The organism is Flavobacterium melibiosi (assembly GCF_048158545.1).
Lineage (GTDB): Bacteria > Bacteroidota > Bacteroidia > Flavobacteriales > Flavobacteriaceae > Flavobacterium > Flavobacterium melibiosi.
The window spans coordinates 1-57671 of sequence record NZ_JBLNKU010000005.1; the positions used below are offsets into that span (position 1 = coordinate 1).

The following is a 57671-nucleotide window of genomic DNA, read 5'->3' on the forward strand; positions in this document are numbered from 1 at the left end:
TGGGCTACCAAAAGTATCGACATCGGCATCTCGATAAAATGTCTGAGGAGCTATATTGGTAATATTGATTGTGGTATCGTTATAATCGCTAGTATTACGGACATATCCTGCTGGTTGTGTACAGCTTGCCGTAGTGGGTGTACTCACTCCAAAACCATCTCCATCGGCATCTCGATACCAAACCGTATTAGGGTTTAAGGTAGCATCAGCATCATTACAGTCGGTATTGTTGGTCACATAACCCGCTGGTTTTACACTGTAATACACTGTAACAGTTGGGCTACCAAAAGTATCGACATCGGCATCTCTATAAAATGTTTGAGGAGCTATATTGGTAATATTGACTGTGGTATCGTTATAATCGCTAGTATTACGGACATATCCTGCTGGTTGTGTACAGCTTGCGGTAGTGGGTGTACTCACTCCAAAACCATCTCCATCGGCATCTCGATACCAAACCGTATTGGGATTTAGAGTAACATCTGCATCATTACAGTCGGTATTGTTGGTCACATAACCCGCTGGTTTTACACTGTAATACACTGTAACGCTTGAACTACCAAAAGTATCCCCATCGGCATCTCTATAAAATGTTTGAGGAGCTATATTGGTAATATTGACGGTAGTATCGTTATAATCGCTTGTATTACGGACATACCCTGCAGGTTGTGTACAACTTGCAAGAGTGGGTGTACTAACTCCAAAACCATCACCATCGGCATCACGATACCAAACCGTATTGGGATTTAAAGTAGCATCCGCATCGTTACAATCGGTAGAATTGCGGACATATCCAGTAGGTTGTGTACAGCTTGTTACAGTTGGTGAACTCACCCCAAAACCATCACCATCGGCATCACGATACCAAACCGTATTGGGATTTAAAGTAGCATCCGCATCGTTACAATCGCTAGAATTGCGGACATATCCAGCAGGTTGTGTACAGCTTGTTACAGTTGGTGAACTCACCCCAAAACCATCAGCATCTGCATCACGATACCAAATCGTATTGGGATTTAAAGTAACATCCGCATCGTTACAATCGGTATTATTGGTCACGTAACCCACTGGCTTTACACTATAATAAACCGTAACAGTTGGATTTCCAAAAGTATCCCCATCGGCATCTCTATAAAATGTTTGGGGGGCTATATTGGTAATATTCACAGTAGTGTCGTTCAAATCACTTGTATTACGAACATAGCCTACAGGTTTCGTACAACTTGTGGCTGTTGGTGTACTCACCCCAAAACCATCTCCATCGGCATCTCGATACCAAACTGTATTGGGATTTAGAGTAGCATCTGAATCGTTGCAATCCAGATTATTATTTACTTTACCGGCAGTAACAGTATTACAATATACAACTCCACTTCCAAAACCATCGCCATCAAAATCATAATAACGAATAATATTTGCTGCAACATTGGTAACACAAGGGTCAGAGTCGTTCAAATCACTATGATTGCTAACAAAACTCGGTAATGGTGTAGAACCTGTGTAGGTTACACCCGAAGTTCCATAACCATCGCGGTCACTATCTAGATACCAAATTGTTTGGGAATACCCTGAGAAAGCAATCATAAATAAAACTAAAAAGTATGTATATTTTTTCATGTTTGTGACAAATTAGTTTTTATAATGATATTCGTTTTCACTTAAGATATTTCCTTGAGCATCTTTAACGTTTTGCAACCTTCCTAATCCATCATAGGTATAATCCATTGTATATCCTTTTGGATCAGTTATCGTACTTACCCCAACAAGTGGCAAATACGTGTACGTTGTTATCATGACATTTGGAAATGAAGTACGCAATGTAGAAAGTGCAGTTAACAAATTAGATTCGTTGTTTGTGATATCGGACAAGCCTTGTAAATTTGTTATTGTTACAGCAGGAATACTGGCATAAGTCATATTCTCTATTTTTGCAATGGGCTGTGTTTTGTTATAACCCCAGATGATCGTCACAGGTGTTCCACCTTCGGGAGTGTATTGCAATAAGGTTCCATTGGTATCGTACAAATCAGAAGTTACTTTCTTTTCTAATTGTCCTACATTAGGGGTTGTAATAACAGGTAATATATTAGGAAATTTAGCTGCGTAGACACTTTTTGGTAATAATAAACTACCTGTTGTTGCATCATTTGCATACACTGTTCTTTGTTCAGATAGTTTTGTCGTGCCGTTAAACGCTTCTGTTCTGATAGGAGTAGCTTTTCTATTTTGATCAAACAATCCTTGCATTTCTGACAGCATGTCTCCTGAATAATACATTTTGGTAATTAATTGCTCCCCTTTACTATTGGTTACAGTAGTTTTTGTAGGCTGAAAATGATTCGTACCCGCATACTCATAATCAGTTGTGTTTGTAACTGGCAAAACCCCAAGAGTTGTGGTCTCGGTCGCCGTTTTTAAAGTCTTTATTTGACCTTGAATTGTATAGGGTTCAAAAAATTGTAAACCTGCATCATGATAGGATACTGAAATCCCCTTAACAGAAGTATTTGTAGTGGAATAGTTATAATCAAATGAATTGTTTTTCACAACGGTACCAGAATTATTAATGACTTGTACACTTTGTTTTTCGCCTGCTAAAATGGATTGAAATTTTGGTGGTGCTGGTGTATTATACGTGCTATAATTATTTAATTCAGAATAACTTTTATACCTATTAAAAAAATGTTTAGTAATTCCATTACCATCCGTTTCATCTACTTCTGCATAGGAAATAGGAGGTCCCATAAAATTAATTTCCAAAGGATCAGTACCTGTTGATAGATTATAATAATAACCATTCTGGTAAATATTGCTTTGTGAATTTAAATTACTGATTAAAATCGAGTAAAATAGATTAGCATTATTAGGGACTACATTAAAATAATTACTTAAATAATTACTGTTAAAATCCCATGAGATTTTATTAAAAACAGTAGGATTAGTAACAATTTTTGGCTGAAAATAGGTATAAGACTGTTGCTTAATAATAGCGTTATCATAATTCTTATGAGTTATTTTTTTTATTCTTAAACTACCCACATCATAAGTAGGATAATAACGATGCATATCCAATTTTGTAGTATTGTACTGGCAGTTTCCATACCCGTAAACTTTGACAGTATAAGAATGACCGTCAATTAATAATGCAGAATCTATAACACTAGTAAAGGATGCACTATTATTGTAATAATAAGTTACACCATATAAAACATAAGAATTAATTTTTAAGCGTGAATAACTTAAAATACCAATTAAGGAATTGGTAGTATTATCAAATAACTCAACTGCATTCATTGAAGTTGGAGAGCAATATGATGGTGCGGTGCCCCCAGGTGAATAACTTCCATTTAATGGACTTGGAAAATATAATGTACTATTGATTTGTAGAATTTCATTCGAATATTGAGGATGATATGTAAATGAAGACTCGTTATAAGGAGTATTCCCTGATGGGTTATTACCAAAGGCATTATTTGATAACGGATTTAAGGTTGCTACATTGTAAGCAGGAATAGGATCCGTATAATAATCAGTAGGCACGTCATTAACCTGGCTTTCGAATTCAAAATTAACGGAACCTTTAGTTGGATATATGATTTTCTCTAAAACACCTGCTTTAGCAAAATTAACATCAAGACTTCTATCGCCAAAAAAAGAATTATCAAAAAAGAATTTAGTTTTAGGAGAAATTGAATAATTACTATTTTTCCCATTATAATATCCCCATTTGTCTAGAGCGAATGACAATCTACTGGGTAACGATGTTGTGTTGTATGAAAAGACATAAGGCTTTGATAATTGCTCATCACCACTAGTCTCTGTTACTGAATTCAGTTGTAATCGTTTTAAATCAGTAATATCATGACTTTGAGTAGTTATTGATGTTTGAACGCTAGTATAACTAAATTTAAATTTTTTGATACATAAACCATTAGAATATATAGATATCTCATCTAATCTTTGAGGTGTAACACCTAATTCCACCATTAAATCATCTCTATTGCTATAAATAAAATTTATTTCAGTAGTTCCTGCTTTTATTTTACTAATCAATTTAGAAACAATATGATTTTGTAATAAAGATACTGCACTTTCCGAACTACTCGCAAAAAGACCATAATGATATTCCCCTGAAGCACAATTTGAACCATTTATTGTTCTGAGTGGCAAGCAATATTCTGTCAGTTTAGATGGTTTATCAAGTGAAATATGAGAATAATTGTTATTAATATATTCTATTTGAATAGTACTTCGATTTGAATAATTTGAAATTTCAGATAAAAACCAGGAGTTGACTTTATAATTGGAATCATTTGTTAACTCACCTACATTTTTTGTGGAGTAATTTTTTTCCACAACATTATTATTACCAAACGCCTGACCAGAATCTAGTCCATATTTATATTTTATACCATTGGGAGATGTTGCAATCCAAGTTTTAAAATAACTAGTGTTAAAATTTTCTTTAATAATAAAGTCCGTATTTTCGATGTAAACAACTTGTCGGGCATCGTTAAATACAAACTTACCCCCACCTTCTGGAGTGCTAAAATAAAATAAATCAGGCTGAGCGTCTTTATTTCCTGAATTTGCATCTGCTAACCACCAATTGAATTGTGTATATCTTCCCATCGGATCTGTTGAAAATGCATTTAATTTTGAATCCAGCAAGGATAAACCAAAATCCTTATAATATCCATTAATGTCAATTATACTTTGAGCACTACCAACTGCTCCCTCATCAGGCGCTCCTTTAATTATTCTACTTACTGTACCCCCTACGTTTAAACTCCATTTTAATCCTACCGAAGAAGCAACATCTTCTACTTTCACACCAGAAGCATCATACTCAAGCGAAATGGGTAATGACATTCCGTCGTAACTTAGATTATAAATCGGAATACTAATTTGTGGAGTCCCAGAAGCCAAATTTACAGGCATGTTCATATATTGTTCAAATTTGTTTACCTCCGGAGATTTTATGGCAGGACGTAAATCAGTATTGACTTGAGAGATGCTCTTTTGAGAAAAAAGCACACTCAATAAAATAAATAGTAAGCTAAATTGTTTCTTCATTTGTTATTATTTTTCAGTTTAAAGTTTAGCAGAAGAGTTAGTATTGTTTTTTTTTAAGAATTTTAAATTCATTAGGAATATACTATTGTTTCTTTGTTATCCATCTGTATCATTAGTTTCTAGTCTATTAGGATTTGATGACGACAATATTAACAAAATATTTCTTAATATTATATAAATATTAACATAATTTTTCTTAATATTATTAAATACTTTTTTTTGAATAAAAATGATATATTTGCTATTACTAAATTATTTTCATTGTGAAAAAACAACTTTTTAAAAGAGTCCCGTCCTTTAATCTTCAAGAAATGCTAATTGTATTGGCTATTATTGGCATATTGTTGTTGATTGCATTGCCTAATTTGATGCCCTTAATTACAAAAGCCAAAAGCGTTGAAGCACAGATACAGTTGAAAGCAATCTACAGTGCTGAGCAGCAATATTATTTTATGTATTCTAAATACAGTTCTAATTTTGCAGAAATAGACTTTGTGGCTCCAAAAACAGTTAAAGATAATGGCAGTGCTAATTATTTCTATGAAATTGTTCAATCTTCCAATTCTGAATTTAAAGTTAAAGCTACTGCACTGACAGATTTTAATGGGGATGGTACTTTTAATGTTTGGGAAATTGATCAGAACGGCCTCCCAAAACAAATAACTAACGACTAATGTGGTTTTTAAGAATTTTACTGATTGGTGTTTTTTTAATTATTTTCATTCAAGATTGTAAGGACCGAAAAGTATATTGGTTTCTTTACCCTATCGTGGGTATTTTAGTATTTGTTCTGCAAATGGAGGTTGTGCCTATTTACTCGGTAATAGTAAATGCCAGTTTTAATTTGTTGTTTGTTTTTGTCTTGCTGTTTGTTTGCTATTTATACGCTGCATTCAAATTGAAAAAGGCGTTGCTAAAGGAAGCATTTGGATTGGGTGATGTGTTGTTTTTTCTTTTTATCTCTTTTTCATTTTCAATAGTTTCGTTTTTTGTTCTCTTTCTATTCTCCTTAGTTTTTTCCTTACTATTGCATTTCGTTTTACAACACAAGCAGATTGATAAGACGGTTCCACTTGCGGGCTATCTTTCTTTATTTTTTGGAGTAGTTTATGGAATTAGTTTTTTTGGATACAGTAACTTATTATACGCTTATTAAAAATGATTGATTTTAACATTCCTGTAGCCATTCAACAACTTGTCAAAGCCGAACAGGCATTTCATTATAGAATAATTCCAATTGAAGAAATAGGAGACCAAATTGTATTAAAAACGGATGTTGCAGACATTGTAAGCCTACAATCAGAGTTGTCTATTTTATTGGGCTTTCCTACTCAACTGGTTGAAGATACTACAGAGAATATTAATCGCTATCTCAGTACGAATTACCGAAAATCATCCTCCAATACCGTTTCCAGTATTCATTATTCTGTTGATTTCCTTGAGAAAATAGTGGTCAATGCCAAAGAAATTGGCAGTAGTGACATCCACTTTGAACCTTATGAGAAGAATGCACGAGTACGTTTTCGATTGGATGGAAAGTTAAAAGAGCAGTTTCACATTGCAACTGATGAATACCCTATTCTCATCAACAAAATAAAAATCAGGGCGCAACTTGATATTTCCGAGAAGCGATTGCCTCAGGATGGGCGTATCACCATAGTAACAGACCAAGAAGATTTTGATATTAGGGTTTCTATACTTCCCACGCTTCACGGAGAAAAAGTAGTCTTGCGTATTTTGAGTAAAAATACCAGTCATATTGATATTAATGCACTTGGTTTTACAGAAAAGGAACTAATTACGTATCTTGAAAACATCAAAAAACCAAATGGGATTGTTCTTATTTCGGGACCTACGGGTTCCGGAAAAACAACCACTTTATATGCTACCTTAAAAAAACTGAACCTTCCTAATACGAATATATTAACGGTTGAAGATCCTATTGAATATACTCTTGAAGGAATTAATCAAGTGCAGTTAAGAGAAAATATTGGACTCGATTTTGCCACAACACTTCGTGCTTTTTTACGACAAGATCCTGATATTATCATGGTTGGTGAAATACGCGATGTCAATACCGCTAATATGGCTATTAGAGCAGCATTAACCGGACATCTTGTTTTATCAACGATTCATACCAATTCGGCTTGGGCTACCGTATCCCGACTCGTAGACATGGGGATTCCTTCTTTTTTGATTGCCAGTACACTTAATTTGAGTGTTGCCCAGCGTTTAGTGCGGAAATTATGTAACCATTGTAAATCAGAACAGCCTATTTCAACAGCATTATTCCCAACGGGATTTGAAATACCTGGAAATATAAAAACCCATTATGAAGCCGTGGGTTGTGAACAGTGTTATCATACGGGTTATTCAGGAAGAAAAGCCATTTATGAAATTCTTCCCATAGACAATGAACTTTCTAATTTAATAAAAAATAATCAATTGGCTATTGATCATTATATTGAAGAAAAAGAGATTTTTACTTTGAAAAAAAATGCCTTATCATTAATACAAGAAGGGACAACATCCATAGATGAAGTTTTTTCTTTACTCTTATAATATAAACTATATTAGACGATTCAATTTGTTACCATTCATGAAAAAAATAACAACACTCTTCTTACTATTTATTTTTCAATTTACTTTTTCGCAAGAGAATAGAATTCAACAGTTAAAAAATAACATTGAAGCTATTAGTGCCGATGCGCCTGGTTTGTCTGAAAAAATCAATGTCAATATCAAACAAGCTTCTCTTTCCAGTTTTTTATTAGCGGTTTCGGAAGTTCACAAATTAAATATTAGTGTTGCACCAAATTTGAGCCAAATCAACATCGTTAATAATTTCACCGATGTAACTGTTGGTGATTTATTGCTATTTCTGTGTAAAGAATACAATCTTACTATTGACTTTACAGGTAACATACTCGCTGTTAAACCCTATGAAAAACCAATTGAGACACTGGTTGAAAAGCCAATTGATGTAAAATATGAAATAGCTGATAATTTGCTTTCCCTCGACCTAAAACAAGACAAACTGTATGATGTTTTCAAAAAAATAATGAATGAAAGCGGAAAAAATCTTGTTTTTGCTCCAGGTCTAGAGAACCAATTATTAACTGTTTATATCAAAAGCATGCCTTTTGATGCCGCTTTAAATAAATTAGCTTATGCAAATAATCTCAGCATAACAAAATCAAGAGATAACTTCTATATTTTTGACCAATTAGAAGGCAACTATTCTCCAGAAAACAGTACCGATAAAAGTGGAGCCACAGTTCGACAAAATAAACCACAGCGTACCAGAAAATCCAATTTTTTCTTTGCGGTGGTTGATGCAGATAAAAAACTATTAGATGTAGATTTTGAAAACACACCCATTTCTAGTATTGTTTATGATATTGGTCATGAATTGGATATTGATATGTTTATTTCCAGTCCATTAGAAAATGCAGGAAATGCAACGGTTAAAGCTAAGAATATTTCATTTGATGCCCTTTTGAGTAAATTATTTGAAACGAAAGTGGAGACAAAACCAATATTAAATAACCCATCACAGACACAATATAATAATGATCCTTCAACGGCTCCGACAGGCAATGCGTATACCTTCATGAAAAATGGATCTATTTATTATTTTGGAACTAAAAACCAATTGGTAGTCAGAAATATAAAATCAATTCCATTAATGCACCGTTCCATCGAATTATTAAGTGATCCTTCAAAAGAAGGAAGAAGTGCTGGAAGATTGAATAACAATACTAATTATTCGAATTATAATGATAGTAAGACCAACACTAATTATCAGTCTCAAAATATTAACTCCAACTCCGGAAACAATTCTTCATCCAATAGCGGTAATCCATCTGAATCTATTTTAACCATCGTCCCTGATGAAATAAAGATGGATTTAGATATTAAAATTGATAAAGAATTAAATAGTTTTTTGGTTAATGGTCCTGCTGCCAATATTGAACGTTTTGAATCCTTTATAAAATACATCGATAAATCAGTTCCAGTTATTTTAATAGAAGTTATGCTTTTGGAAGTAAACAAAAGTGCTACTGTAGAAACCGGAATTAGTGCAGGAATTGGCGATAAACCTGTAACAACCTCAGGTACCGTATTTCCAAATGTCGATATTAATCTTGGTGCTCAAACTATCAACAAAATAATTAATGGTTTTGATGGTTTTGGTTCCCTAAATGTTGGAAGCGTAGTGCCTAATTTTTATTTGAGTCTTAAAGCAATGGAAACCAACGGGAATTTAAAAATTCGTTCCTCTCCTAGATTATCCACATTAAATGGTCATAAAGCATATTTATCTATTGGAGAAACAACCTACTACGTTGTTACAAATCAGAATTATTATGGTTCCCAGATTCCCCAAGCGTCAGAGGTTAAAAATTACCAACCTATTGATGCCGAATTATCAGTTACCATAATGCCTTTGGTATCTGGCGATGGTCAAATAACGATGGATATTAAAGTGATACAATCTAGTTTTAATGGTCAAAAAGTAGATAAAAACGCACCTCCTGGAATCAACTCCAGAGAATTCACTTCTATCATCCGTGTAAAAGACCAAGACTTAATTGTTTTGGGGGGGCTTGAAGAGTCAGTTAAAAATGATTCGGGTACTGGAGTACCTATATTAGCTCGAATACCTGTGATTAAATGGTTGTTTAGTTCCAGAAAACGTGAAGACTCTAAGAAAAAATTGTCGGTATTAATTAAACCTACTGTTATCTACTAATGAACATTCCTTCTTTAAACGATATTTTACTTGGCAAACGATACATCGGTATTGAACACTTTTCTTTGAATACAGAGGAAAGGATTGCTGTTTTGTTGATTGAAAAGAAAAAAGACGAGTTAGTAATTGCTAAAAAAGATGTTGTTTCCTATTCTGAAACGCTTCCTGATAAATGGGATAAAAACCTTCCTTTTTTTCTGGTTGTTAATAGTAATCAGGTCATTCAAAAAGAAGTATCAGGAATAGATGCTCAAGATGAAAAATTACTTCATAAAGCTTTCCCGAATACTAATTGGGAGGAATTCTACTTTGAAATATGGAGATTGAAGGCGAAATCTATTGTTGCCATTAGTCGAAAAATCTATGTTGATGCATTGTTATTTAATTATAAAAAACAAGGGATTTCTATTGCTGGGATTAGTCTTGGTGTTTGCTCTATTGGAGAAATAATTAAATATTCAGAAGGAAATAAATTGCTTACGAATCATCAAACTATTTCTTGGAATGAAGAAACTCCAATTATTACAACAAATACTGCCGATCTAAATACTACTTATAGCATAAACGATCTGACAATTCAAAACAGTCATTTATTAGCTTTTTCAGTGATATTACGCTTATTGCTTAATGGAACTGCCAATACCGGGAATTTAATCACTTACAGTCAGGAACTTCATGAGAACTATAATCAGCGTAGTTTTTTTTCAAAAGGATTAAAGATAATGGTTGGTGTAGTACTCACTATTTTATTAATTAACTTTTTCATATTTACACATTATTTTAAATTAGCCGAAGAAACTTCGGAAAATCTGTTGTTAAGTAAATCATCACTAGAAGAAGTCAATAGAACCAAGCAACGCATTCAATCGAAAGAACAAAAAGTAAAAAATGTTATTGCCATAACCTCTTCCCAAAGTTCGCTTGTCATTAATGAAATCACTAAACTAATTCCACAGTCAATTTTGCTTACCGAATTGATTTACCACCCTTTAGAAAAAAAAATTAAGAATGAAGAACCAATTGTGATACAAGGAAAAACTGTCAGTCTTTCTGGAACCACTATCAACAATGCTACTTTCACCCGTTGGATTGAAGCCATAGAACAATTAAAATGGATTAATCAAGTCGTAATTACCCGTTTTGGAAAAAATGATCTCAATGAAACGGAATTTTCTATTAAACTAACCTTGAAATAACATGAAACTCAATAGAAAAAATAAAATGTTACTACTTGGTTTTCTATTGGCATTGTACATTTGCTACACTTTTGCCATTTCTAACACGATAACGTATTATAAAGAGTATCATTCGAAAAACGCCATGATTACCGATAATACTGGCTCCCCAAAATTAGCCTATCAATTGCTTCAAAAAGAGAAACAATTGGATCTATTACTATCCGGATATAACATCACTGCTTCGGAATCTTTTCAAAACGATTTACTCAAACAACTAAATACCTACAGCGATTCCTATCATCTAAAAATTATAGATTTTAAAGAGTCACACGTTATTGTGGAAAAAGGATTTGTCACTACAAGCTACATTTTTTCTTTAGAAGGGTCTTTTAATGGTTGTCTGGCATTGCTTAATAAAGTTGAAAATAATCCCAGTCTTGGAAGTATAAAACATTTGAATTTTACAAAAAAAAGGAATTACAAAACAAATATGGATCAATTGTTCGTTGAAGTGATTCTGCAGAAAAATAAAGGAATATAGTTATAATGGTTTAACCTGTTTAACCTGTCTAAAATATATAAAGCATATATTAAAATTAGGTTTTAAACTGGGAACTATTTTAATGTACAAATATTTTGAATCACAAACCGGAATAAGGAATAACATCCCTTCGTTTTTTAAATAAAGATACAATACAAAAAAATTATTATTAAAAAGTTTCAAATTATTTCTTAGAAACTTTTTTAATATATTCACCAATACTTCTAGTGATTAAAATATTTCATTTTTTTCTACAAATTTACATTCTGCAAAACGCCATATTTGGTTTCGCTCCGGCTTTGTTATTTACATCCTTTACTGGATTGACTTGTTTATCACATATTTTGTAATCATGGCTAAAGTGTGAGCTATTGAAGCCATCAGGATTTAAAGCAATATATTACTCCCCCATTGTTGTAGGTTAACTCTATTTTTTTAGTTCCCGTTCTATTTTAGAAAAAAAATCATAAAGAATATTCAATTTGAGATTAATTGATTCGACAGTATTATGTAAAAACAAGTTATAGTTCAACATCCTTTTTTTCATTAATTGGATCAAAGTTTAATTTAAATAAAGAAATATATTTTATTACTGTTATTCCTAGAAAGAGATAAGTAGTTACTTATAAACAACTTACTCTTTCCCATAGAATAGAATTTAATTACTTTTTAAATTTTAATCACGTCTGTTATTTTATTTGTCATAATCCATTTTTTTTTAAACGCAGGTATGGTACTAACAACATCAAAAAGTCAGTAGTTTTTAATTAATTTATTCCAAAATTAGGTACCAATTTGTACTGAAAAATAGTAGTGAATTTGACTGTTTTTTTCTAACGCATTAGTGAAGTAAACCGACGAAGTAATCTCTTAAGCATTTTTATCACATCCCTTATCCTACTGTTATAAATCCTGGTAAATTTCCTGTCAATCAAATATCTAAGTATCTGATTTTTTATCCACAAATTGACAAATTATTCTCTAAACGCTTCTTCCACTTTACGATCAATTACAACTACAGAGGTTTGATCGGTATATGTAAAAGTAACTATTGTAGATTTCTTTTAGAAATTATAAGTACAATTTTCATTCGAAACGGACTAAAAGGCAGCTAAGATAGTGACTTAAGAATGTTGCAAGCGCATAATGGCTGCGTTGCACTGGTCACCCTTCGGGACTTATAGCTCTCCACATTCTTAAGCCACTTATTTCTTGCTTTCTTTTTCTCCGTTTTTCCTTTTGAAAACATTTTATGAGGTGGCCGGTTACAGAGGAAGTAAGGAAAATAATAGTAATTAAAAAAAATCAAGTTATGGAAATCACAGGAAGAGTAACAGCAGACGCAGTAGTTCACAAAGTGAACAACAACAAAGAAGTAGTCAATTTTAGCATCGCTATCAATGATAGCTATAAGCCTAAAGGAAGTACCGAAGTAATAGAAGTTACAACCTACATCAATTGTTCCTATTGGCTCAATTCAAAAACAGCACAGTGGCTTAAGAAAGCAGCTATCGTACAATTGTCTGGACGCATCGGCTTAAATGTGTACAGCAACGCTGAAGGCAAAGCAATGGGTAGTCTTACGTTTCATAGCAACAGCCTTAAAATTTTAGCTTTTGTTAAAAGAACAGAACAAACAGAAAATAGTGGAGCATCTCAATCAGCAAAACTAGGAGAACAACCAGAAACGGCAGACGACCTGCCTTTTTAAACAGCAAAATATAACAATCCTTTAAATCACAACATCATGGCACACGATATAAATTATAACATACATACAGAGAAACACAGTTTTTTCAGCGTAAAAGAAAAAGCATGGCACAATTTGGGACAAATTATTCAGGATTACCCGACTAGTGCCGAGGCTATCAAACAGGCAGGACTCGATTATGAAGTAGAAAAACGAAAATTGTTTACTCCATGTTCCAAGGAAATAAGCTTAGAAGGAGAAACCAGTTACAATGAAATTGAAGTACCCAATTACTTCAGTACCATCCGCACAGACAACGATACTGTATTGGGTGTTGTGGGTAAAGACTACCAAATCGTACAAAACAGGGATGCCTTTTCTTTTTTCGATAGCATCGTTGGTGGTGATGGTATTCTATACGAAACTGCAGGGGCTCTCGGCAAAGGGGAACGCATATTCATAACCGCCAAACTGCCTGACTATATTCGCGTTGGCAAAGATGACCTAATCGAAAAATACTTGTTTCTAACCACCTCCCACGATGGAAGCGGAAGCATAACTGCCGCCTTTACCCCTATCCGAATTGTTTGTGCCAATACGCTTAATGCGGCAATGCACAGCAAAACCAATACCGTCCGCATTCGCCACACCTCCAACGCTAAACAGCGTTTGGAACAAGCGCACAAAGTGATGGGAATATCCGATAGGCTATCGGTACAAATGGAATCCATTTTCAACGATTGGACAAAAGTACGCATTAACGACAGGGAACTAAAAAAATTGATACAGTCTGCACTCGTCCCGAGCAAAGAGGTATTAAAAACCATACAGGAGGGTAACGAGAGTGAACTCTCAACTTGCTTCACCAACATGGTAGATAGTGCTTTTGAATACGCTATGAGCGACCCGACCCAATTGATGGATACCACAAAAGGAACGGTATTCGGTGCGTATAATGCGGTCACAGGCTATTTTCAAAACGTCCGTTCATACAAGGACGACGAAGCAAAACTAACCTCTCTTTTAATGGGTGGTACAGGACAATTGCGCACGCAATCTGCATTCAATCTATGCTTTGATTTTGCCCATAAAGGTTCAGATGCTCTAACCTTAAATTAAACAATAGGGACAGGCACTAATCCTGCCTGTCTTTTTAAAAATCGAACCATCATGATACAGTTGAAAGATAAAGACGGTAAAGAAATTACCGTTACCAACCTAAAAGAAGCATTGAAACAGGCTGACAGTTTCAGACAATACGCCTACAATGACAAAACTTTTGAAAGGTTTGACAAACAACAACAAGCCTATTGGCAAGACCTCTACTAGAAGTTACAAAAACATACCGATGAAAATCAACCTAAACTTTAAAATAATGAAAACAAATTTCTTTCAATCCATTGTAGCCTTGCAGGTAGCAGGCAACTGGAAAATAAACATAGCCAAGGAAACCGCAGACAAACTTATTGTATCTGTATTGTTTTTCAATGACAACATCGGGGATGATGCCTGTAAAAAAGTCCCCCCCATTTTGCTAAAAGGCTCAGCGCAGGAACTGGACGAAGGCTTTTTTCAAGCCATTGAACAGCCTGTAAAACAAACCGCCCAATTATTTGCCAATATGGAGCAGTACGGCAACGAAAAGGAACAAGCCAAAATCAATTCCCAAATGAAAAAGGATAACGCTTCAAAAGTAGATAAAGAAAAAACAGACAAGCAGAAAAAATACGAGGAATCCACCAAGAAAGCGGATGAACTCGAAGCAGAAGGTAAATTTAAGGACGCTTGGATGAAAGTACCACAAGCAGAGCTATATCCCGAACACGCAGAAGCTATCCGTAAACGTAAATCAGAACTTTCAAGACAATTCGCTCCCGATTTATTTCATGAACCCAAAACAGACCCGCCATGTTAGTAGCCACACAATTAAAAAGAATTTTCTCTTTTAGATTTAAGGAGCAGGATATTAACCTCGCAGACCCATCACCATTATTCAACCCCGAAGCCGTTTTGAACTTTTATGCGCAGACCTATCCAATCTTAACAACGGCAACGATTGAAGGTCCTGTGATAAATAACGATGCGGTACAATACAAATTTGTATCCCAAATCGGAACAAAAGGATAGCGTATGAAAACGAAAACAATAACAGGCAGTATCAAATTGCCTAAAAGTAAAAAGCTATGCAAATTATACCAACAAATAGGAACATTCGCAGAAAACACAAACAGGTTGCCCGATGCACAGGAAGTAAAAAAGAACAAGAGCAGTTCCGCTCCATTGGAACTGTTACCGATGGTTTTTTAAAACATCAGTTCCTGCCAGTCTTTGAGCAGGGAGAAGAACTGCCCGACAGAAAAAAAATGGAAAAGGAATTTTTCAACTCCCTTTCCATTCTTACTGGAGTATATGAATGTGAAATGATGGATGTAAAAAATAAATCCTATCCCTACAATATTCTCTTAGCAAATGAACATATTCAAAGGCAACTTAAAAAATCAGAACCCGATATTGAATTGTCAATTGTACAAGACGATTGCAGTACAGTAAAATTAGTAAGCAACCATACCTATAGTACAGGCATGACGCTGTATTATATTCCAGTCCTGCCGGTATACCGACTGTTGCAGAATAATAAGCAAAAACGAACCGCAGAACTATTGTTGTCTGTATTTGCCTATCTCTACCATATCGCAGGTATTCCATACTACAGAGAAAACAATAGTTATCTTTTTTATCAGTATGAATCTATGGAGGAATGGTCGATAGATGATTTTGAGAACGATGAAAAGCAGGAAAGCAATTGTATTATTTCAGAATGTAATAAAGCCTCCTATTATGGAGATGTACTATTCCGTAAAATATACAATCTACATCATCTCAACTGCTTTGAACATCGTATCGACAGTTACAAGCCAAGCAATTCTTTTCAAAAGGATAGCTTAGCCATTGCAAAAATGGCTTTGGAATTAATGATTCAATATCCTGACCAATCAATATTCCGTAACACTTCCAATCAGGAATTTGAAGAATCTAATAATGTCATTAGGGCAGAGCAATACCTATCATTTATTGCGGATAGCAATGGATTACTGTATGGGAATATCGAAAGAATGGTCAATGACGAGTTTAATGAATGCTCCGAAATGGAACAGCCTACACTATTGCAAATCTATGACACCGAAAACTTACCAACAAAGGAAGGATTGGATTTTGAATACAGAATATTTTCTTTGATAAATGATTTATGCACCCTTTTTAACAATACACCATGAAAGACATAACAGCCACATTCGGCACACTATACCATCCTGTAAAAGCCTTTGTAGTCTATCAGAAAAATACTGTTGACAAGAGCATTTATGTGGAAAGCTACTACATGGACAAAAATGGCTATCCCATAAATGCGCATCCGTTAAGCCTTAAAGAAAGTACTGAACTTGCAAATGCTTTGGACACCTCCGATGAACTCCAACGCAACTTTTTAAAGCCTTCGGGTTTATTACCTAAAAATGTGCTATATATCAATCCCGACCATGACGGTTATGCTATTTGGTATACACCTGCACAAAGGATTGATTTGTTTTTCATCGAAAGTTTAGCCATTCCAAACGGCAAGGCATCCCTCCCGCCCTTACTTTGGAAAGCCTCCAAAAACAGCCTGTACCTCTATGCGATTGATGCCGTTACAGACATAAATGAACAGACTGCCTTATCCCATGCGCCTTTCTTTAATCTATATGAAGATGGCAAGGTTTGCATGGGTACAGTATCAGTTACTATAAAGGCGGATTGTTTATTAGAGGAGTTCATGCAGCAATGGGAACAGTACTTTTTCAATAGTTATTTCAGCCACTTAATACGGGAGAAAAGTCCTGTAAAAGGCAACATCATTCAGCTTTGGCAAAGCCTTATAAATAGTCGAAAACAATTCCCTATGAAATATCTAATTAAAAATGATTTAACCCTTAAACAACTCCTATCATGAACACACAAACTGCCATGCATTATACTGACAACTACTTGATAAACCCCACTAATCCAATAACCGTAAATCTTATCGGCGCAGGTGGAACGGGAAGCCATTTGCTCACCGCATTGGCAAAAATGAACCATAGCCTTGTCGCTTTAGGACATGCAGGACTGCAGGTTAATCTATACGATGATGATGTTATAACGACAGCCAATCAAGGACGGCAATTATTTGCGGATGCTGAGGTAGGTTTGCCAAAATCCGTTGCGCTCATCAACCGAAATAACCGCTTTTTTGGAACGAATTGGAAAGCCGTAACCGAGCAATTTAGTACTGTAAATTTAAAATCCTTACCCAATCACGGCAAGGCAAATATCTATATCAGTTGCGTGGATTCTGCATCAGCACGATTTGATATTGGAACAGCCTTACAAGGTGTTACAGGGATTGATAATTGGGAGCGAAATAAATTCCTGTACTGGATGGACATCGGTAATTCACACCATACTGGACAGGTCATTCTTTCCAGTATTGGAAACATTCAACAGCCCAATTCCAATCTTTACAGGACTGTATCCAATCTTCCTACCGTTACAGAAGAATTTAAAGAACAATTGGAAGCACAGACCGATAACAATGAGCCAAGCTGTTCCCTTGCCGAAGCATTGGAAAAACAGGATTTGTTTATTAATTCCACACTTGCCAGTATGGGTGCATCTCTCTTATGGAAGCTATTTCGTGAAGGAATGACCGAGCATAGAGGCTTTTTCCTAAACCTTGCCAATTTCAAATCAGAACCGATATGGGTGGACTGATACCCGCCGCCCCGCAATTGTTCTTCCTTTGGTCAGAACAATTGCGGGGCGCTCTAAGCGGTTGCGGTCACTTACAAAAAACAACCGAAAAAGGCATGTTCTTTGTAAGCGGCCGCGCGTTTCTTTATTAATGCTATTGATTGAAGACAAAGAGACACTACAAAAAGCCGGTCAAAAAGCTATTATCTTCTGTCAAATGAGCAAAATTGCAACAATCTAACTTTTTGGAAACTGTCGTTATTATTATCTGTATGCTCCTCCCAAATTGTATTTTGTATTTATTTATACGTCATAAAGTAATTAACTTTATATACTAATTTAATCACAACGATAAATACTAAAATAATCACTGAAGAAAAATTAATGAAGAAATATAAAAACATATAAGGGCAATCATGCCGTGAATTAAAACCATAATTTGCCAAAAATACGCAAATGAGTTAAAAATATCTGCCAAAAAATATGCACAGGTCTTCGCTTTGCCTTAGAAAAAGCTGTTCATTTACTTTTAAACCTTGAACGCAAATCTTTGATCTTTGAACTTCAAAAAAAACCAAATATTTTGATTATTATTGCCCATCCAATTACAGATCAGTATAAAGAATGAGAAAAATAAAAATATTCATTAGCAGTGTACAAGTCGAAATGGCAAAAGAGCGTTGGGCTTTACACGAATATTTATTATCCGACCCTTTGTTGGGGAAATTTTTCGAACCTTTCTTGTTTGAACTGTTACCTGCAAGCGACCAGAATGCGGCAAATATCTATCTGAGAGAAGTGGAACTTTGTGATATTTATTTAGGAATTTTAGGCAATGCTTATGGTTTTGAGGATCCTGCAGGAATTTCTCCCACTGAAAGAGAATTTGACCATGCCACTTTACACCACAAAACCCGTCTTGTTTTTCTAACATCAAATAGCCCATCTGACAGACACCCAAAACAAAATACTTTTATCAATAAAGTTCAATCTGGTTTAGTCCGAAAACGCTTTAGTTCTGTCGAAGAATTAAAAGCTTCTGTTTATGCTGCTTTGGTCAAATATCTAGAAGAAAAGGAAATCATTCGAACAGGTCCTTTCGACGCTTCTTTGCATCCAAAAGCTACTTTGCAGGACATCGATACCGAAAAAGTTGCAGCCTTTGTTCGTTTAGCAAAATCAAAAAGGGGTTTTCCTTTACCGGAAACCGCTTCTGTTGAAGTGGTTTTAACCCACTTAAATCTTTGTCAGGAAAATAGGGTGACCAATGCTGCTCTGCTTTTGTTCGGGAAAAACCCACAGCGGTTTTTCATAAATGCAGAAGTTCGTTGCGCTTATTTCCAAGGTAACATTGTAGAAAAACCAATCCCTTCTTATAAAGTATTTCAGGGTGATGTTTTTGAATTGGTGAATCAGGCAGAAGAATTCATTTTGTCCAAATTAGATTATTCAGTAGGAACTCGATCTGAGAATACAGACATTCCGGGACAATACGAGATTCCAAGGGAAGCCATTGTTGAAGCTTTAGTAAATGCCATTGCACATCGTGATTACACTTCAAATGGCAGTGTTCAGGTGATGATGTTCAGGGATCGTCTGGAAATATGGAATCCTGGTTTATTGCCTATGGGCTGGACTACCGAAAAACTAAAAATACTACATAGTTCAATTCCTTTCAATCCATTGTTGGCTCATCCCATGTATTTGGCAGGTTACATAGAACGCTTGGGAACAGGTACTGCAGATATCATCAGACTGAGTAAAGAAGCCGGACTCCAAGAACCCGTATTTCTTCAAGACGAAGATTTCAAAACCATACTTTACAGAAAAACTACCGAGGAAATAACCGAACAAAGAGATTCTAAGTTGGGAGATAAGTTGGGAGATAAGTTGGGAGATAAGTTGGGAGATACTTCCATGAAAATAATTACTGCTATCAAAAAGGACAAAGAAATCAGCATTGCCCAATTGGCTTCACAATTAGCAATAAGCACTACCGCAGTCGAAAATCAATTGGCAAAATTAAAGAAAAAAGGAATCTTATTACGCCACGGAACCAAGGGTGGTTATTGGGAAATTAGTAAAAAAAGTAAAGAGTAAGCGAAGTTTTTTGGTTCTGTCGCAGCTGTCAATCACAAATCTACTTATTAGTACTTTCAGTAGGTTAAGCTACCAATGAACAGAATGATTTAAACATAGTTCTACCAGGATTAATCATCTGCTTCTTTCTTAACATCTGTACAACTTCAATAGCACTTAACGTTCTTTTGACTGATTCAAAGGCTTTAAATCCTAATCCATTTAGAATTCTCCATTTTTTGATGTGGTACATCATACAAACGGACAACAAAGTGTTACAAGATTATTTCAAATATGAATGAAATATCGATACAATTTATTAACTTTACAAGACAATGGTTTAAGTACCTGAAAGTCTAGTGACCCTATTGGTGACCCTGTTTTTAAGAGTGTATCGAAAGCCCCGTATTTATTAGGATTATTATAAAGGCATCGGAGCCTCTTTCTCCGCTGGTTAATTCAAAAAGCCAACTAAAACCCTTTAAATCGTATGATTTAGAGGGTTTTTCATTTTACGACCTATCCAAATTATTCATGGTTTCTCATACTATAAGGGGTACTTTGCGGGGCACTTTAAAAATTTAAAAGTTATGTGCCCCTACCTTTGGAAACCCTTATAAAATAAGGAGTTCACTATATGAACATCTTGTTTTGTGTTGATGGAATTTCTAAATTTCTATTAACTTAAAGGTTACCAAATTATGGATGCACCAATTTCAATTCTCTTTTATCTAAAAAGAGCAAAAGTCAATGCCCAAGGACTAGTCCCAATTTTTCAAAGAATCACTATCAATCGCAAACGATTAGACAACAGCACAGGTAAGTTTGTTGATCCAGAAAAATGGCATTCTGAAATGTCAAAAATGAAAGGAACTTCAGAAGAAGCTCGTTCAATAAATGGACATCTTGACCATTTAAAATCTAAGATTTTAAATATTGAGAAAATTTTAATCAAAAAAGATATCCCGGTAAATTATGAAACCTTCAAAAATGAGCTAACCGGAATTAAAGAACGGGAACGAATGCTAATTCCAATTTTCGAGGAGCACAACCGGAAAGTGGAAGAGCTTTTGGGTCTCGAATACGCACCTGGTACATTGGAACGATACAAAACCTCACTGAAGCACACCAAAGACTTTCTACACTGGAAATACAGCCTATCAGATATAAATATCGAGAAGATTGACCATGCTTTTATCATGGAGTATGAATTCTATTTGCGTAGTGTTCGCAAGTGCAACAACAATACGGCGGTTAAATACGTCAAAAACTTCCACAAAATAATAAATCAATGCCTAGCTAATGGCTGGCTGGCCAAAGACCCATTTGCGAACTACAAAGCCAAAGTTAAAGAAGTCATTAGAGAATTCTTAAACGAAGACGAAATAGAAAATATGATTAACAAAGAATTTGTTTCAGAACGATTGGAATTGGTCCGCGATATATTTATTTTCAGCTGCTTTACCGGATTGGCTTATGTTGATGTACAGCAACTAACCAGAAACCATATTAGCTTAGGTATAGATGGGGATAAATGGATTTTTAAGAACCGACAAAAAACGGATACCCCTTCCAAAATCCCATTATTGCCAATGGCAATGGAAATCGTCGATAAATACAAAAATCATCCAACCTGTGTAAATGAAAACCGCCTCTTACCTATTCTGAGTAATCAAAAAATGAACGCTTACCTAAAAGAAATTGCCGATGTATGTGGCATCAATAAAGAACTAACCTTTCACATTGCCCGACATACTTTTGCGACGACTGTAACACTTTCCAATGGCGTTCCAATTGAAACGGTAAGCAAAATGTTGGGACATACCAATTTAAAAACCACCCAACATTATGCTAAGATTTTAGACAAAAAAATAAGCAATGATATGATGATTCTAAAGGAAAAATTCAAAAACCCAAATCAAACAAAACTTTACAAGACCAATTAAATCAAGGAATTAGGAAATATTTAGGATGCTATTTTGAAAAATTTAACTACTATGTAAGATTTAACGCTACAAGAATGTTATACTTTAGTTTGATATTTTGTAAACTAAAACTCATATATGCAGATATATTGCGATGCATTCTTTTGTGAATTTGAATCGGAAATTGAAAAAATTAAAAATACAACTATCGATCCTATCAGTCAGGCGAAACAAGTGCTTCAGTATATTCAAGTAAAACTTAAAGAGCTTTTCAAATGGTTGAAAAAGTATATCTTCAATTCGATTGAAGAGGAAATTCACTTTTTTAAGGAATTAAAATTTAAGATTACATCAAAGTATATTTTCTATAAAAAGATCTTGGATATCGAATCAAATTCGCCTTCCAACAGCAAGAAACTTAAAATAAGGCATTACGAAAAAGAACTTAATATTTGTTTTCAATTTTCAAAAAAAGACAAGGAGTTTTACAAATACTTCCGTTCTGGCAGTAGTTACAATGATCATTTGTATTTTGTACGAAACTCAGATAAACAGATAATCAACTCCGATATAGTTTTGATTAATTGTGACAAAAGACTCTGTACTTCCCATGATTTGAAAGTGGCCAGTATCATCGCAAATGATATTTTAGAAATTTACCTGGAAGAAAAAATTGATCAAATCAATAACATTTGTAGTACCACGCATCCCTCCAAAACATCAAAACTCACTTGGACGGGTACCAAAATTGAAATAGTAGAATTGATTTATTCGCTTTATTATCAAAAAACATTTAACGGTGGGAAAGCCGAAATTAAAGAAATTGCGGAGGAGTTTAGTAGAGCATTTAATATACAATTAGACAATAGTATCTATCGATGCTTCACTGACATTAAAAACAGACCCGATCCAAAAGGTAAGTTCCTAAACGGACTTTCCGAAAATTTAGATAAAAACATCAACGACGAATTTGACTAAACCTAGCAATTGCTAGGTTTTTTTTTTGTTAAACGTTGATTTTGTAAGAATTTATTACCCAACCTTGGGTCATATTGGGTTTTTACCCCAAAAACACCATTTTTGACCTAAAATCGTCAAATTTGCCAATTTGCCAAAACGGAGTTTTTCAAGTTTTGAAAAAAAATACTCTTATAAACAAAGGGATTTGATTCAATTTACATGGAAATAACACCCAACTTGGGTTCACCTTGGGTTTAAATGTCAAACAAATGAAATTAATTTGTCTCATAACAATTAAACCATTTTGATCATGAACTTACATCCAAAAAAATTATTCCCTGGAGTAGACAATTTAGAACTTCTCAACCACCAACCCATCACGAAAAGAGACTTGCTAAATTTTAGCAATCTCATGCTCGCCGAAATCAAAGAAATGGTCGGAAAACAAGAACAGCCAGCCCAATGGTTAAAATCATCCGAAGTCCGCAAACTCCTAAAAATTTCCCCTGGAACATTACAAAACCTCCGAATCAACGGAACATTAAACTTCACCCGAATCGGCAGTATTCTTTATTATAAGTACGAGGACATTTTAAAAATTCTCAATCCATAATCCAGACCTAAAGATCTTAATTCTTAATACTTCTCAAAAAATGAACTACATAAAACACCTTACTGGCTTTTTCAAGAAAATCAATAATGAGACCAACCTCAATCCAACACACATTTCGCTGTATCTGGCACTCTTCCAATGTTGGAACGTGAACCGCTTCAAAAATCCAACAGGCATTTCTCGGGAAGAAATTATGAAAGCCAGCAAGATCAATTCTAAAGCGACGTATCATAAATGCATGAAAGAGTTAGAGCTTTTGGGGTTTATGGAATACAATCCAACATTCAATCCCCATTCTTGCTCCAACATCATTATGGCCAATTTCTCTGAAGAAGAAAAAACAATTTCAAAAATTCCACAGCCAACACGTTCAAAAAATGAACCCATTCACAATTTGACCGATTCAAAAAATGAACAAGTCATTGAACAGGTAAATGAACAGCTCTATATATATAATAAAAAACAAACAGCTGAAAACATTTTAAACAATATAAAAATAGATATAGATAAAAATTTAATAAATCAACCTGTTCAAAATTTGAATCCTTTAATAATTCCAAAAGAAAAAAATGACATGCTGAAAGTATTGGCCGATGACAATCGGCAAATACTTTCAGCATTCGCCGACACCGATAAAAAACAAACTGAAAGCGGTCGGCAAAAAAGTTGCGCCAAAAAAGAAAAGCCAGTTGAACTGGGATTAATCTTCGATCACACATCTAAAAATCACGCTGAAAACAGTTTGCACATATCTGTCACTTCGAGCGAAGCCCAGAAGCCAACTCTTGAATTAGTGATCGATTATTTTCTTTCCCAGCAGAATACAGAAACGGAAGCCAATAAGTTTTTCAATTACTACTCCAGCATCGGTTGGCTCATTGGCGGTAAAACAAAAATGAAAGATTGGAAAGCTGCCTCAAGAAACTGGATGCTCAACACAACTAAGTTTGCTGCAAACACTCCAAAATCCGAGTACAACTCCCAACCAAAACCGATGCACTTGCACACGGCAACACAAAAAAACTATGACGAACCATTGTAAATCAGTCCGTGAAACCTTCGTAGTACATAAGGGTTTCAAACTGTATAATTTCCAAAAATGCTTGGAATATTTAGAAAGCCAAGGAAAAACAACCTACGGTAGTTCATTTAAAATCAGTGAAATGGATCACCCTACCATCTACAAATTGTTGATTTATATGATTCAAGATGAGAAAACAGCCTTAAACCTAAAGATAGACTTATCGAAAGGTGTTTTAGTATCAGGTTCAATTGGTTGCGGAAAAACATCCTTAATGAACTTAGTACGCCCTTTTGCCTATCATACATCCGAGTACAAAATCAAAACATGCAGAGAAGTCTCGTTTGAATTTGCCAAAAATGGCTTTGAGGCTATCAACTGCTACACGCTAAAGCAAACCAATCAATCGCGATTAACGGGTTATTGCTTTGACGATTTGGGTGCCGAACAGCAAATCAAGCACTTCGGTAATGACTGCAACGTCATGGCTGAGGTACTCATCAGTCGTTACGAGCAGTTTGTCGAAAACAAATCCGTTACTCACATCACCACCAACCTTTCCGCCTCCGAAATCGAAAACAGCTACGGCAACCGCCTCCGCTCTAGGATGCGACAGATGTTCAATTTGATAACATTTGATAGTAGAACGAAAGACAAGAGGTAAATTGAACATTCATGAACCCCATAAAAAAACAATAGAAACACCGTGAATACATGTTTAACCTCATCACATTCGACAAAAACACCAAAGACAAACGCTAACATTCCCCTCCTCCGGAGGGGTGCCCGAAAGGTGGGGTGGTAAATTATAAATTCTAATTCTTAAATCAAAAAATCCTAAATTAAAATGAGAGCAATCAACACCTTCTGGAACTGGTTCCAAGACAACAATCAAACCATCAAAAACCTCATCAACGAAACCCCTAAAAACCAAAAACACATAAGCTTTTGGATAAACAAAAACCTCAGCTACTATTGCAAAGAAATTGACTTTATGATTGTACTCCCAAAAATTGACAATGCCAAATCTGAACTCATAATAACTGCCAACGGTAACCCGGAATACTTTAACCAAGTAATTAATTTAGTCGATAATGCACCGCAATTGAAGAGCTGGAAATTCACTGCTTTTATACAACCAACCGAAAGAATTGATAAAATTATCAATGGACTTGACGAACCATATATCTTCCATGAGATTACATTAAAAGCCAGTGAGCTCAAATTTTCGTCTCTCCTTTTTGATAAGGAAACAAAAAAACTAGACATCATAGTCTATCTAAAAAACCATAAAATTCATTGTAATACCAAGACTTGGAAACAAGCTGTTTTCATTATTCTTCAAGACTTGCTCGGAGAGAAATCACTTTACCAAAACATAAATTTTGTCCAACTCGCTCAAATGCCTAACAATATTGAAGAACTTATCGGGTTGTATGAATTGCAGTTGTATATTGATAATCTTAACAATAATCTATTCAGAATTTGAATGGGTTATTGTTATATCATGCTTTGTATGTATTCAGACGCTCTTGAACATAATCTTTCAATGCTTCTGGCTCAATAATTTTGACTTCTCCTAAAAGTCCTAGAATAAAACGACCAACACCTAAAAAGTTGCCAACTTCACATTCTAAACGATATAAATTATCAGTTATCTTAGTGATGTACTTTTCAGACAATGGATATTCTTCAATAATCAAATTATAGGCTACTAACGAAAGTTCCAAACTAACAGCTATGGGTTCAAAACTTTGCATTCTAAAAATATCAATAATTCCTTTTTTGTGTTTAGGTTTAGACTTCCAGGAAGATTCAAGTAAAATGACTTGTTTAATTCTCGAAGTCTTAAAAACTTTATTGATACCATCTTCAACATCGTAACACCAGACCCCTGTATAATTAATAGTAAAATCAATTGGCTCTACAATTCTGTCTCTAATGTTTTTACTATTACCGGACTTATACGATTGTAACACAACTTGTTTTTGTTGTTTTATGGCTTGTAGTAAAGAATAAATATTCTCACTCTCTTCCTTTTTTGCAATGGCATGGATAACACGGTCGAAATCATATAGACTATATAATTTCTTAACTAATTTAATTTTTAATTCATCATTGTCATCTATACTATGAATAGCTTTACTCAATATAAAGGCCTCTTCTTCAGAAAAATGCAATAAGCTACTAATTTCTTGAACAGTAGTATTTTCTTTGTCAATCTTAAAATAACCATTACTATTTTCAATGACAAAACCCACATGTTTGAAAGTATCAAGGTAACGATAAACGGTTCGCTGCGATATTTCAAATCGCTCAGACAGTTCTGCAATCGTTCGACCATATTGACAATCCAATAGCAGTAACACTTCCAGCATTTTCTGAAATTTAGCTTGATCTGACATTCTTAACTATTTTGATATTTCTTAAAGTTCTCTGCCTGTTCAAAAATTTCTTTATAGACTTCGTCTCTATCTACAGGTGGGTAACCATTTTCAGCTAAAAGTATAATTAAGCCTACTTTTAATTCCGCTTTGATGTCATCCCGTTTACTCCAGTCTGTATATTTTGCTTTGTCATCAACCACTTCTTTTACTTTTTGTGCCAAAAGAATTAATTTATCTTCGGGATATTCGAAGTCATATTTTATGGCCAAGGCTTTCAGGATGTCATAAAAAGCTTTCTCCTCAAAGTCAATTCCCAGGTCTTTGAAGGAATCTTTTTCTTTTTTTAAGGCATAGTATAATTCAATAATTTCATCTGTGAAATCTTCCAATACTTCACTTCGCAGTACATCACTTTCTTTTCGTTCGTTGTATTTATCAACGATGAATTGCAAACGCTTAGAAAAGTCAATTCCGGTTATTTTATTAATTTTCTTTACATCCTCAATAGCTTTGGCCAAAAGCTTCTGTAAAAGCTTGATTTTGGTATTAGGGAGCTTGATTTTATCAATCTTTGCCATATAATCCTCAGAGAAAATATCCACTTCGGTTTGATTGTCTTCTCCCAATTTAAAAATTTCTTCTACACCATTGCTCTCAATGGCTTCCTGTAGCATTTGGCGCACTTTATTGTTCATTTGGGAACTGTCAGGCGCTACTCCTTTAGTTAGTTTGAACACTATGGAGCGCACAGCTAAATAGAAATGAATTTCGTCTCTTTCTGTTTCATCAAACACGCCACTACCGGAACAAATATCGTAAGCCGATTTTAATCGTTTTACAATGTACATGAACCTTTTTTCCAACTCTTGGGTGAGTTGTACAAACTCTGCTGCCTGATTTAAGGTCCGTAATTGTTCTATGGGTGAACCCTTGAAGTATTTTGATTTATCGAATTTATGAAATAGTTTCCCCAGTAAATCCAATTGGTCTTTAACAACTACAATGGATTGTTCAATATCTTCAATGTTTTGGGCATCGGCACTGCTGTATTGTGCTAAAGCCAAATTCATTTGTTTTTTGATTCCGATATAATCGACTATCAAGCCTTTTTCTTTACCTTCAAATTTTCGATTAACCCTTGAAATGGTTTGGATAAGGTTGTGTCGTTGTATCGGCTTATCAATATACATCGTGTCCAAGAAAGGCACATCAAAACCAGTTAGCCACATATCCACCACAATAGCGATTTTAAAATTGGATTTTTCATTTTTAAACTGTCGGTCTAACTCTTTACGGTCTTCCTTGGTTCCTAACAGATTGTATAATACTTCCGGGTCATCTTTACCTCTGGTCATCACCATTTTGATGCGTTCCATTGGTTTGATTTCCTTTTGTTCCTTTTCGGAAAGTACAATTCCATCTTCTGCAATTTTCACTTCGCCCCATTCCGGACGGAGTTCCAAAATGTTTTTATATAATTCGTAAGCGATGGGACGGCTGCTGCAAACAAACATTGCTTTTCCTTTTACCGTCGCCCCTTCTGCAATTCTGTTTTCATAATGCTTTACAAAATCTTCGGCTACGGTTTTCAATCGTGTGGGGTCACCAATAATGGCGTTCATTTGTGCCATGGCTTTTTTACTTTCCTCCACCTGATGTTCGTTACTGCCTTCTTCGGCACAACGGTTATAGTATTCTTCAATTTCCTGAAGTTTCCCGTTATTGAGCAGGACTTTGGCCGCACGACCCTCATAAACAATACGTACCGTGATTTCATCAATTACGGATTCCTTCATCGTATAAGTATCGACTATATCACCAAATACATCAATCGTGGCATCAATGGGAGTTCCTGTAAAACCTACATAAGTGGCATTAGGCAGGGAATCGTGCAAATATTTAGCAAAGCCGAAAGTTTTAGAAACCCCATTCTCGGTCACTTTTATTTTCTGATCCAGATTGGTTTGACTTCGGTGCGCCTCGTCGGATATACAGATTACATTATTTCGGTCGGTCAATAATCGGGTATCTTCCGTAAACTTGTATATGGTCGTCAGGAATACGCCACCACTATTTCTGCCTTGCAATAGTTCTCTTAGTTGACTTCTGCTTTCTACACTGATAATCATTTCATCACCAATAAATCCTTTGGCATTGGTAAATTGTCCCGACAATTGGTCATCCAAATCAGTTCTGTCGGTTATCAATACAATGGTCGGACTTCCAAAATAAGTGCTTCTCATCAGCAAACGACTCAAGTACAACATCGTGTAACTTTTGCCACAACCTGTGGTGCCAAAGTAAGTGCCGCCTTTTCCATCACCTTCAGGACGTTGATGTATTCTTATATTTTCAAATAGTTTAATCGCGGCATAGTATTGAGGATAACGGCAAACTATCTTTTCATTTTTCTTGGAACTGTCCGGAAGATAAATGAAATTCTGAATAATGTTTCTTAACCTATTGCGATTGAACATACCCTGAATGAGCGTAAACATGGCATCTATACCATCCACTTCATTGACCATGCCTTCAATTTTACGCCAGGCATAAAAGAATTCGTAGGGCGCAAAGAAAGAACCGGCTTTGGTATTCACTCCGTCACTAATAACACAAAACGCATTGTATTTGAAGAGTTCGGGAATGTCTCTTTTGTATCTTGTAGTCAATTGAACAAAAGCATCGTGTATGGTGGTGTTTTCCTGAATGGCTGTTTTGAATTCAAAAACCACCAATGGCAATCCGTTGATGTACAGAATTAAATCCGGAATACGCATTTCATACCCTTTAATCGCCAATTGATTGACAATTCTATAGGTGTTGTTATCCTGTTCTGAATAATCAATCAACTGAATATAAACATCCTTTTGGTTACGATCTTCACGTTTCAACAAAAAACCATCACTTACCATTTTCATAACGGTTTTGTTGGTTTCATACAAATCCGAAGCAGGCAAACGATCTAAATCCCTTAAGATAGAATCGATTTCGTTTTCGGTAATCTTTTCTGTCCTGTATTGGCTTCGCAGGTAATTTTTTAAATCCTCTGTAATCAGGACTTTTTCACTTACCACATGACCATAAACAGTTGGAGGTTCGGCCAAACCGTTGAATTCTGTTTTACGCACTTCACCGCCCGGAAGATGCGTCATAGCTTCCTCTTGCAGTAGGTGAATAAATGCCTTTTCTAATTGTGATTCTGTGAATTTCATTTTTGTTCTATTATTTTCCAATAACCTATCTTGTCTGTGCCCTCCCTCCCAATTATAGTGGCATCTCTCAATATCTTAATATTTTTTTCAATTGTACTCAGCGAAATCCCAAGTAGATCTGCAATATTTTGGCGAGTTAAATCTGACTTAATGGAGATTAGCTCTAAAACAAATAATGCTTTTTCGTTATGTTTCTTCCGTATTTCTTCCGTATTTACTCCGTATTTACCCCGTAAATACCCCGTAAATACCCCGTAATTACTCCGTAAAAAAGCAACGTTCGTTTCCTTACCGAGAGTAATTCGGTCAGATAGTAATCCAAATTCCTTTTGAAGTTCTTCAATAGACTTCATTGTACCGGTTGAGACAACAGCTTGGTCGTTTGGCAACTGAGTTGTTTTTTTAAATACAGTAACCAGTATTCCCCCATCCATCGAAATAATTTCCGGCTCCGGCAAGCCCATCTCTTTACAGGCTTCATAAATTTTTAAAGTACCCCGACCCCAAGAATCAATATAACCCGCTTTGAAACAAACGTCGGCTATCAAAGGATTTCTGGGACGTGAAATATGGTGGCGTTTCAAACTTTCCAGCTCCATGCCTTCGGGTAGTAAACCTTCATTCCAAATGGTTAATTTATTATCATACACACGCATTTGAATCATCGAACCCATATAAGAACGATGCACCAAAGCGTTCAGCAGCATCTCTCGTATAGCCGCCACAGGGTACTCATCTTTTTCTATGCGTAGCAAACCTTCGAAGTCGATAGGTTTTGTAAAAAACTTGTAGTTTAACTGATTGGGAACTGTTTTTAGCAATTCCATAATATTGCCTTCTTCAACTTCCTGAAAACGCAGGTCGGCATCGTTGACGCCAAAACGACCTATTTTTACTTTGATGTTGGGATAAAAACGATTCGGGTCTTTTCCGAACAGGATGATGGCGGCTCTTTTGAGTTTGCCGTGATCGAGCAAACGAATTTTTTCCAAAAGTTCTACAGTAGAAAGTTCTCCAATATCATTGGGCATACGACCGCTCTTTAAAGCATCTTTGATGAATGTTTTGATACTGTTCTCGTCTATGTCATCCAAACCGGCACCTTCCTCAATGACATCATCCCAAGTTTTACCTGCTTTTTTGAGTAAAAACTCGTTTAAGGTATTTCCGGTCATTTCCATTTTGGAACTGCCGGAACGGTAATAGTAACGCCCCCGGAGCGACACAGGAACCGAATACGGATTGACTTTGATTTCGATATACTTTTTACCTGCTTCATCATGCAAATTGACGTCGCAAATAATACCCAAATTTTCACGAATTTTATTAGGAAGGGATTCCATCAGCGCTTTGTGATTCTCTAAATGCGTTACCGCACCATCATCATCTTTGCCGATAAAAATAAGACCTCCCACAGCATTGGCAAAACCGCATACCCATTTCAGGTAATCGTCATGCCAGTTTTGTTTCCATTCTATGTTTTGAGATTCGCTCATTATTTAATTCTAAATTGTTAATTCTTGGTTTGCTGTTAACGAAGCTATTGATTTATTAATGTAATCCATATCATGAGTAATAGATTTTGCACCTAAAATATCATCTAACCATTTCAAACAATCAGGAGTTTTAGAGTCTCTATTTATTGTTTGCACAAATTGAAATGCTTTCAAAGGTTTATCTTTTGCACCTTTCAAAGTTATATTATGTGCAACTTCAAAATTTGTAGTATGAACATATCTTCTGGACAAACCTTGTTTTAATTTATTAGCAATTTGCACGTTATCCCAAATTGTTTGATTAAAAATCCACGCAGAATTTTTACTTCCGTCTTTATTAAATTCCAAATCAGTATCGTGAATTGCATAATGTTCAATATGAAATGCAGTGAGTATTTCTTGAAAAAACGGGATGTTATTTTTAGAACCCGTATTTAAAACAAAAACTTCATCTTCAAAATAAAGACGAGTTAATAAATCACGATAAACAATTGCTTCTGTATCTCCTTCAACAAGTAAAACTTTATTAGCATAAAATGTCTCACAAATATTAGGATTAAACCTATTTATCATTTGGACCCGCTGCTTTTGTTCTGCATCTTTAGCAAATAAATCTTGTCCAACTTGATAAGTAAATGAATTTTCGTTTTCATCTTTTGAAACTCTGATTAATGACGAATGCGGTTTAGAAATATCAATCATTAAAGGTGAATGTGTGGCACAAATAATCTGATATGGACTATTCTCCGCTAATTCGTATAAACTTTCCCGTAATTTAAAAGCAATTTTAGGATGCAAAAAAAGTTCTGGCTCTTCATACAAGATAACATATTCTTTCTTTGCACCATTTCTATTTTGTTTTAGAAATGCAAGAAAATTAAATAGTGCTTGTCTAATTACACCATGTCCATTTTGCAGGAAGCTCTCTGTTCTATTTGAATTGATTCGTTCAACTGTTACGGTGTGGTTTTTTTTGAAAGCATCCTCTATTTTTATATTCTCTTCTTTGCTTGCTTGTATTTTTAAGGTTAAATCAGAAAATATTTTTTGAAAATTTTCATTTAAACCAGTGTTTAATTGTTCGACTGCATCTGACCCTGTAATTTTACTTTGAAGTTCTTTGATTTTTGAAGTAATTTCATCACACAAATCAACGTGTTCTAATTTCATTTTTTTGATGAAATCATCTTGAATCAACTTATTAACTTTTTCTTCGAGAGTCGTATCATTTTCCATTGCATTTATAGCAATTGGTGTTGGAGTATATTTCGAAAACAAAGTATCCAAACCACCAAAACCATTAGAGACCCAATCATTTTCTAACGGTGAAAAGGTCTCTTTTTCAAAATTGGTACCAACAGAACTCCATTTTTTTCTTACTCTTACAATATTATCCTCATTAACCCATTTATCTACCCATTTTGGTTCTTTGTTTTTGCCAGAACCTTGTAAATCTAAATCTTCATCATCTTCCTCTTCCTTTAAAAACCATCCTTCTATAATAATGGGAATTTCTCTATCGTGATTATTAAAGTCTTCCAAAGCTGCTTTTTGACTAGGATTTGTGAAAAATTCATAAGCTCTTAAATAAGTTGATTTTCCGGCATTATTTTGTCCAATTAAAAAGATAATATTTGAATTAGAAAATTCAATAATGTTTTGATTGGCTTTTAAACCTCTAAAGTTCGTTATGATTAACTTGTGTAATTTCATAATTATGAGTTTTTCAGATTTTATGTAATTTGAATAAAAAATCAATTATTATTTTAAATAATCATTTTTTTGAAATTTGAATATCCAATTTTGTGGCTAGTAATTTTATGTTTTCACTATTTTCATTTCTATCTCTAATTGCCTGCTTAAAATCAGAGACATCAGCTGATGGTGATTTTTGTAATAATCCCTTTATAGCATCTGAATGCTTCATCTTTAAATTTACTAATCCGCCATCATCAAGAAATTCAACTTTAAAAAATGTTCTAAAAGCATCACCTGGCTTATCATTCAAAACAGATGATTCTATAAATGGATCAATTAAAAACATAAATAAAGCTTTATTAATTAAAGTTCCATCACCGTAGAATTTATCTCTTATATCTTTCAGTGTATTGGTCAAACTGAAGCCTGATTTATTAAAGCTATCAAATAAATAAGACCATTCTTCAGGTTTATTAAATTTTCTACTCAAAATTGACTGTATCAGTGCATTTTTCAGACCTTCAGATGAAAAACTATTCCAACCCTGAAAATCAATAATTTTTAACAATTTAAAATTTGAAGAATCAAAATTATTAAAGATTGCAATCCATTCCTCTTTATCCAACGAACTGAAATACTCATTTGCTAAATTCAGTATGTGTTTCGATAAACTCGAATCATTAGTCTTAAGGAGTTGAAATAAAAATAATGGAAAAGCTATAACGTTTTCAGATTTTATCTCATCGAATTCCCAGCTATTTAAACTCAATAAAAAAATATCAGGATCAATTTCTATGTTACTACATATATCTTCAAAATTTTCTAATAGTTCGTGAAGATTTGCTTTTGAAGAACCAACCTCGTCTGTAATTATTCTTCTAGCAACACTTTTGTATAAAATAGAATCTTTAAAATATTGGGCTCCTATAAGAAAATCATTATAACTAATATAGAATTCTATTCTTTGAGCTATTTTATTCGTAATATCTTCATTATCTGAATTTAAAATAACAGAAAAAGCAGAGGCATAAGAAGAATTAAAATTATTTAATTTAGCCATCCTCATAGCTACTAAATCATAATAAAAATCTTCAGAATCCGTAATTTGTGTTATCAAGGTATAAATTTCGGGATCTGATAACTTTGCTTTTAAAGGTTTTTCTGAAATATCCTTTAGTCGCCTATATAATACAGCCAACTTATTTTTATCTGACTTGTTTGATTGTATTTTATTTGATAACTCTTCTATAAAATCATTTAATTTAAAATCATTTTTTAGGTGGTTTACATAATTTAATTGCGCTAATGAATCAATATCAAGTTCTATTAGGTACTGATTTAGTTCATCATTTTGTGTTGTTAGACAATACTTCTTGTAATTTACTTTTTTATTGGAAACAAACGGGATAAATATTTTTGCTTCAACTTCTGTTACTTTTGAAGATTTTAGCAAAACAAAAATATCTATCTGAATTTTATTGTCATCCAAGAACTTATCGAAATCATCAATGATTTCAGCAAATTTTACGGCATCAAAATTACTACGAATCCTTAGTTGTTCAAGAATAGATCTTATCCAAATTTTGCCTTTGTGAATATCAATATGCTTTACAAGAAGTCTTTGTGAATCTTTTACCTCAGAACTATTATGGCTCATGTTTTTTATCCTTAGATAAATATCATCCCAAATAGATTGTTTTTCAATTTCTGAAATTTTTGAAGTATCTGATAAAGAGTCCAAAACCAAAATCGGATTATCAAAATTTTCAATTTCAGAAAGTACAGATGGAATAATCTTATGAAACGTGCCTGTTTTTGAAATTTCAAGAAATGTTTCAGCATTATTATTCACTAAACTATCTTTTAATTGTTTTCTATAGGCAACTTCAAGAGCGTCATTTGAATTAATTTGATAAGCTAAAGCAGTAATATATTTCTGAAAATTCTCGTCATCTTTGTATAAGTATGATAATCCTTTAAGGAAATCCGCTTCTGTAATAGCTTTCAAAGGATTCTCTATAATAGTATCTTTATTTAAAACAAAAAGAATAATATACCTATCAGGAATAGTATCGTCAAGAAGCTTAATTGATACAATTTCATTTATACAAGCAATAATTTCTCTAGGTGTAATTGAAGTTCTGTACACTTCATAAATTTGTATGATTTTTAGGAATTCTTCTTCATTAATTATCGTAAAAGCTTCTTTCCATCTGTCCTTGAAAAACACTTTCCAATCAGATAAAATGGGTTGAGAAACTCTGTAAACTAAATCAAAAGTTTTATTTACATAATCATTAGCATAATCATTTATTCCGCTGTTAGCGTCCAGTTCCTTAAAAGCATTTTTAATATGAAGCCGATCAAAAGGAATGATGACTTTTATGTTTTTGTATTTCTCTTCTGCGAAAAAAATATGAATTGACGACCAAATACTTAAAATTTGTTTTTTAGGCAAACGATCAAAGTTATCAAAAACTAAAACAAGTTTTTTTTCACCCAAGTCAGCATCAATTTCTTTCATCCAATTTCTGAAGTCCTTAACCGATGGCTCGTTTTCAGAAATAGTTTCAATTTTAGTTTCTTCCTCTTGTTTATTAGTATACACCTGAAATGTTTGTTGTAGGGCTATTTTAAAAGATTGCCATCTACTGCCTTTCCAAATAAGCTGAAATATAACTTTCGAAGAATAAATTATTATGATTAGAAATATCGGAAATAGAATTAGTAATATTTTTATAATAGTATCAGTAATACCATGAAAATCCTTAATATCTTTTATAAATGTATTTAAAGTAGGAACATAGATAATTGATAATAAAGATAAAATAAAACCAATACTCAAATAAGGTCTATTGATAGTCGTTACCTCTTTTTCTTTAGCTAGCAGTCTTTTTAATTTCTCTTTCCATTTTGATTTATTAGAAACCATATTGTTTCCCTTGTCAGAAATAAATTCTGTCAACTCTACTAAAATAGCTTTACGTTGGTCATCTTCTTGATGCCCCCAAACATCATAAATAAAGAATTTAAAATCAGGCAGTTTATTATCTATAATTTTTACAAGATTACTTTTACCTGTCCCCCAAGCACCATCTATTCCAATTATTTGAAAATTTTTATTTTTAATTATATCAGCAACTACGACACCTATTTTCTCTTGTGATTTCCCTTCAAACAAGTCATCTCCAATGGGTAGGTTATCTAAAAAATTTGGTTGAATTTTACTCATATTTTATAAGGGTTTAATTTTTAACCGTTGAAGCAGACTTCTTAGGCGAAGCATTAATAATTACTATATTCTCTTGATTTATTAATTCTAGTTTAGTTAAAGTTCTTTCAACAGTTTTTATCTCTCCCTCAGTATAGCATAAAATAACCTTAATGTCATTGGCTGATTTCGATGCTTTTTTATAAATATCTGTTTGATTTAAAAGATTTCTGCTTAAAGAGGATGATTTTCCGAGCTTAAATTCAACTATAGTTGAGTTATTTGCACCATAAGAAACTTTATAGTCTGCTGGTCCCCTGCCATTGTTAACCTCTGCATTTACATCAAATGGCGTAGCGAACCATGTTAGTTTGAATATTCGTTGGATTGTATCTTCTTTTGCAATAGGGATTCCATCACTGTAAAAAACTCTATATCCATCATTATTCTCAATTACATCTTTTAAAAAATGAACTCTTTTTAATGCTTCATCATAGCTGTTTGGTAATACTTTGTAAAAATCACTATTTTCAAACAAAATATCACCAAGTGAAGAAAGTGCTTCTGTTAGTTCGGAAGTAAGCTTTTTGATCCTGTCTTTAGTTAATTTAGTTACAGTGTCTTTATTGTCTTCTTTAGATTTGATATAATAATCAATAATATCAGGAAATCGACTTGCTGTCTTGCTAATTGCATAAGTTCGATCTTTTTGTGTCGGTTTTTTTGGAAGCAAACTTCTGAAATATTCGTTTATTGAATTCCTTAAATCAGTATTTTTAATGCTATTTGCAACGGATAAAAAGTTAGAATAAAATTCAGAATTATTGATAGCTGATTCATCTTTTGTCAATATATCCAGAGGGGTTAATAGAATAAAATCTCCTCTTTCTTCCAAATACAAGTACGGTAATTGATACTTTTTAGGCATCCATCGTTTGAATCTTTTGTCAAATATTGAATTGACACTAAATTCTTGAATTTGATTTTGAGACAAATATTTTAAGGCAAAATTTTCGGTGTATGTCAATAAGTAATCATAGATTAAATTGGTTGTGAAATCACTGATAAAGTCCCTTCCAATTCCTGGATTTAAAATAGTCAGCTTTTCAATGTGTGTTTCGGAAGTTATATCTTCATCTCCAAAAGAATTGTAAAACCCATTAAAGGATTTAATTATTTTTTTAGCAAAATCTTTACCTAACCCATGACCTTCATTTCCAAATTTAGAAACTCCTAACCAGTTTTGTTTTATTTCTGGAAATCTAAAAAGACTATTCTCTACACCAGCATCCTTATCTTCAATAGCTATTTCTTTAAGAATTAATAAGTGATCTATTAGATTCTGGTGTAATTGTTTATAATTATCATCATCAGAAGCAAACAGTAAGAACGGATCTATAAATAGTGGCATATCAGCGGAAAGACAAATATTAAGTGCTCCATATTCATTCATTTTGGATTTATCTATATCAAAATAGTCGGAAAAAAGTAACTTGAAATTTGCCATACGCTTCTTATTTATGATATTAATTCTAAAGTTTCAACTTTTGTCATCTTCACCAACAACAACTCCCTCAATTCCTCAAGTTTTTGGTTTTCTATATGATGATTTTCAATTGAATCAAAAAATGGTTCAATTATTCTATTAAATTCTAAAATTTTTGATTCATCTGGTTTATTAATTTCAAATGATGCAAGAAGTTTGGCATTAGCTTGTGGTTGTGCAGAACCTTCTGCATTTGACAAAATATAATCTCTATATTCTTGACTATCAATAGTTAATCCCAAAAACAAATTCCATTTGAATTCATTTGGAATTAATCTGACAAGAAATGAAGCAAAAACACAATCTGGAAAATTCTTATGTAATCTTTTGCCATATCCCGCTGTTGCTCCTGTTCTTGCTACAACTATATCACCAGGATTTAGTCTATACTTTTCAAAATCACTGTCTGAAATTTTACAATAGGGTACATTTTTCCAATCAATATTATTTTTTGCAACGTCTGTTATTCTTAAAAATTTAGGACCTATCATTTCAGAAGATGCTGATTCTGTGAATCCATACTGTGTTTTGACTAATTCATTTATTTTTATTTTTTCACAATTACCCTGCTCCACAAACCACTGTTTGTAAATGGATTGTGCTGTTTCTTCTAGTTTAGAAATGAGTTGATTGTTTATGGCAATACGGTTTTGAATAACGTTGTATTCACGGACTATTTCTCTTTGTTTTTCGATGGAAGGAATTGGGAGTTTCATGTCGCAAAATGCTTTCCAATGTAATCCCCCACGAACATCTGCATCAGTGTAAAACCAAGCATTTCTATCAAATTCTTTTCTGGAAAACCACATCATTAAATATTCTGGCAATAGAATATTTGTATCAGTAATTTCAAAAACATCATAAGCAGGAGATACCATAAAAGGCTCATCCTTATTTGATAGTGCAACAGGAATTCTAAAGTCACGACCAACATGCATTCTATTACATGCGAATTGATCTTTTTTTACTATTCTATAATTAGACATATCTGTACCAATAACATTGGCTACTGATGGCATGAAAAATTTATCAATGTTAATGCCTAATAATAAAGTTGCTTCGAGATTAACATTTTTTATTTTGACATCTTTGATATAATCCCCAATACGTTTATAATTCGATTGCATAACCTAGCTCTTTAAACACAGTTAATAAATCGTTTTTAGATTGTGCTTCGGTTTGCAATAATTCACTGAATTCCATTTGCAAAACCTTCATTTTATCTTCAAAATCAATATTCTCATCTCGGTTTACAAAAGTGATGTATTTACTTGGTACCAAAGAAAAATCTTTGGCAACTACTTCTTCTAAGGTAGCCCCATAACAGAATTCCGGTACATTTTCGTAAGTCTCTAAATTGGTTTGCCACGTATGATAGGCTTTAGTAATCTCTAATATGTCTTCTTCCGAAAATTGAGTGTATTTCTTTTCGAACGGGATTCCTTTTTCCCGTAAATCCAAGAACAGTATTTCATTTTGACGATCGCGATAGTTTCGGGTCTCGTCCGGCAAGGGAACCGTTCTTGCTTTTTTGTTTTTATTCAATATCCAAACCGTCACACTAATTCCGGTAGTATAAAACATATTTTGTGGTAAAATCACAATAGCTTCTACCAAATCGTTTTCAATCAGTTTTCTTCGGATTTTGTATTCTTCTCCACCACCAGAAAGTGCACCATTAGCCAAGATAAAACCGGCTACGCCGTTTTCGGAAAGTTTACTCACCATATTCAAAATCCAGGCGTAATTGGCATTACTGGTTGGTGGTACGTCATAGCCTCTCCAACGCGGGTCGTCGACCAGTTCATCAGCAGCTCTCCAGTCTTTTTGGTTGAACGGAGGATTGGCCATGATGAAGTCAGCTTTCAAATCGGGGTGTTGGTCACGTCCAAAGGTATCTGCGGCTACATCGCCCAAGTTGGCAGCAATACCGCGAATGGCAAGATTCATTTTAGCCAGTTTATAAGTCGTTGCCGTATATTCCTGTCCGTAAATAGAAATCTCTTTTTTGTTTCCGTGGTGGTTTTCTATAAACTTAATAGATTGCACAAACATACCTCCGGAGCCACAAGCCGGGTCATAGATAACACCTTTATAAGGTTCAATCATTTCGGCAATGAGGTTTACTATACTTTTCGGGGTGTAGAATTCGCCTTTCCCTTTTCCTTCGGCCAAGGCAAACTTGCTCAGGAAATATTCATACACACGACCCACAATGTCAGTTTGTTTGTCCTTGATAGTGTCAATATTGTTGATGGTATCCAACAAAGCCGCCAACTTACTCACATCCATATTGAGACGAGAGAAGTAGTTATCAGGCAAAGCTCCTTTCAAAGCCGGATTGTTTTTTTCAATGGTATGTAAAGCGGTATCAATCTTCAGCGCGATATCACTTTGCTTGGAATTTTCTATAATGAATGACCAACGAGACTCTTCAGGCAAAAAGAAAATGTTCGACATATTGTAGAACTCCTTCATCTCCAAGTATTTTTCTTTGCCTTCTGTAATCAGTTCTTTGCGGCGTGCTGAAAATTTATCACTGGCAAACTTTAAAAAGATTAATCCCAATACCACGTGCTTGTATTCTGATGATTCTACGGTTCCTCGTAGTTTGTTGGCTGAATCCCAAAGGGCTTCTTCTATGCTTTTTTCTTTTTTAAGTTTAGCTTGTTTGGCCATTTAAATAAATATGATTTTTTAAAATTATTATTTTTTGACGTAAAATCCTATTAACTACATAAAAAAATAGTACATTAGTTGCAGCTCTAAATTAATAGATTTTGACGCTTTTTGACAAAGTTCTGTTTTAGTTTTGTCATTTAACGTCAAATATAAATAAATTCCAATGCCTTTTGGACTAAAATGAAGTTTATATACTTGTAACTAAAATGATATGGTTTTACAATCCAATACGATTAAAGATACAATCAAGATGAAATGATTCTTGGATACATCAAAATAATGACTAAAGGAGAAAATTAATAAAAAAGAGAAATTGAAAGCGTATTCATTTTATAATTATAAGTCCCAAAATGAATACTACAAAGCACTGATACAAAAACAATAAATCAGCTATGATTAAAGAGAATCCAGACCTGCAGAACGATTGGGCATTTGATATTAAAAATGAACCAATTCATATATCCTTTGCTGAGAGTGGCGCGAAAGGATATTACTGTATGGGTTGTGGTTTAGAGATGGATGCCTATAAACGAAAGAAGAATCTTCATCTTAAATCCTTTTTTAGGCATCTTGCAAAGAATGTTGATAAAAACAAAATTGAATGCCATGTTGCTAGTAAAGAGTATAGGGAACGTTTAGCAAAAAATGTATTACACAGACTAAAAGAATTAAAAGTACCTGATGTTTTTAAATTTCCGCCTAAAGGGGTTATAGGTAATCCTAATTTATTACAAGAGAAGACGACAATTAAGGCTCATACTGTAAAATCGGAACTAGTTTTTTTTGAAGACGAAGAAGGTACAATAAAATGGGGTAAAAATCCTGAAATTGAAGACCGGTATTTACTCATCAGACCAGACATTACTTTTTTTGATGAAAATGAGAAGCCAATTTTATTTGTTGAATTTGTTATTACTCACAAACCAGATCTTGATAAAATAACCAAACTTAAAAGAATTGGAATTAATACAGTGCAAATTATTATTCCAAAAGTTCCTGAAGAGGAGATAGAAAATTGTTTAAAAAAAGTAACCAAAGTTAAATGGGTTTATAATGAAATCGAATCCTACGCCGAATATATACCAGCTTCCTCTGGAATTACAGAGGGAATACTATCACTTGATGAAGAGCAGAGAAAGCTTTTCGAAGAATCTTACTCCTGCAGAGCAACGCAACTTGGCAACCTTGTACGGGCAATTAACCGATGCATGGAATCGCAATCTTACAAACGAGTTGAACAACACTTTGAACACGAAATATCAAGAATTGAGAAAGCTTCAAGCGGAGCAAGATCAAGATTGGATGATATGGAAACAAACTTTGAGAGAGAAATATTTACAGAGTTTGAATCAGAAGAAAACACAATTGAAGAAAGACGAAGTGAACTTAATAAACTCCAAAAAGAATGGAAAGAGTACTTTTCAGACGTGGAAAAAAGATTTCACACAAAATCAGGAAAACTTAGAGAAGAGCAAGAACATACTAACAGGCAAATCACAACAAGATTTGGAGTTGGAAACACTGAGGAAGGAATTAGAAACGATCATAGCGACAGAATTAAACACATTAGAGAAGAAGAGGGAGCAATTACAAGAGAAGAAGAAAAATTATCTAATAGAGGAACAGCAAATAGAGAAGAGGAACTCAACCATAGAGAATTCTTTGAGCAACTTGATATTAAAGAACAGTCAAGATATAGAAGTGAAATTGAAAGGTTATCAAGAAACGAAATCGATACTGTTAGAGAAATCGAAGCCCTACCAATTAATTTTGAACAAAAAGAAACAATCCTTGGAGAAGAATATTCAAAACTTGAAAAACGAGTTGGAACAGAATTTAAACAACGAAGTGACGATAACAAACAACGAATTACAGAGTTTAGAGAACGAGTTGTACTCAGTATGGAAGGAAAAGACCATACAGATAGAGAATTGCCCGATAGACTTAAAAAATTATCTGAAGCACGAAGATTTTTATACAATTGGGAAGCTGAAAAACGCAATGACGAAAGACATAGAATCGCGATTGAATCTATTCGAAAAGGAAATCACAAAAAATGGAATCAATAAAGAATGGTTTTGGAAGCAATTTGATGAAAATAATTCACTTTCAAAATATTAGGTGTAAGTCAAAAAACTGTTTGGCTTTCATTCTGATGATTTCTCGTATCATAACTGATTCTATTGATTTCTTCGCCATACTCATGTGATTTGATCACAAAGTAGAGCTAAAAATCATCATCAAAACTGTTCACTTTGCTCCGGAATATCCACCTAAGATAACACGTTATACTATAAGTAAAGCAGAAGTGAAGATTTTGTTTGCCACTTTGCCTACTTTGGATTTATAGATAGATTAAAGAATCAAATCAACCAAATCTATCTCATGCTTGTAATTTAAAAAAAACACAATTTAATATTGTTAAAAAAAAAGAATACACACTCTTAAACATGTCTTTTTACTACAATAATAGCAAACAATTAACACAAATCGTATGTATAGATTTATTTTTGTTTAATAAAATGAACTAACTTTATACTACCCTTTAAATCAAAGTAGGATTATTTAACCAACAATCTTTTTAACTTTAATGTTTAACACATAATAAAAAATATTATGTCAAAAAAAACAGCAGATGTCAGGGCAATAGTTTTCGGTAATTCCATATTTATCTATCTTTTTGTGGTATTAATGATTCTTTCTTCACCACAAAGGGCTTTGGCGCAATGGTATGTCGATAACAGCGCTGCTTCAAGTCACATCGGTGGTCCATCGACATACGGCCCCTACAATACGAAAGCAGAAGCGGAAGCTTTTATCAAGGCTAATGAAGGGTATGGCATGAAGCTCTTACCCGGAGGCAAAGATGTCAGCACCAGCGCTACAAGTCAAAGTGATTCATCGTATAATGAAGCCGAAACAGCAAGGAAAAATGAAGAATCCGAAAGGTTATCGAAAGAAAAGGCTGATAAAAAACTTAGGGATGATGCTGAAGCTAAAAAAAGGAAAGAAGATGTAGCAAGAAGGGAGAAAGAAAAGGACGATGCACTCAATCGTATGAAAGGGAATTCTTCTTCAAACTTTGGGTTAAAGACAACCACTTCCAATGTCGGTGGACTCAAAAGTGGACAAACAAACAGTTTCGGACTAAAATCTTCAACTAACCCTGATGTTAACCTACCCCCTAAATACAAGAAGTATCTGTGGGAGGTAGACCATGCTATAGTTCCACTCCTATCATGGGAACAAATAATAAATATGAATATTGAACAACTCAGGATTGGTCAGGCGAATGATAAGTATAAATATTTAATGATACTCGACAATGCCCTTGTTGGTGCATTTGATCTTTTTGCTTCTTCACCTACCACTACAGCAGGTGTCACAACATTGGCAGGGTTTAAAGTGTTAATTATAGGACTGAAATCCACTATAGCGGCAATGGATGAAGCGGAAGTGATTGTGTTTGAACAAAATGCGACTTATGAAACAATGCTCCGTTATTTAAAAGACAAAACAAAGGGTCCACAATTATTGGCTGCATTAAAAAGTACCAGAGAGAAAAAACCATTACCACCAGGTATTAGTCCAGAAATAGCCCGCCTTGCAGCTGCCTGTCAGTCTCCGGAAGCTGGTATTTCTTCTGTGCATATTGTTATGAACGCCATGCTTTCAAAAGAAGCCAAGTGGGCATTTTTTCAGGTTGCACATGTAGAAGGAATGGAACTGATGAACGGTGGCATTCGAGCATTAGTGGCTACGGATGTTCAGGACAGGTTTTCAGCACTTCGAGATGCAAATGAAAAAATCAATATAGGGCAAAAATTCCTTGCAACAGAAAAAGATCCTTTGGTAAGGTCTGTCGTTGAGAGCAAACTGGAAGCCCTTGAAAATAAAATGAAGCCTTTTGAGATTATTCCTGAAGGTATACTCAGTTTTATTTCTTCATACGAAGATTATAAAAAGATAAAAAAACAGCAATAGTATTTAAATCAACACGGACTAAATATTTACCTATAGCTATAAAAAAGTACTCTGAAACTAGTCAAAAATTGCAATCATGACTAATAAAAAAAAATTACTTCCAATAATTATTTTTCTATTAAGCGCTATTTTTAATAACTCTTATAGCCAAACAATACCTGAGTCCGCACGTGAAAAGTATGTGATGGGAATAACCCTGAGAGACCAAGCGAAGAATGTAAGTGATTATGATTTGCCCATTGCAAAATTTAAAGATGCCATTGCGCTTGCCCCTTCGTGGGCTGATGCTTATAAAGAATTGGGGTTGACTTTTGAGTTAGCTGGGCAATTTGATAATGCAATTTCCTACCTCAACAAGTACCTTACATTTAATCCATCCGCAGAGGATAGAAGAAAAGCACAAGACGAAATTTACATAATTAAGGCAAAAGTGGAGAAAGAAATTGCTGAAAAAGAAATTGCTAAAAAAAATAAAATAAAAGGACAATGGTACCGGAATGATAATTACCCTCGAGAGACAGTAACCTCCTACTTTGGGTATAATTTGCTCATTCACGAGGACGGCACAATTAAACTCTACATGAATAAGGGTATTAATTGGACATACACTGAAGAGGAAACCAGTGAAATATTTCAATGCACACCTCATGGCGCTGGCTATCGCTGCAATTATTACCGACGAGGGGATTCACAGTTCCCGGATTTGAAATCAGAAGCCATCATTAATGTCATCGAGAATGGTACGGTGCTTGAAGTTCATCGTCCCTTTCTAGTGCCGTCAAATGATCCATATCTTAATAAGTATCTCAAGGAAGGTACTTATAGTCAATCATATAGTACCGGATGGGTTATTGTGGGTTCGGTATTTTATCTATGCAGGATGAAATAATCAGATAATGAAAATAAAAATGAAACTGCTTTATTGTTTAGCGCTGCTGTTATTTTTTGCATACAGCGCAAAGGCGCAAACAATTCCTGAGTCCGCGCGTGAAAAATATGTAATGGCAATTACCCTGAGAGATCAGGTGAAGAATGTGAGTGATTACGATTTGCCTATTGCAAAATTTAAAGATGCCATTCAGCTTGCCCCTTCTTGGGCTGACGCTTATAAAGAATTGGGGTTAACTCTTGAGTTAGCCGGGCAATTCGATGATGCTATTTACTATCTCAGCAAGTACCTTTCATTTAACCCCTCAGCAGATGATGCAAGAAAGGCACAAGATGAAATTTACATAATTAAGGCAAAGAAAGAAAAGGCAAATTCACCGCAAGCTTTAGCCGAGGATATGGTGTCCAATCTCCACAAAAAGTATTCAGGTCATATTTCACAGACCCTAATCTGCGGAGTGTATCTGAACCGTTATTGGATATGCACGGAGAATCAAGCTAACAAAGAGAGTAATTGGGTCGATAGCAGAATGTCGGGACAGAAATACAACTATGAAGAAGTAATTTCTGTGCAATTCAAAATTGGAGGAAAGGAAAAAAGCGAAATACGGTTAATTATAGAAACGAGATTGGAAAAGGGAGAATATTCCGGAAAACTTAATGGAATGGATCCCAATAACATTGTGTGGTCGGTGGGAGACACCTCATATAAAATCTCATTTGCTAACACCAAATACGGCAAGCCCATGATTTCGATTTCGTTCTCTTGTGGCGAAAATGGTTGTCGTCGAGAGCGTATTATTTTTGATGAGCCATAACCATAACTCGATAAAGTCATTTACTAAATAACGAATAACGTAACTAGTAAGATTATAAGTGATAGACCTGCATAACCCAATAGATTGCAATGAAAAAATAAAACAAATCAATGTTGATAAAAGTTACGTTATGAAAAAACTACTTTATTATTTAACCCTGTTGTTATTGTTTTCATATAACGCAAGTGCACAGAGTGCCCGTGAAACACTAAATCAATATATAGCACAGCTACAAAAAAGCCCTGATGATAATGCTTTGCGTGAAAAAATAATTTTACTAGCTCAAAAAAATAAACCTGCTCCAGCAATTACCGATGAAGCGAGAGAAAAGTATGTGATGGCAATAACATTAAGGGACGATAAGGAATATGAACTGGCCTTATCCAATATTAATGAGACACTCCTTATTACCCCTTGGTGGGGAGATGCTTACAAAGAATTGGGTCTTACACTTGGGCTTGTCAAAAAATATGATGAAGCTATACTAGCCTACCAACTTTACATAAAAACGCTGACGGATGATGAGGTTGTAAGTCATGTAAAAGATGAAATTGCTATTATGAAAGCAAAAAAAATGAAAGCGGAGAAAGAACAGAATGAGCTGAACAAAATTGTCCGATCAGAAGAGGAAAAGCGACAAGTCGTAAATGCCAAGCGTGATGTGATCACTAAGATTAAAAACGCGATCAACAATCGTAGCTACCAACAAAAAAATCTCGGTTACAATAAAAATGGCAACTGGAGCGCGGGTGTAAATCAATATGAGCTGTTTGGCGGTGGGACATACTACATGTTTAGCTTTGATTTTTATGTCCCCATATACTGGAAATTCTTCGATAATCATGTTGAGATGTGGGGCAATTTCTCAGGAAAATACTCTGAGCAAATATTGCGTGGGGAGTCTTGGGGACCCAAAGTCAGCGATATGCGCTGGTTTCAAGTAAATACAATAACCCTTCAAAATGGGATGCAGGTATGGGCGTATTTTGATCTCCAGAATGCCTATTTATACTCTACTCTAAATGGTTGGACGATGAGACCAGTCAACGATTCCGAATTCGATCCGAAAACGCGCTACAACTATGTTCTTTACAAACCCGTGGACTGAAACAGGTCAAGCTCTCAAAGCCTAGGTAGAGCGAAACATTATTCGGGAAAATAAACCACTGAATAATTGGAAATAAATCAGCTGCTTTTTCTCCACCCAGTCAGGTTGCAATGGAAAAATAAAATAAATCAATAGTATCATAATCATTAAAAACATAGTTATGAAAACATATACCACCACCCATATTTTAGTTATGACAGCTTTCTGTTCATTTGCTCAAAATGATAAATGCTACTTAGTTTATTCTGAATCTATAGATAGATTAAAGAGTAAAATTAAATGAGCAAAATCTATTGTTCAGTATCTTTTTAGTGCAGATAAATCAAACTTTAAATCTTAAAATTATATTATTATCTTAAAATATATCTATTAAAATTATCATTAACATAAAATATAATAAGTTAATGCATTTTAAATTATAAAAAAAGCATTAACTTTATAATGCGTTTTAAATCAGCGCAATACGATTATTTAAATATTAATATTTGTTGAATTTTATATTTAGCACTCGATAAATAAGCCATGTCAAAAAAATGGTTATTAAAGAGATAGGTTTAATATTTTTGAGCTTGCAGGTTTTTACCTTAAATGTTCTGTACTCAGCGGAATATTAGGTACTCGAAAGGAGGTTTTTGGCCTCTAGTAATACCAAAATACATACCACCGTATTAATGTAAATCTTGTGTTATATGGTACAGTGAAACAATAGATTCGTCGCTTTGGAATATAAAACTAAAGTCAAAATGGCAAGGATATCATAGATGTATTGAACAAGTTAGGTGGTACTTCTTGACAATGTCACCTGACGATAAGGATAGAACAAGAAAAACAAACCACTACTCAAAAAAATGGAATGAAACAGAAAAACCACATACGAGTAGAAAATAAATAAAATAAGATGAAAAAACATTTCACCAATATCGGAGTACCCAAACAAAAAGGACGGGAAGATTCCGTTGAGACGAAAATAGAATTTCTGCAAATATGTCCTAAAAACTTTTTTATTAAATATTTAATTTATTTTCTGGTTCTATTGTTGTCTTCGTTTGTAGGAGTATATAACTTCAAAGAAAAGGCTTTGATTTCAAAAAACGTAAGTGTATTTAACCTCAAAATGAATAAAGTGCTTTTTAAGGATGAGTGCATTGATGTGTATTTAGATAATATAGCTGGTGATACTTATGCTATAAAATTTTATAACAAATGTGAAATTAGTTATATAGTATATTACCAAATTGTAGATATGGATAAAATTATTCAAGAAACATCAAGTGCCGTCGTAAAAGCAAACTCTGGAAACTCTTCAGGTACCATTCATTGTAGTTCAGAGGCTTTTGTAAAAATAATCAGGAAAGAAACGTTCTAAAGCATTCGTATTTATTAAATTTATTATTATGAGAAAAATATTTTTACCATTTTTTTTAATTGCATTTGCAACATGCTTTGGACAACGTGTAGTTTCTGTGTTCGAGGTTGAAGGCGGTTTTCTCTCCGGTGGATTATCTGGACAGGACGGATATGATTCCTCTCTTGATTTTAATGGAAGTTTATGTTTTGATCTTATTAGAAAGAATAAAAAAGACAAACCAACTGTGGGAATTAAACTAAAACTTAATTATAACTCTTACAATATGGAATATGTAAAGAGTTTTGTAAATCCACCTCCAAATATAATAATCAAGGAAACTAGCATTCCTGTTCTTTTGAAATTTTGTCTTAAATCAAGTAAATATTATTTTACAAAAGAAGTGGAAGGGGAAAGAAGAACTTTTGTGAACTCGAGAGGTTTGTTTTTATTTGCGGGCCCTCAAATCGGATTTGTTAGCATCACAGGAGGAGCAGAGGATTATAGTAAAAAAAATTATTCAATAGTTGTTGGTGGTGAATTTTATATAAATAGATTCTACATATTCCTATACCAGCAAAATGGATTAACTGAAATTTTCCCATCACAAAGCAGTGTTCGTCTTAATGGTGTTAATGGAGGATTTGGCATTGTGCTTTTCTAATTAAATGAGATTCTGATAGTTTATATTGATTGTATATATAAGAGAATATAGTACTTGCTTTAGTTTTAAAAGCAATTTTTTAGATTCATTAAAATTGAAATATGAAAAATTTAATATTATCCATAATTTCTACTCTTTTATTTAACAATAGTTATTGTCAAGAAGATTTTGAAATAACAATAGAAAGAGAATATAGTACAAATCAGTGCACGATGGGTTATATGTCCATTAGTGACGAGATATTCTGTTATACCCTTGAGTTACCGTGGAAAGACAACATTAATAATATTAGTTGCATTCCAAAAGGAACATATAGCGGCATACTAAGATACGACAAGACTGATGGTTGGAGAATACAGCTTGAAAATGTTCCTAACAGAACAGGTGTCCAAATACATATGGGTAACTACACTTCGGAAATTACAGGTTGTGTATTAGTCGGCACAAATGCAAATGTTGACAATTGTACAGTGACAGATAGTGGAACAGCTTATATTAGGTTAAAAGAAAAATTCTACAGGAATCCAAATCCAATAAGTTGCCCAAACTTAAATATTTTGCTGACTTTTAAGTAATTGAGACAATTATGCTGACACTCAACTATATAGTTAAATAAATGTCAATTATCGAGAAACTAAAAACACCGAATTAAAAGACTAAAATTAGGTTTTTAGAAGTTTTTTTGGATTATCTCGAAATTAAAAGAAATAAAACACTATGAAAAAACACATAATCACCCATATTTTAGTTATGACAGCTTTTTTTTCATTTGCTCAAAATAATGTTTCAAATGTTATTTTTGTTCGACATGACAAAACTACATTAAAAGCTGAGGAATGCGAATGGGTCATCAAATCGTTAATAAAAAATAGTCCAGAATTAGCATCAGAAAAAGGAAAATCGATACCGGAGGTTATACTCCAGGCAATAGAAGCTGGAAAATTAAAAGCATTTGACAGTTGGACAAATAAACCTATACCGGCAAAAGATATATATATCTGGCAAATGCCTATAGATACAATGTCAATGCCTATTTCTGATGACGGCATTAGTAAATATAAAATTGAACAGAAAAGTCGTTCAGGTGATGATATCCGCCAAATAAGGATTTATCAGGATTGGTATTTTGATATTAAAAAGCAAAAACTATTTTCCATTATAAAATCTATAGAATTTTTAGAACCAGACCCATTGCGAAATTATAACGAGGAGAGTGATGTTATTCCATTTTGCCGAATTTATTATTAATGAAAACAAAATTTTAAACAGCTGCTAGGCTCATTTCTGTAATAACTAAAAAAATAAGGATTTAATGAATATAGATTCTCAAAATAGAGGTGGTGGTTTTATAGCAAAAAGTATATTGAACTCTTATGGTGTCTTGGCAGAACATAAAAAGATAATCAATGATTTCAATATTAATCAAATAATTGAAAATTCTAACGGTGTTTTAAAAGAAACATTAATTGCACTTAAATTAAAACTTATTTAGCTGTGGTTAAAAATAGATTTATTTAAATAACACTAGCAATCAAGCGGTCTCTCTCCGATTGCTTGCTTTGTTCAGCTCGGCTGCTTCAGTCGCAGTTTGTGATAATTTCATACGTATATAGTGGCTGTGCCAGTCGAAGCCCTCTTACTTTCAAAGTCTTTCCTTAATTGGCGCCGTTTCCCAGTCCATTTGAACACCTTCGGTCAAATCAGCTAGCATACCGCCTGTTTTTTTAGCAAATCAACAACAAACGATATTCCCCTTCATTTTCTATTGGTGCTCTATGAATACAAGGTAGCACCTGTTGTTTTGGATGATCCACCGCCAGACGCCAAAGATGTCCTAATCCTAAATTAATAGGCGCTATATGGGGTTGCGCCTGATAATGCAAATCAAAATAATTTTCCTTCAAAAAGTTTTCAAATTCCTCCGATGGACCGTTATGTAGCTCTTTAAGCTTTTTTCGAATTTCAGGAATTAGAATTTTTTGCTCAGCTTGCTCATTAGAAATAATATCACTTGCCAGTCCGTGATAGGTACATAAAAAAGTATCCGTTGCAATGGGCGAACGATCCACATGATATGAATACACATCAGTGGATATGAAATCAAATTCATCATCTCGTTCATAACATTTAAGTAAATTAAGAGAGGGGGAAGCTCCGAAATCGGCTAATAATCGTAAATCATTTAAGATAATTTCCCTTGCTATATTCCCCTTTTCTGATAGTTGGAGTGCCAATAGATCTTTAGGATAAACTTCCGTTATATTTTCTTTTATTTGCAGTTGACCTACAATCGCTGCAAAATCGCCTTCCAAATTTCTGTACCAGCATAGGGCATTCATTTCTCCCTTAAAATCCGTATTTACAAGTTCAGAAAAAGTGGATACCATTCCAATTTGGCTGCTGTCAGAAAACGTATTGCTCATAGTATGATATCAAGAAGCTAGTTACTTAATGCACCACAAAATTATGGAATTGTAAGGAGTTGCAGCATTTTTATCGCTATATACTTTAGTCTTTTACCAGATACCCAAAATGGTTGCATTGCCTACATAACACATTACTTTTATAATTGGAATTTCTGATTTTGAATTTAATTGTTTTTTGTCACAAATTTTTACTCTTTTTGTTACAGATAAAGCAATTATTTTGTCGCAAATACTCCCTGTTTTTGCGACAAAATTGCAGAAATTATTCAAGTCCACATATTGAAAACAAAGCGTTTACAAAAACAAAAAAAGCCAACAGGGGCTCGCAAAAAATGGTGGTACTAATAAATAGGTTGTCTCTTTTTATTTTGTAACAAATTTTTACTATTTTTGTTACAAATTAAGCAACATAAAAAAGATGCAAAGCACCGAAAAACAAATAAAAGACACTATTTTAAAAACAAAAAGAGGTGTCTTGCTGTTTCCTGAAGATTTCAGTAAATATGGTTCTTCAGAAGCAGTGCGTTTGGCATTGCATCGCCTAGAAAAACAACAAATCATCAAAAGAGTGGCACAAGGTATTTATGCAAGACCAATAATCAGTAAATACGTAGGAGAAGTGTTGCCTTCGGCAGAAATAGTCGCAAAAGGGATTGCCAAACGAGATAGAATCAGGATAGTTCCAACAGGGGCTTATGCTTTAAATGCTCTAGGATTAAGCACACAAGTACCTATGAAATTGGTATTCCTTACTGATGGAGCACCCAGAGAAATAAAAATAGGAAAACGGTCTATAAAATTCAAAAAAACAACTCCCAAAAATTTGTTGGCAAAAGGCGAAATAAGCAGTTTGGTTTTGCAAGCATTAAGAGAAATTAGCATCTCAAAAATCACCTTGGAAGAAGAACAAAAAATAATAGAATTACTTAAAAAAGAAAAACCAGGCAATTTAGAACACGACATTCAATTGGCTCCGGTTTGGATTAAAAAAATAATGCAAAAAGCACTTTAAATGGCAAAAATAAATTTTCATAGGTTACCAAAAAATGAAAAAATAAACATCTTGCAAAAAGCCGGTAGCACAATTGGATTGTTGGCTTTTGCAGTAGAAAAAGATTGGTGGGTGATGCAAACCTTGACCACCATTTTTGAAATGGAAATAGGAAAACATTTAGTTTTCAAAGGCGGAACATCATTAAGCAAAGCTTGGAATTTGATTGATAGGTTTTCCGAAGATATTGATTTGGCTATTGACAGACAGTTTTTTGGTTACGAAGGAGAATTATCCAAACAAAAAATTAGTTCACTCCGAAAAGAGGCCAATAAATACTTGACTGAGATTTTTTATCCTCAATTGATGGATAAATTTGAAGAAAAAGGCTTTAACGATATAAAGTGGGAAATTGTAGCAACAGTAAACAGTGATCAAGATCCAATAATTATCATTTTAAATTACAATAATGCAGTAGAAGTCCCAGGATACATTCAACCAAGAATACAAATTGAGATTGGTTGTCGCTCATTACGTGAACCCTATACATTGCAATCATTTACTTCGATAATAGATACGGAATATCCAGAATCAGATTTTTCACAAATACCAGTGAACGTTCCTTCGGTAAATCCAGAACGTACCTTTTTAGAAAAGATATTCTTGTTGCACGAAGAATTTCAGAGACCAAGAACTAAAATAAGAGTCGATAGATTAAGCAGACATTTATATGACATCTATCAATTGTCAAAAACAAAATTTGGTGAAATAGCTTTAAATGATAACGAATTATACGAAACCATTGTCAAACACAGGTATCGATTTACCAGAGTTGGAGGGGTGAACTATAATTTGCACCAGCCACAAACTATAAATCCATTGCCAATCCCAGAAATTATGGAAGACTGGAAATCAGACTATAAAACGATGCAAGAGCAAATGATTTATGTTGATTCACCATCATTCGAAGAAATAATCGAAGAACTAACAAATTTAAAAAACAGAATCAATGCTTTCGAATGGAAGATGGAAAGTCAATTTCCTGTACCAAATAACTAATCATTAAACATCACGGGCAATCAAGCGGTCTCTCTTCGGTCGTTCTCTTTGTTCCGTTCGGCTGTTCCAGTCGGTCGTCGGCAGAAAAAGCCTCCTCCCTCCGTTCCGCAGACACTACGCAACACAATAAAAATAGCAGCTTGAAAATAAGCAGCTATTTTTATTGCGCCGCTTCGTTCCTCATCTTCACACGTTCTCTACCCTACGTTCGGCGCGGCTACTACATCCACAATACCGCTTCATTCCGTTACACTCCGCAGGCTACGCTCCACTGCATTCCAGCAGTATGGTGTCTGTCGCCCCTTATTTTTTCAGCGGTTGCTCCTTCGCACAGCCATCGGGGTTGGCTCCGTTAGCACTTTGCCCTAAATCAAAGAACTCCGCCGAAAAGGCGGATGACTTTATTTTTTCCCCGCCGTTGCACGCTCCTATCCCTTCTCTCCACTTCGTCCCGCAGAAAAAGCGGGACTACGCTTCGTTCCCGGTCTAGGGTGGCTGTTCGATTGCCGCAACCCCGCCACTGCGCTCCTCGAAAAATAATAATTTCCGCTATCACTACAATCATTATTTTCTGCGGTGCTTGGGGGTGTTTAATTGCCGTTTCCAAAAGAACTCCCCTGAAAAAACTAAACAAGAACATCTGTCTTCGGAAAAAATAAATAAAAAGAAAGTAAAGGTAAGTTCCGGTTTCTTAAAAAGTAAAGTTCAAGCCCTCCGGGTTTTTAATAAAATCTCCACCCTTTAACCTGCATTCATTTCAGGTTCTTTTTTATAAACCAATCTCCGCTTCTCAACACGTTTCCGATTATAAGTCGGGTAGTATTTTATTAAAAAAACGTGACTTTTTGAAACCTCCACTTTAGAGACAACTTTCTTTTTTTTCTTTTTTCTTCTGAAAATAATTTTAATTAATAAGTTCATTGACATAAAATAAAACGCTAGAGGGTAATATTTTCTTCTGCGTGCTCTTGGCTACAACTGTTTGTTCTTAGCGTTTAGGGTCAATTTCTTTTGCGCAATCACATTTGTGTATGCAGTAAAAAACGACCTCAGAGGGCTTGGGTTATTTCAACCTCAATGCCCAAATTTTTTAATTTGTCAATATAGGACTGAACTTGGCTTTGTTTTCTTCTTGAATCAATGTAATCATAGCCTAATTCCAAATATGGAACTTTATATTTAATCATAAAATAAGCTGCATTTAGCATTTTATGACCAACAGCAACTAAAGCCCTTTTTTTGCCACGTCTGGCAAGAAGACTTTCGTATTTTTTACGCAGGTAACAATCTTTCACACGGGTGGCTGACCATGCACATTCTATTAGCATTGGCTTTAAATGCTGATTACCATTTGTAATTCTACTAGAACGCATTTTTCCAGCACTCTCATTATTACCTGGGCAGACTCCTGCCCAAGATGCAAGATGCTGAACAGTTGGAAACTTATTCATATCGACTCCTATTTCAGCAATCATAGCGGCGGCACTTATTGAATTTACCCCTGGAATAGTTTTCAAAAGTTCAATTTCTGTTGAATATTGACTACAAAGCAAAGCGGTTTCATTGTCTATTTTAGCTATCCTATAATTTATGTTTTCAATACTTAATCGAATAGTCTCAAGCATAAATTTGTGATGATCTGTGAGTTTGCCTTCTAAGGATTCCTTGAGAATGTCCTTTTTCTTTTTAATAGCTCCATGACATAATGCAAGGAGTTCTTCAAAATTATTATTGCCCTGCAATAAAGCGGTTATGAGTAAAGTTCCTGTTTTGCCAAATATATCGCTGATAACATTGCTGAGTTTAAAATTGGCATCCTGAAGAACTCTTTCAAATCTGTTTCGTTCTGCCGTAGCATTCTGCACGAGTTTTTTTCGATAGCGGGTAAGATCTCTTAAGTTTCTTATTTCATTGGGAGGCACAAAGCTTGCTTTCAACAAACCACTCAAAAGGAGTTTGGCTAGCCAACGGCTGTCCTTTTTATCTGTTTTATGACCCGGAATATTCTTAACATGCCTTGCATTTACCAGCAGTATTTCGAATTCATCATTGAGAATATTAAAAACAGGCTTCCAGTAAACACCAGTACTTTCTATTGATAAATGAGTAATCGCAAAGGATTTAAGCCAGCTGGATAAGCTCCGAAGATCATTGGTATAAGTCGTAAAAGTTCTTGTCTCGGTTATGATCCCTGTACCCATTACAGTCACAACCACAGTATCACGATGCACATCCATACCTGCGCCTCGCTCAACAACCTGAGGAAATGAGATTTGTGATTCCATGATATAAAAATTTACCGTAAAGTTACGCCACCCCATTTTCATGGCTGTTTGCGCTTGCGTTTTTTTATATCATGACAATTTCTTTTTGAAAAAATTTTAGGAAAGGCGGTTTCGACAAATTCAGCATTCATAAAAAACGGAAAATAGAAGAAAAACCAACTTTTAAATTCCGAATCATGCTAAATTTAATTATCAAAACCCACCAAAAAGAAACGCTTTATAAAGGACATCAAATATTCATCCTCAACAAAGGATTGAACAATGGAAAACCACAAAAAAAGAGCCGTACGGAAACAGCCCTTCGTGGTTAGTAATTTCTTTTTTGCATATCTACGATTTTAAAAAAAAATGCAATCAAATTAGATGAAATGATACAAGAACACGAGTTGCAAAAAAAAAATCAAACACTGAGGTTTGGAATTCCCCAAAAAAAAACAATTTAATCTAATCAATGAAATTTACAGAATTTTTTTAAAACAAAACATTAAAATTCAGCTTATTATGTTTTGTTCGAATAAATATTCACTAAATTTACTGTGTTTTTTAATAAAAATATCCCCAAATAAAAATTGCTTGTAATTACAAGTTGCTAAATTATAATAGCCTATTATATATAATACTTCCCTATAAGAAATATTGTCTAACATTAATCAAGTAAAGAAAAATTAATACCTCATTATTTCTATTGATCACTAAAAATTGTCATTAATGAAAAGTATTGTGTTAATGTTATTTATTCTTATTTCAAGTATTGCTTTTTCACAGAGTGAAAATACCAATAAGAAAAGTAAGTCTCTTTCGAATAATACGAAACAAAATTTCGTAACTAACTCAACTTGCGAAGAACTTGTAAACTATAGAGATAAAATTTTAGCAAAAGAATTCAATTCGGCATATCTGAAGTATACATTAAATATAGAGGCAAAAGAAGATATAAGGAAGATAAAAGAAAGCCTATTATCTGATAAAGCAAGTTGGTATTCTATACTTTCTACAAATTCAACATCCTCCGATATGACACTTGCTTACGCAGAGATAGTACAAGTATTCAAACTTTTATCCGACAAATACTCTTATATTCTAAAATTATTAAGCGGCAATACTTTATATGCAAGTGGTGTCGATTACGGAACTAAAAGTCAAGACTACTGGTACAATGTTATAAAATCAGGGAAAACCCTCCATAAGGCTGTTATGGAAAATGCAGAGAAAGAAGCATACAAAGAAGTTATGTCAAAAGCAGGGGCATTTGGGAATAGTATAAA

General features: G+C 34.1%; 46 protein-coding genes and 1 pseudogene (1 of these 47 running past the window's edge). 35 read left to right on the top strand and 12 right to left on the bottom strand.

What is annotated here, in order from left to right; translation table 11 throughout:
* Window positions 1-1617 (bottom strand): annotated as a pseudogene (locus tag ACM55F_RS07500) (DUF6443 domain-containing protein); the annotation flags it as partial.
* Window positions 1618-1629: 12 nt separating this feature from the next.
* Window positions 1630-5076: an RHS repeat domain-containing protein gene (locus ACM55F_RS07505; RefSeq protein WP_416853183.1), complete on the bottom strand. Its 3447-nt coding sequence runs from the start codon at window positions 5074-5076 to the stop codon at window positions 1630-1632.
* A gap of 263 nt (window positions 5077-5339) precedes the next feature.
* Between ACM55F_RS07505 and ACM55F_RS07510 the strand changes: the two genes are divergently transcribed.
* The 21 genes from ACM55F_RS07510 to ACM55F_RS07610 all read left to right on the top strand — a co-directional run bounded on the left by ACM55F_RS07510 (window position 5340) and on the right by ACM55F_RS07610 (window position 26095).
* Entirely contained in the window at window positions 5340-5750 is a 411-nt protein-coding gene (locus ACM55F_RS07510; RefSeq protein WP_416853184.1) for a prepilin-type N-terminal cleavage/methylation domain-containing protein, read from the top strand.
* Complete coding sequence (locus tag ACM55F_RS07515) at window positions 5750-6232, top strand: hypothetical protein (protein WP_416853185.1); 483 nt, start codon at window positions 5750-5752, stop codon at window positions 6230-6232. Before ACM55F_RS07510 ends, ACM55F_RS07515 begins: the two co-directional genes overlap by 1 nt.
* A 2-nt stretch (window positions 6233-6234) precedes the next feature.
* Window positions 6235-7638, top strand: coding sequence for a GspE/PulE family protein (locus ACM55F_RS07520; protein ID WP_416853186.1), 1404 nt, complete (start codon window positions 6235-6237; stop codon window positions 7636-7638).
* A 37-nt stretch (window positions 7639-7675) separates the two neighbouring features.
* Entirely contained in the window at window positions 7676-9832 is a 2157-nt protein-coding gene (locus tag ACM55F_RS07525; RefSeq protein WP_416853187.1) for a type II secretion system protein GspD, read from the top strand.
* Window positions 9832-11028: a PilN domain-containing protein gene (locus ACM55F_RS07530; RefSeq protein ID WP_416853188.1), complete on the top strand. Its 1197-nt coding sequence runs from the start codon at window positions 9832-9834 to the stop codon at window positions 11026-11028. Before ACM55F_RS07525 ends, ACM55F_RS07530 begins: the two co-directional genes overlap by 1 nt.
* A 1-nt stretch (window position 11029) precedes the next feature.
* Window positions 11030-11551, top strand: coding sequence for a hypothetical protein (locus ACM55F_RS07535; protein WP_416853189.1), 522 nt, complete (start codon window positions 11030-11032; stop codon window positions 11549-11551).
* A gap of 1312 nt (window positions 11552-12863) precedes the next feature.
* The gene (locus tag ACM55F_RS07540; RefSeq protein ID WP_416853190.1) at window positions 12864-13262 is read left to right on the top strand and encodes a single-stranded DNA-binding protein; all 399 of its coding nucleotides are present in this window, start codon (window positions 12864-12866) and stop codon (window positions 13260-13262) included.
* Window positions 13263-13298: 36 nt separating this feature from the next.
* On the top strand, window positions 13299-14360 hold the full coding sequence (locus tag ACM55F_RS07545; RefSeq protein WP_416853191.1) for a DUF932 domain-containing protein: 1062 nt from the start codon (window positions 13299-13301) through the stop codon (window positions 14358-14360).
* Window positions 14361-14411: 51 nt separating this feature from the next.
* Window positions 14412-14570, top strand: coding sequence for a hypothetical protein (locus ACM55F_RS07550; RefSeq protein WP_416853192.1), 159 nt, complete (start codon window positions 14412-14414; stop codon window positions 14568-14570).
* Between the two features lie 19 nt (window positions 14571-14589).
* Window positions 14590-15156 carry a prtrc system protein e gene (locus ACM55F_RS07555; RefSeq protein WP_416853193.1) on the top strand — a complete coding sequence of 189 codons (567 nt, stop codon included), beginning with the start codon at window positions 14590-14592 and terminating at the stop codon, window positions 15154-15156.
* Window positions 15150-15368, top strand: a complete 219-nt coding sequence (locus tag ACM55F_RS07560; RefSeq protein WP_416853194.1) for a PRTRC system protein C — start codon at window positions 15150-15152, stop codon at window positions 15366-15368. The genes ACM55F_RS07555 and ACM55F_RS07560 overlap by 7 nt, the downstream gene beginning before the upstream one ends.
* Before the next feature lie 56 nt (window positions 15369-15424).
* Window positions 15425-16516, top strand: a complete 1092-nt coding sequence (locus tag ACM55F_RS07565; RefSeq protein WP_416853195.1) for a hypothetical protein — start codon at window positions 15425-15427, stop codon at window positions 16514-16516.
* Window positions 16513-17229, top strand: a complete 717-nt coding sequence (locus ACM55F_RS07570; RefSeq protein ID WP_416853196.1) for a PRTRC system protein B — start codon at window positions 16513-16515, stop codon at window positions 17227-17229. Before ACM55F_RS07565 ends, ACM55F_RS07570 begins: the two co-directional genes overlap by 4 nt.
* The gene (locus tag ACM55F_RS07575; protein ID WP_416853197.1) at window positions 17226-18029 is read left to right on the top strand and encodes a PRTRC system ThiF family protein; all 804 of its coding nucleotides are present in this window, start codon (window positions 17226-17228) and stop codon (window positions 18027-18029) included. The genes ACM55F_RS07570 and ACM55F_RS07575 overlap by 4 nt, the downstream gene beginning before the upstream one ends.
* A 603-nt stretch (window positions 18030-18632) precedes the next feature.
* Entirely contained in the window at window positions 18633-20108 is a 1476-nt protein-coding gene (locus ACM55F_RS07580; RefSeq protein WP_416853198.1) for a DUF4062 domain-containing protein, read from the top strand.
* Window positions 20109-20788: 680 nt separating this feature from the next.
* Window positions 20789-22033: a site-specific integrase gene (locus tag ACM55F_RS07585; protein WP_416853199.1), complete on the top strand. Its 1245-nt coding sequence runs from the start codon at window positions 20789-20791 to the stop codon at window positions 22031-22033.
* A gap of 117 nt (window positions 22034-22150) precedes the next feature.
* Window positions 22151-22990 (top strand): RteC domain-containing protein, encoded by an 840-nt coding sequence (locus tag ACM55F_RS07590; protein WP_416853200.1) that lies wholly within the window; start codon window positions 22151-22153, stop codon window positions 22988-22990.
* Between the two features lie 292 nt (window positions 22991-23282).
* Window positions 23283-23585 (top strand): helix-turn-helix domain-containing protein, encoded by a 303-nt coding sequence (locus tag ACM55F_RS07595; protein WP_416853201.1) that lies wholly within the window; start codon window positions 23283-23285, stop codon window positions 23583-23585.
* Between the two features lie 40 nt (window positions 23586-23625).
* Window positions 23626-24627: a transcriptional regulator gene (locus ACM55F_RS07600; protein ID WP_416853203.1), complete on the top strand. Its 1002-nt coding sequence runs from the start codon at window positions 23626-23628 to the stop codon at window positions 24625-24627.
* Window positions 24628-24688: 61 nt separating this feature from the next.
* Entirely contained in the window at window positions 24689-25270 is a 582-nt protein-coding gene (locus ACM55F_RS07605; protein WP_416853204.1) for a P-loop NTPase family protein, read from the top strand.
* A gap of 183 nt (window positions 25271-25453) precedes the next feature.
* Window positions 25454-26095: a hypothetical protein gene (locus ACM55F_RS07610; RefSeq protein WP_416853206.1), complete on the top strand. Its 642-nt coding sequence runs from the start codon at window positions 25454-25456 to the stop codon at window positions 26093-26095.
* A gap of 16 nt (window positions 26096-26111) precedes the next feature.
* On the opposite strand, the gene ACM55F_RS07615 is transcribed toward ACM55F_RS07610, so the two are convergent.
* The 8 genes from ACM55F_RS07615 to ACM55F_RS07650 form a co-directional block, all read right to left on the bottom strand.
* On the bottom strand, window positions 26112-27011 hold the full coding sequence (locus ACM55F_RS07615; RefSeq protein ID WP_416853207.1) for a helix-turn-helix transcriptional regulator: 900 nt from the start codon (window positions 27009-27011) through the stop codon (window positions 26112-26114).
* A 2-nt stretch (window positions 27012-27013) separates the two neighbouring features.
* Window positions 27014-30205, bottom strand: a complete 3192-nt coding sequence (locus ACM55F_RS07620) for a type I restriction endonuclease subunit R (RefSeq protein ID WP_416853208.1) — start codon at window positions 30203-30205, stop codon at window positions 27014-27016.
* Window positions 30202-31701, bottom strand: coding sequence for an ATP-binding protein (locus ACM55F_RS07625; RefSeq protein ID WP_416853209.1), 1500 nt, complete (start codon window positions 31699-31701; stop codon window positions 30202-30204). Before ACM55F_RS07625 ends, ACM55F_RS07620 begins: the two co-directional genes overlap by 4 nt.
* A 9-nt stretch (window positions 31702-31710) precedes the next feature.
* Window positions 31711-33414 carry an ATP-dependent nuclease gene (locus ACM55F_RS07630; RefSeq protein WP_416853210.1) on the bottom strand — a complete coding sequence of 568 codons (1704 nt, stop codon included), beginning with the start codon at window positions 33412-33414 and terminating at the stop codon, window positions 31711-31713.
* 61 nt (window positions 33415-33475) lie between these two features.
* The gene (locus tag ACM55F_RS07635) at window positions 33476-36631 is read right to left on the bottom strand and encodes a P-loop NTPase fold protein (RefSeq protein WP_416853211.1); all 3156 of its coding nucleotides are present in this window, start codon (window positions 36629-36631) and stop codon (window positions 33476-33478) included.
* Window positions 36632-36644: 13 nt separating this feature from the next.
* Window positions 36645-38117, bottom strand: coding sequence for a hypothetical protein (locus ACM55F_RS07640; protein WP_143386630.1), 1473 nt, complete (start codon window positions 38115-38117; stop codon window positions 36645-36647).
* An 11-nt stretch (window positions 38118-38128) separates the two neighbouring features.
* Window positions 38129-39283 carry a restriction endonuclease subunit S gene (locus tag ACM55F_RS07645; RefSeq protein WP_416853212.1) on the bottom strand — a complete coding sequence of 385 codons (1155 nt, stop codon included), beginning with the start codon at window positions 39281-39283 and terminating at the stop codon, window positions 38129-38131.
* Window positions 39267-40835, bottom strand: a complete 1569-nt coding sequence (locus ACM55F_RS07650; protein WP_416853214.1) for a type I restriction-modification system subunit M — start codon at window positions 40833-40835, stop codon at window positions 39267-39269. The genes ACM55F_RS07645 and ACM55F_RS07650 overlap by 17 nt, the downstream gene beginning before the upstream one ends.
* A gap of 395 nt (window positions 40836-41230) precedes the next feature.
* Between ACM55F_RS07650 and ACM55F_RS07655 the strand changes: the two genes are divergently transcribed.
* From ACM55F_RS07655 to ACM55F_RS07700, 10 genes are all read left to right on the top strand, one after another.
* Window positions 41231-42907 (top strand): coiled-coil domain-containing protein, encoded by a 1677-nt coding sequence (locus ACM55F_RS07655; protein ID WP_416853216.1) that lies wholly within the window; start codon window positions 41231-41233, stop codon window positions 42905-42907.
* A gap of 547 nt (window positions 42908-43454) precedes the next feature.
* Window positions 43455-44822: a hypothetical protein gene (locus tag ACM55F_RS07660; protein WP_416853217.1), complete on the top strand. Its 1368-nt coding sequence runs from the start codon at window positions 43455-43457 to the stop codon at window positions 44820-44822.
* A gap of 76 nt (window positions 44823-44898) precedes the next feature.
* Complete coding sequence (locus ACM55F_RS07665) at window positions 44899-45711, top strand: tetratricopeptide repeat protein (protein WP_416853218.1); 813 nt, start codon at window positions 44899-44901, stop codon at window positions 45709-45711.
* A gap of 7 nt (window positions 45712-45718) precedes the next feature.
* Complete coding sequence (locus ACM55F_RS07670) at window positions 45719-46528, top strand: tetratricopeptide repeat protein (protein ID WP_416853219.1); 810 nt, start codon at window positions 45719-45721, stop codon at window positions 46526-46528.
* A gap of 130 nt (window positions 46529-46658) precedes the next feature.
* Window positions 46659-47636, top strand: coding sequence for a tetratricopeptide repeat protein (locus tag ACM55F_RS07675; protein ID WP_416853220.1), 978 nt, complete (start codon window positions 46659-46661; stop codon window positions 47634-47636).
* A gap of 898 nt (window positions 47637-48534) precedes the next feature.
* Complete coding sequence (locus tag ACM55F_RS07680) at window positions 48535-49002, top strand: hypothetical protein (protein WP_416853221.1); 468 nt, start codon at window positions 48535-48537, stop codon at window positions 49000-49002.
* A 28-nt stretch (window positions 49003-49030) separates the two neighbouring features.
* Complete coding sequence (locus ACM55F_RS07685) at window positions 49031-49645, top strand: hypothetical protein (RefSeq protein ID WP_416853222.1); 615 nt, start codon at window positions 49031-49033, stop codon at window positions 49643-49645.
* Window positions 49646-49746: 101 nt separating this feature from the next.
* Window positions 49747-50220, top strand: a complete 474-nt coding sequence (locus ACM55F_RS07690) for a DUF5675 family protein (protein ID WP_416853223.1) — start codon at window positions 49747-49749, stop codon at window positions 50218-50220.
* A gap of 142 nt (window positions 50221-50362) precedes the next feature.
* Window positions 50363-50893 carry a hypothetical protein gene (locus ACM55F_RS07695; protein WP_416853224.1) on the top strand — a complete coding sequence of 177 codons (531 nt, stop codon included), beginning with the start codon at window positions 50363-50365 and terminating at the stop codon, window positions 50891-50893.
* 64 nt (window positions 50894-50957) lie between these two features.
* Complete coding sequence (locus ACM55F_RS07700; protein WP_143386641.1) at window positions 50958-51137, top strand: hypothetical protein; 180 nt, start codon at window positions 50958-50960, stop codon at window positions 51135-51137.
* Window positions 51138-51369: 232 nt separating this feature from the next.
* On the opposite strand, the gene ACM55F_RS07705 is transcribed toward ACM55F_RS07700, so the two are convergent.
* Entirely contained in the window at window positions 51370-52068 is a 699-nt protein-coding gene (locus ACM55F_RS07705; RefSeq protein WP_416853225.1) for a DUF1826 domain-containing protein, read from the bottom strand.
* 421 nt (window positions 52069-52489) lie between these two features.
* Here ACM55F_RS07705 and ACM55F_RS07710 point away from each other — a divergent pair, with 421 nt between their 5' ends.
* Entirely contained in the window at window positions 52490-53083 is a 594-nt protein-coding gene (locus tag ACM55F_RS07710) for a DUF6088 family protein (RefSeq protein WP_416853226.1), read from the top strand.
* Entirely contained in the window at window positions 53084-54121 is a 1038-nt protein-coding gene (locus ACM55F_RS07715; protein WP_416853227.1) for a nucleotidyl transferase AbiEii/AbiGii toxin family protein, read from the top strand. It abuts the gene before it with no gap.
* Window positions 54122-55170: 1049 nt separating this feature from the next.
* Here ACM55F_RS07715 and ACM55F_RS07720 read toward each other — a convergent pair.
* Entirely contained in the window at window positions 55171-56406 is a 1236-nt protein-coding gene (locus ACM55F_RS07720) for an IS110 family RNA-guided transposase (protein WP_416853228.1), read from the bottom strand.
* Window positions 56407-56582: 176 nt separating this feature from the next.
* On the opposite strand from ACM55F_RS07720, the gene ACM55F_RS07725 reads away from it, so the two are divergent.
* Both ACM55F_RS07725 and ACM55F_RS07730 read left to right on the top strand, forming a co-directional pair.
* Window positions 56583-56717, top strand: a complete 135-nt coding sequence (locus ACM55F_RS07725) for a DUF6943 family protein (RefSeq protein WP_416853229.1) — start codon at window positions 56583-56585, stop codon at window positions 56715-56717.
* 397 nt (window positions 56718-57114) lie between these two features.
* A protein-coding gene (locus tag ACM55F_RS07730; RefSeq protein ID WP_416853230.1) for a hypothetical protein crosses the window boundary here: on the top strand, window positions 57115-57671 show its beginning. 646 nt of this gene lie beyond the right edge of the window; 557 of the gene's 1203 nt are visible here — the first part of the coding sequence; the start codon lies at window positions 57115-57117; its stop codon lies off the right edge, out of view.

Coding starts and splice junctions, on each gene's coding strand:
- ACM55F_RS07575 (WP_416853197.1), top strand. CDS start 17,226: ATGAACACACAAACTGCCATGCATTATACTGACAACTACTTGATAAAC.
- ACM55F_RS07580 (WP_416853198.1), top strand. CDS start 18,633: ATGAGAAAAATAAAAATATTCATTAGCAGTGTACAAGTCGAAATGGCA.
- ACM55F_RS07590 (WP_416853200.1), top strand. CDS start 22,151: ATGCAGATATATTGCGATGCATTCTTTTGTGAATTTGAATCGGAAATT.
- ACM55F_RS07615 (WP_416853207.1), bottom strand. CDS start 27,011: ATGTCAGATCAAGCTAAATTTCAGAAAATGCTGGAAGTGTTACTGCTA.
- ACM55F_RS07720 (WP_416853228.1), bottom strand. CDS start 56,406: ATGGAATCACAAATCTCATTTCCTCAGGTTGTTGAGCGAGGCGCAGGT.
- ACM55F_RS07645 (WP_416853212.1), bottom strand. CDS start 39,283: ATGCAATCGAATTATAAACGTATTGGGGATTATATCAAAGATGTCAAA.
- ACM55F_RS07555 (WP_416853193.1), top strand. CDS start 14,590: ATGAAAATCAACCTAAACTTTAAAATAATGAAAACAAATTTCTTTCAA.
- ACM55F_RS07620 (WP_416853208.1), bottom strand. CDS start 30,205: ATGAAATTCACAGAATCACAATTAGAAAAGGCATTTATTCACCTACTG.
- ACM55F_RS07520 (WP_416853186.1), top strand. CDS start 6,235: ATGATTGATTTTAACATTCCTGTAGCCATTCAACAACTTGTCAAAGCC.
- ACM55F_RS07685 (WP_416853222.1), top strand. CDS start 49,031: ATGAGAAAAATATTTTTACCATTTTTTTTAATTGCATTTGCAACATGC.
- ACM55F_RS07695 (WP_416853224.1), top strand. CDS start 50,363: ATGAAAAAACACATAATCACCCATATTTTAGTTATGACAGCTTTTTTT.
- ACM55F_RS07540 (WP_416853190.1), top strand. CDS start 12,864: ATGGAAATCACAGGAAGAGTAACAGCAGACGCAGTAGTTCACAAAGTG.
- ACM55F_RS07630 (WP_416853210.1), bottom strand. CDS start 33,414: ATGAAATTACACAAGTTAATCATAACGAACTTTAGAGGTTTAAAAGCC.
- ACM55F_RS07670 (WP_416853219.1), top strand. CDS start 45,719: ATGAAAATAAAAATGAAACTGCTTTATTGTTTAGCGCTGCTGTTATTT.
- ACM55F_RS07725 (WP_416853229.1), top strand. CDS start 56,583: ATGCTAAATTTAATTATCAAAACCCACCAAAAAGAAACGCTTTATAAA.
- ACM55F_RS07650 (WP_416853214.1), bottom strand. CDS start 40,835: ATGGCCAAACAAGCTAAACTTAAAAAAGAAAAAAGCATAGAAGAAGCC.
- ACM55F_RS07625 (WP_416853209.1), bottom strand. CDS start 31,701: ATGAGCGAATCTCAAAACATAGAATGGAAACAAAACTGGCATGACGAT.
- ACM55F_RS07600 (WP_416853203.1), top strand. CDS start 23,626: ATGAACTACATAAAACACCTTACTGGCTTTTTCAAGAAAATCAATAAT.
- ACM55F_RS07715 (WP_416853227.1), top strand. CDS start 53,084: ATGGCAAAAATAAATTTTCATAGGTTACCAAAAAATGAAAAAATAAAC.
- ACM55F_RS07660 (WP_416853217.1), top strand. CDS start 43,455: ATGTCAAAAAAAACAGCAGATGTCAGGGCAATAGTTTTCGGTAATTCC.
- ACM55F_RS07585 (WP_416853199.1), top strand. CDS start 20,789: ATGGATGCACCAATTTCAATTCTCTTTTATCTAAAAAGAGCAAAAGTC.
- ACM55F_RS07535 (WP_416853189.1), top strand. CDS start 11,030: ATGAAACTCAATAGAAAAAATAAAATGTTACTACTTGGTTTTCTATTG.
- ACM55F_RS07700 (WP_143386641.1), top strand. CDS start 50,958: ATGAATATAGATTCTCAAAATAGAGGTGGTGGTTTTATAGCAAAAAGT.
- ACM55F_RS07570 (WP_416853196.1), top strand. CDS start 16,513: ATGAAAGACATAACAGCCACATTCGGCACACTATACCATCCTGTAAAA.
- ACM55F_RS07665 (WP_416853218.1), top strand. CDS start 44,899: ATGACTAATAAAAAAAAATTACTTCCAATAATTATTTTTCTATTAAGC.
- ACM55F_RS07565 (WP_416853195.1), top strand. CDS start 15,425: ATGCAAATTATACCAACAAATAGGAACATTCGCAGAAAACACAAACAG.
- ACM55F_RS07705 (WP_416853225.1), bottom strand. CDS start 52,068: ATGAGCAATACGTTTTCTGACAGCAGCCAAATTGGAATGGTATCCACT.
- ACM55F_RS07635 (WP_416853211.1), bottom strand. CDS start 36,631: ATGAGTAAAATTCAACCAAATTTTTTAGATAACCTACCCATTGGAGAT.
- ACM55F_RS07595 (WP_416853201.1), top strand. CDS start 23,283: ATGAACTTACATCCAAAAAAATTATTCCCTGGAGTAGACAATTTAGAA.
- ACM55F_RS07680 (WP_416853221.1), top strand. CDS start 48,535: ATGAAAAAACATTTCACCAATATCGGAGTACCCAAACAAAAAGGACGG.
- ACM55F_RS07525 (WP_416853187.1), top strand. CDS start 7,676: ATGAAAAAAATAACAACACTCTTCTTACTATTTATTTTTCAATTTACT.
- ACM55F_RS07640 (WP_143386630.1), bottom strand. CDS start 38,117: ATGGCAAATTTCAAGTTACTTTTTTCCGACTATTTTGATATAGATAAA.
- ACM55F_RS07610 (WP_416853206.1), top strand. CDS start 25,454: ATGAGAGCAATCAACACCTTCTGGAACTGGTTCCAAGACAACAATCAA.
- ACM55F_RS07675 (WP_416853220.1), top strand. CDS start 46,659: ATGAAAAAACTACTTTATTATTTAACCCTGTTGTTATTGTTTTCATAT.
- ACM55F_RS07560 (WP_416853194.1), top strand. CDS start 15,150: ATGTTAGTAGCCACACAATTAAAAAGAATTTTCTCTTTTAGATTTAAG.
- ACM55F_RS07515 (WP_416853185.1), top strand. CDS start 5,750: ATGTGGTTTTTAAGAATTTTACTGATTGGTGTTTTTTTAATTATTTTC.
- ACM55F_RS07710 (WP_416853226.1), top strand. CDS start 52,490: ATGCAAAGCACCGAAAAACAAATAAAAGACACTATTTTAAAAACAAAA.
- ACM55F_RS07550 (WP_416853192.1), top strand. CDS start 14,412: ATGATACAGTTGAAAGATAAAGACGGTAAAGAAATTACCGTTACCAAC.
- ACM55F_RS07505 (WP_416853183.1), bottom strand. CDS start 5,076: ATGAAGAAACAATTTAGCTTACTATTTATTTTATTGAGTGTGCTTTTT.
- ACM55F_RS07530 (WP_416853188.1), top strand. CDS start 9,832: ATGAACATTCCTTCTTTAAACGATATTTTACTTGGCAAACGATACATC.
- ACM55F_RS07545 (WP_416853191.1), top strand. CDS start 13,299: ATGGCACACGATATAAATTATAACATACATACAGAGAAACACAGTTTT.
- ACM55F_RS07655 (WP_416853216.1), top strand. CDS start 41,231: ATGATTAAAGAGAATCCAGACCTGCAGAACGATTGGGCATTTGATATT.
- ACM55F_RS07690 (WP_416853223.1), top strand. CDS start 49,747: ATGAAAAATTTAATATTATCCATAATTTCTACTCTTTTATTTAACAAT.